The organism is Arcicella aquatica, assembly GCF_034928825.1.
GTDB classification, from domain to species: domain Bacteria; phylum Bacteroidota; class Bacteroidia; order Cytophagales; family Spirosomataceae; genus Arcicella; species Arcicella aquatica.
The window spans coordinates 115,344-173,014 of the sequence record NZ_JAYFUL010000007.1 but is presented as its reverse complement, the minus strand read 5'-3'; the positions used below and the strand labels follow the sequence as shown (position 1 = coordinate 173,014).

Sequence of the window (57,671 nt, the reverse complement as noted above, 5' to 3'; positions counted from 1 at the left end):
TTTCAGAAGATGCCGTTTGGAAAGACCAAGCCTTGGTAACTACTTTCGTCAATAATATTTATTTAGGCATTCCGCATGGTTTCAGTAATATGATGATGGCATCATTGAGCGATGAGTCGATGTATAATGCTGATTTTGGAAGCAGCAACGTTACTAAATGTTTAGTCACAGCCAGCGACTATTCGGTTTGGGATTTCTGGTCGGGCAATCGCTACAAAGGGATGATTTGGGCAAACGTTTACAAGTATATACGTGCCTGCAACCTTTTTCTTGAAAAAATAGAAAATACACCCTTTGATAACGCTGATACAAAGAAAAGATTGACAGGAGAAGTATATTTCCTAAGAGCCTATTTATATCATAATCTTGTATCAGTTTACGGTGGTGTGCCTATTATTACGAAAGCTTATAAGTTGTCTGATGATTTTACTCCTGCTAGAGATACCTATGAAAATTGTATCAAATTTATTGTTGACGATTGCGATAAAGCAGCACAAAACCTATTATTGGCAAACTCTGGAGCCGATAAAGGCAGGGCTACCAAAGGGGCTGCTTTGGCACTAAAAGCAAGAGTATTATTACATGCAGCAAGCGATTTGTACAATAAAACACCTACTTGGGCAGGAAGTTATACACATCCAGAATTGATTGGTTATGTTGGTGGTGACCGCAATGCAAGATGGTTAGCTGCTAAGAACGCAGCGAAAGCTGTAATCGATTTAGGTGCGTATAGTATTTACAAAGGCAGTCCCGCAGCAGGTGACTCCACTGCAAAAAACTATGGAGAAATGTTTTTGGTGAAAGAAAACGTAGAAGATATTTTCGTAAGATTCTTTTTGCCTAAAACAGAAGATAGTTGGGATGGGTATAACCCAGGTTTGTTTAATAACCCAAATGGTTATCATGGTTGGGGAAGCAATACGCCATTACAGCAACTGGTAGATGCCTATGAAATGAAAGACGGCTCTAAGTTTAGTTGGTTAAATACAACACAGGCTAAAAATCCATACAAAAATCGTGATCCACGTTTTTATGCTACTATCCTTTATGAAGGCGTTCAGTGGCGTAAACGTCCCTCAGATGTAACAGCATCAGACCCTAAAGGAGTAATACAGGTGGGGTTTTGGGAAAAATGGAACGCAACGTCTAATGCTGTGGATGTAGTGGCTGGTCTCGATACGCGGAAAGGCCCTATTGAAGACTGGAATGGTACTTATTCTGGATATTATCTTCGAAAGTTTATTGATCAGACGATTGATGCGCAATACGTAAAACAAGATTTCCCTTGGAGATATATTAGATATACCGAAGTGATTTTAAATTATGTAGAAGCTTGCATCGGTTTAGGGCAAGATGCCGAAGCTCGCCAATACTTGAATATGATTCGTAAAAGAGCAGGAATGCCAGACGTAACTGAAAGCGGACAAGCGTTGTCAGAGCGTTATAGAAATGAAAGAAGGGTAGAGCTGGCTTTTGAAGATCATCGTTTCTTTGATGTTCGCCGATGGATGATAGCGCCTACTACTTTTGATAATGCCAAAGGGATAGAGATTAGGTATCCATTAAATCCAGATAAAACAACATCAAGTACTCCTAACTATAAAGTGATAGATATACAAGATAGGAACTGGAAAGATAGGGCTTACTTTTTGCCTATAAAGTTAGAAGAGCTGAATAAAAATAGCAATCTGATTCAAAATCCATTATACTAATATTGCAAGTCCCTTTACTGAATAAGTAAAGGGATTTTTTTTTATCAGCGGGTCTTAGGGTTCTCAAATTGGATAGATAGTTCAAGAAATGCTTAGGCAATTTTAAAAATAAAACATTAAAATGAGGAATTGAATAGGTTTTAATGCGAAATTGACAATAATTTGGCATGGTTTTGGTTACTTTTTATCAATTGATGAATAAATTCTACGTTACTTTAATAACTTTTGATGCCTTAAGGAGTTTGCATTAGCTGTTAGCTAATGTTGTTTTGTTGGAAATTCTTCTGTTGATAATTTAAAATATGATTTTTTACATAATTAATAAGCATATATACGTTAATACTAATTCATTGTGCTTGCCTATTAAGCAAGAAATATTCTATGACAAGAGACTAATAAAAACTTTTATATTTGTGTCGATTCTTTGTTTGTCCTATTGGAGTGCTCAAGGTCAAGCAATAAAAAATAAGGTGCAAACAAGTGAGCCTGTAAAAAAAGTTGTCTCTTCTGAAGTAGCTCTTCTATGGGGAAAAATGGCTTTGACAACGATGAAAAATACACCCGGAGGTTCGCCTACTTATGGCTCACGTTCTTTGGGGTATTTAGGTTTAACCATGTATGAATGTGTAGTGGCAGGGGCAGTTGGGAAAAATTCATTAGCAGGGAAATTACAAGGATTAAATAACTTACCTAAACCTACAATTGGGCAGACTTACAATTGGGCATTATCACTAAATGCAGGGCAAGCCTTTCTTTTGAAACAATTATATCAACAATCTGCTAAGAAAAACATTGATGCAATAGATTCTTTAGAGACTGCTATTTATAACAATGAGCTTAAAACAACTGATGAAAAAGTAGCTGAACGTTCAAAAGCTTTTGGTTTATCTGTGGCTCAGGCAATTTTCGAATGGTCGAAATCAGACGGAGGTCATGAAGGATATAAAAGGAATTTTGATACAGCTTATAAAGTGCCTGTAGGTAAAGGTTTATGGAAAGCGCCTGTTAAAGGGCAATCAAAGATTCCTCTTCCTTTACATCCATATTGGGGCAAAAACAGAACCTTTGCGCCATTGAATGGAGTATTGCCGATTCCAACAATGATTGGTTATGACTATAGGACTGATTCAAAATACTATGCTTATATGTATGAGGTTTATATGAAACGTAAGACATTGACGCAGGAGGAAAAAGAAATAGCCAACTGGTGGGGAGACGACCCTTCGGAAACATTTTCGCCACCTGGACATTCATATAACATTGCTAATTTTGCTGTTCAAGGGGCAAAACCAGATTTATTTAAAGCGGCTGAAACGTATGCCAAAGTTGGAATGGGGGTGGCTGATTCATTTATTAATTGTTGGAAAACAAAATATATTTATAATGCTCAACGGCCATATTCTTTTATTTATTTCAATATTGATACCCTTTGGGATTTATATTGGCCTGAGCCGCCTTTCCCAGCTTATTATTCTGGGCATGCTGTTCAAAGTGCATCAACGGCCACTATTTTGACAGATTTATATGGACCAAATTTTAGTTTCGTTGATGATTCGCACGTAGGAAGACCAAGAGATGCAGAGAGGAATACAGACTATAAAGCAAGAAGTTTTAAATCGTTTTGGGCTGCCGCCGAAGAATCTGCTATGTCGCGTTTATATGGAGGAATTCATACCCGACAAGATAATGAAGTCGGTTTAGTAGAAGGCAAAAAAGTAGGAAAGAATATTAATTCATTACCTTGGAATAAAGTCCAAAAATAAGATTAATCTAATTTGATAAATATATTACTTGAAAAAATACAAATATAAAATGATGAACAATTTTAAATTATGGCTAAGTAAAGTCAATCAGACTTTATTCAACCTTTTCTTACCGATAACCAAGGTAGGCGTATTTTTCCAACAAAACATTCATCGTAATATTGTGATAAAACCTTTACTTTCTTATGAGAGAATACAATCCTCTCGTTTTCCAAACAACATCACTTCATTGGTAATATTGTTGTGTTCGATGCTCTCTTCTTTTTACTTAAAAGCTCAGAATGCACCTCTCGGATGTGATAAATACTACATGATTGTTAGTGAATTGCCAAATGCTACACAAGGTAGTCGTTCAGAGATATACCCTTTTGGTGGAACTGGTGCGGGGCCAGTGGGTTGTTCAATAAGTGGAGGTGGAGAAGGTATCGTAGTAGACCCGACTAAAAACGTAGCCTATATCGCTACCTGCTGTTTTAGATCAGAAATTTTAGTGTATGATTTAGCCAAAGGAGCTTACTTGGCACCTATACCAGTGCCAGGACAGGATTTACTAGATGTGGTGTTGTCTACTGATAGGAAATTTTTGTATGTAACTAGCTATCAGGGTGTATCAAAGGTTAGTACAACGACAAACACAGTAGTAGGTATTTATAGTACTAACCGTTTAACAAATAAAGATGTGGGATTGTGGGGTGTAGCTGTTAATCCTGCAAACGGGAGAGTATTTGTAGCTACAAACTATTTTTCAGGAGGTGGTTTAAGTACAATTGAATCTGTAGATTCAAGCTATGCAGGGCCTTCGTCATTGTTTACTACTGCTCCAAGTGGATATAACTATCGTGGTTTAAATTTTGGTGCGGATGGTACTCTTTGGGCAGTTGCCTCAGGAACTACTGGTCCAGACAAACTATTCCATTATAATGGAACAACTGGGGCTTTGATTGCCTCATTCGATTTTATAACTCCTTCTATCACTGGAACAGTAGGAGATGTAGAGGCATACGATTTAGCTTTTGGACCTGATGGTAATTTATATATTACTACATTTTATGGTGACTGTGTATCAAAATTTAATGTTACGACTAACACTTTTACGACTGAGATTGCTTATCAACCTGGGGAACAAGGTAAATCTATTGCCTTCGTATGTGGTAACTTAAAATGTGCTGGTTGTGATGCACCCACTGTCCTTGCAAGTGATATTAGCTTTACGCTTGGAACTTGTACAGGGTTTGTGCCTAACAACAATGGTACTGCTACTATTTCAAACCTAGTTTACAATGCATCAAAGGTCATTGAAGCTAGTATTAAAGAAGGTGAAACTTTTGGTACATCACCAATTTTTGGTGCAGGTGCTAACCAAACGTTAAGTGTTGGACAAACATCATTTACATTTACTGGTTTAAAGCCAGGGACTAAATATACTGTTCGTATTTGGTCGGGTAGCGATGCTTGTTACAACGATGTGACATTTAAAACATTAGATTTTAGTTCGAAGGTAACAACGTCAAGCGGGTCGGTTCTTTGTAATCCCGGTATTGGCACCTTGAATGCTACTTGTCCAGTTGGTTTAATCCCACAATGGTATAATTCGGCAACTTCAACAACTGTGTTGGGTACGGGGAATACTTTTATTTTTAATGCTACCTCAACCATTTCATTCTTTGTGGGTTGTAAAGCAAATGATAATCATTGTGGAGTTGCAACGGCTAATAGAACACAGTTGACAATTTCTGTGAGTAGCACTCCAGCTGCTCCATTACCAGCGACGGTGGCAGGAGGATTAATATGTGGTGCTGGGAGCCTTGATTTAAAAGCTACTTGCGCACCTAGTTATACCCCTATTTGGTATGATTCACAAAGTTCAGTAGTTATTTTAGGAGGAGGTAGTCCGTTCACTGTACCAGTCACTGCATCAAAAACATATTTTGTTGCTTGTAAAGATTTAGTGAGTGGTTGTGAATCGCCAGCAGGTAGCAGAACACCAGTTGTCGCAACATTTAGCCCAATTCCTGACCCTGTGATATCAACTTCGACTTCACCAGTTTGTGCAGGTACCAATGTTATTCTTTCTGTTACGCCAGCTACTTCTACGTATGTTTGGACGGGTCCTAATGGTTTTACTTCTTCTATTCAAAGTCCACAGCTTAATAATGTTCAAGTTAGCCAAGGTGGAATTTATAGTGTAGAAGTAAGCAATGGATTATGCTCTAATACTACGATGATTAATTTAGTTGTTTTTGATAGGGCACTGGGTATTACTGCTACATCTACCAATTCAACTTGTGACCAAGACCTTGTTAAAAATGATGGTACAATAAAGCTTGCAGGATTTAGTGCCAATTTGAGATATGATATTAGTGCAGGTGCAACTTATACAGGAGGAAAACTATATGCTACTTCGACGGCTATTCCAACTGACGGAGTGTTAAGGTCTGATGTACCAAATCCAACAACGGTTGTTCAGCAATATACCGTGCGAGTATTTAATGCAAATGATTGTTTTTCAGACCATACTGTAACCATCCAAAAAGTAACTTGTGACTGCGGTGTTGCTAGATGTATCCCATATACCATTAGCAAAACCAAAACCGCTGTTAAAAAAGATTTGATTCGTACAGTAGACTAATCATAAAATAATATTTTCACAAACATGAGTCATCCCGAATTTTAGAATCATAAAAAAGCGGTCGAGATTAGTTTTTCGACCGCTTTTTTATGATTGATGAACAACGAATTCCTACTGTTTGAGCGGTAGCGAGTCGGTTCGCCGATGCGATTAGGAATTCTTGATTTTCTTTTGCGGTCCGCCGCGCGGTTACTTTTCTTTCATCAAGGAAAGAAAAGTAAGGACTAGACAATAATTAAGTAGAAAACCTCTCAATTTGTCTCCAAAACGCACAATTTTAGGAAAAATTCGGGATGACTCATGTTTTGTTTTAAACAAGGATTGTGTGAGCGAGCCAAACTAAAATACCTTGCAAAAGTATGGTTCCATCTAAAATACCGTAATGATAAAAAGTAAGATTTTGGATAGATTTAATATTTAAAAAAAAGATAGTGCTGATTCCAGAGATGATAAAGGCAGGAAGGATAAACTGAAAAGGAGCATTTGAGTAATGAAAACAACTAATCAACAAGAAAGAAATCATTAAGAAATTGGCTATTCCTAATGATTTTTTGCTACCGATAAAATTCGGAATAGTAGTTAATCCCGACTGAATATCGGCATGCATATCTCTAATGTCAAAGGGAATAGTGATGGCAAAAACAAACAAAAACCGCTCGGTGAGCATGATGCTAACGTGCTGTGAATCAAAATGTCTTCCTGATTGAATAATGGGTAATAATATAGTAGTCGCTGACCAGACTATTGAGATAAGAAATATTTTCAGGAAAGGTATTTCCCTTAATCGGAAAAGGTATTTTTGATTTTTGAATATCGGTAATGAATAAAAAAAAGTAATTAAAGCAAAAGGAGCTAAGGTGATTAAAACCTCTTTTTTAGCAAGTAATACTGCAATTAAGAATCCTATTACAGAAAACACTACTAAGGCATAAAAGAGGTTTAAATATTCTTTCAGCCATTTGTGTTTATCATCATTTAAAGCCTCTTTATTGGTCAGTAAAGTAACAAGACGGTGTAAATTGTAATCAAACAAAGTAGCAAAAAAGATAATGAACAAATAAGGGTGCCACTGGGGAGCCATCCCCAATTGCAATTGAGTTTCTACCGTTAGTGCTACTGCCGCCAACGAAATGTAAATATTGGAGTTTATTAAGAAATTAAAAACCTTCAATGTTTTGAAAAGTATTCAGTGTTTTAAGAAAACGATTATAAAGTTAATAATCCAAAATTTTGGAGATTATTGACAGGCTTATTGAACCAAAACAATTCAAAATCTTCTAGTCCATACGTTTCGTAATGTGTTTTTACTTCTTGAAACGTATAAACTTTTGAACTTGATGCTGAAATCAATTGAAGTATTTCAACCAGCCATTCACCTTGCTTTTGTTCCACAGCAATATTAAAGCTTTCCTTTTTATCATGAAAAGACAGACTAGCTAGATTCAAGAGCCTACCTTTTTGATTTTTGGTAATATACTTGACCGTTGGTTTTGTGCTTAACCAAACAATTTTACTACTAGGTTTTAAAGAAACATCCTCCTCTTGATTGACGGCTTGCTCAATATAATTTTTGGGGATTTTTGTTTTAGGTATTTTAAAATCAAACCACTGACTAAGGTTTAAGTCAAAACCAATACCATGCATAAAATTGAACAGAGATTTTTTCAATCCTTCGCTAAATAGGCTGTGGTCTGTACCAGTAGGGTCAATATGAAAAATATCGTTATTGGCAAAACTACCAATTTTAGCACTCTCTTTCTGAACCTTGAATTGTTCTGGATACATTCCGACAGGGCTATGAGCCGTCATCGCGAATTGATGCCAAAAGCCAGATTGTAAAATGCCCAATTCAAACATCTGGCGTACCATTTCTAGCGAGTCAATGGTTTCTTGTGCCGTCTGAGTAGGGAATCCGTACATCAAATATGAATGCACCATAATGCCTGCTTCAGTAAAGTTACGGGTTACTCTGGCAACTTGGGCTACTGTCACACCCTTTTGAATCAATGCTAGTAATCTATCAGAGGCTACTTCTAAACCACCTGAAACGGCTATACAACCAGATGCTTTTAACAATAGACATAAATCGGCTGTAAAACTTTTTTCAAAACGTATATTTGTCCACCAAGTAACGGTTAGTTTTCGCCTGATAATCTCTAAAGCCAAAGAACGCATTAGGGCAGGAGGGGCGGCTTCATCGACAAAATGAAAGCCATTCTGCCCAGTCTGAGCCATCATCTCCTCCATTCTATCACAGAGTATTTTGGCAGAGATGGGTTCATAAAGTTTGATATAATCTAGCGAAATATCGCAGAAAGTACATTTACCCCAATAGCAACCATGCGCCATCGTAAGTTTATTCCATCTGCCATCACTCCACATTCGGTGCATAGGATTTACAATTTCTATGACAGAAATATATTTATCTAAAGGTAAATCAGCATAGTCTGGCGTACCCACAGCCGACTGTTTGTAATCATGCGTATGGCTATTATTAATGTATTTTACTTCACCATCTACTAAAGTAAAAGTCCTTTTTAAATCTTCTTGTTTTCGCTTGCCTTCTAAGTGTTCTATTAAATTATCCAAAGGGGCTTCACCGTCGTCTAAGGTAATAAAATCAAAAAACTCAAATACCCTTTTATCAGAAAGCGAACGTAATTCTGTATTCGGGAAACCTCCACCCATGGCAATTTTTACAGAGGGAAAATGTTTCTTAATCCATTGCCCACAACGAAAAGCACTGTATAAATTACCCGGAAAAGGGACTGTAATTGCTACCAAGTTAGGATTGAAATCAACCATTCTAGTCGCCAAAATCTTGATGAGTAATTCATCTATATAGGTGTACTCTTGCGATAATGCTTCATACAGTTCATCAAAACTGTTGGCCGAGCGACCTAACCGTTCGGCATAACGGCTAAAGCCAAAATGTGTATCAACGCATTCAACAATAATATCAGAAATATCTTCAAGGTAAAGTGTAGCAAAATGCTTGGCTTTATCTTGTGTTCCCATCGTTCCAAAAGCCCAATCTAGTTCTTCTAATTGAGCAAAGCGACTGGCTTCGGGCAAAAAATCTTCTTGGCAAATTAAATGAGATAAAGTAGGATTCTTTCCTTGTAAAAAAAGGATAACAGCATCAATTGTATGAATATAGTGGTCTTTAAGGGCTATAATACGTTGAGCATTGTCTGATAATGGTAGTGCTTGACTTTCAATTTGGGCAAACAGATTCAATAACCCTTCTTTAGAAAAAAGGCTTAATATTACTTCAATTCCTAAATCAGCTTGATTAGAAATAATATGTTTAGTATTCAAAAAACCTTTTATATACGCAGTAGCTGGATACGGGGTATTCAGTTGCGTAAAAGGAGGGGTTATTAAAAAAACTTTTTGCGTGTTCAATGTTGAATAGTTTTTGAAAAATGACTAAAAGACTTAGGGACTTTAAGACTAAAAGCACAAGTCACTGATTTCAAAATATTTGATTATAAAGATTAACTGAGACAGGAAATTTTTTCTTAAAGTCCTACGATCCTAAAGTCTATAAATCCATCAATATTATCTAGCCACTTCAATTTTATACTTCTTACCTTTCATCTTTTCATCACGAATGGTTTGTAGTAATTCTTTTACTTTTTCTTTTTTCACGGCAGCAAAAGAAGTAAAATCTTTTACTTCGATGAGCCCTAAATCACCTTTTTCTAATTTGCCTTTTTGAGAGAAAAACCCGACGATGTCAACCTTGTTTAGTTTGTTCTTCTTGCCTCCACTAATATAAATTGTGAGAAACTCAGGAGCTTGGGGTAGAGGGTTATTTTCTGGTACTTCTAATTCCTCTAAAGAATCATCTACATAGCTCGGACGATGTTCATTACGAGAGAAAATTAAATAGGCCGTACCTTCCGCATTCATACGTGCCGTTCTTCCGTTTCTATGAATAAACTCATGAGCCTGTAAGGGCAGATGATAATGAATTACGTGTTTCATCTCAGGAATATCCAAGCCTCTAGCCGCTAAGTCGGTCGTAACTAAATAACGAACACTACCATTTCTAAATTGAATCAAAGCACGCTCACGGTCGTCTTGGTCCATCCCGCCATGATAAAAAGTCGCATAGATACCCATATCTTGTAGTAGCTCACAAGTACGTTCAGCGGCATCCCGATGATTTAAAAAAATCAAGGCAGATTCAGAATTAATTGAGCAAAGCAGATTGAATAATGCATCAATTTTATCTTTTTGTTCTGAAATAACCACTTTCATTACTAAGCCCTCGGCTACTTTATCCTCTGGGATAAAATTCAATAAAGTAGGAGAAGAAACACCTGTAAACTCAGGAATTTTGATGCCTTTAGTAGCCGATACCAATACTCTTTTATTGAGTTTTCGTAAACCACCAATGATAAAAGACATTTGCTCATGAAAGCCAAGGTCTAACGATTTATCAAATTCATCTAATACTAACGTTTTGATACAGTCTAAGTTAAAAGACCTACGTGTTATATGGTCGGCAATTCGCCCAGGAGTACCGATTAATACTGCTGGCGGATTACTTAAATTTTTAATTTCAGTACCAACATCATGTCCGCCATAGCAAACATTTACTTTATAGCCCGTTGACATTTTCTTCCAAACCTGTTCGATTTGTAAAGCTAATTCACGCGATGGAGTAAGGATTAAACACTGTACAGAAGGAACATCAGGCTTTAATAATTGCAAAATAGGCATCAAAAAACCAATGGTTTTTCCAGAACCTGTAGGTGATATTAAAAGTACATTACTGTCTTCAAGGATAGCTTTTTGAGCCGCTTCTTGCATCGGATTCAAAGCTTCAATCCCCAAGTTTTGAAGAATTTGTTGTGTTGTCTGATTGGTTTCCATGCCACAAAGGTAAAACAAAATATCTGTTTAATTGGGCTAATATAAATATTGAAGATTAATAGAATGTAGGCGTTTAGAAAAGGGAAATAGTTGTTTTGGGATGATTGAAAATTAAATTTTATAGGTCTTCATATTGAATTGTCAAATTCATTTAATAAATTAAAATCTGGAATAAAGAATAGTTTTATTACTTCCGAAAAATCACATAAACTCAATTATTTATAACTACTATAATAAACTTTTATATTACGTATTATGAGATACCTTCTACTATTAATCTTACTCAGTTTATCAACTGCATTATTTTCTCAAAGTATAACCTCTATTTTGTACACAGAAAGAAATAAAGTTGATACTTTAATCGCTGAAATATCAGAAACTAAGATTGAGGATTCAAATGCTGGTGGCTGGTACTCAAAAGACAAATATATTTATCTTAAAGGAATATTACAGGTTAGGGAAAACTACGATGTTACAACTAACCTTCTTAATATAAAACAGTCATACTTTTATAATGATGATAAGTTAGATACAATTTTCTTTGAGTTTTGGACAAAACTTGGATATATGAGCCATAAAAACAAATATGTTTATAATGACACGGGTTTGATAAAAATACTGATTTACGATGGTAATGATGAATTAAAAAGCTATTGTTTAGTAGTAAATAATGAAAAAAAACTTCCTGTTTCTCTTAAAAATGTGAATGCTAATGAAACAATCATTGGTATAGAAAAAGCTGTTTATGACTTTGAAAATAATGAAGTCAATATAAGTATCTATAATGATAAAGGCGTTTTATTCAATAATGGTATCTATTCAATAAATTTTTTGAAAAATATGCAGGATATTATACTGAATGAAAAAGGAGATAAGACAGCGTATAAGCAAAAACTAAGTTACAATTCAAAAGAAGTAGTACAATTTGAAATAGAATATGATTATGACAAAAGGAATAATTGGGTAAAAAAGAAAGAATTTGTTTTAGAAGGCCAGAAAAGAAAAAAATATCAAACTGTTAAAAGAACAATTACCTATGTTAATTAAACTGAAATAAACCTTCTACAAAATGACGACACAACAAGCTGAATTATGGCAAAAAATCAGAAATTTCTCACTTGATGATAACTCCGTTGTATTTAAGTTCTCTGATCGTGTTGCCCGTGAAAATGGTTGGACAAAAACTTATTCACTTCGTGTGATTGAAGAGTATAAAAAGTTTATCTTTCTGTGTTGTATTACTGATACAGGCGTAACGCCTTCAGATTCTGTTGACCAAGTCTGGCATTTGCATCTTACATTCACTAAATCTTATTGGGTTGATTTTTGTAGAAATACCCTAGAGAAGGAAATTCATCATAATCCTACAAAAGGAGGTGAGAAAGAAGCTTTGAAATTCAATGATTTTTATACGCATTCCCATCAATTGTATTTTGAAATATTTGGGGCAATACCACCAGAAGATATTTGGCAGGATAATCATACCCGATTTTCAGATGTCGATTTCCAAAGAGTTAACCTGAAAAAGTTTTGGATTATAGAGAAACCTACACTTCCAATCATTCGAATAACAGTATTAGTCATTACATTTTGTATTTTAGGTTTATTTGTTCAAGCATCAGGTAGTATTTTTATGCTAATAATTACAGGCATTGTAATTATTGTAGGCTTACTTGACGTTGTTATAAAAGCTATAACTAATAAAAATTGGGATAAAAAGGAACCTCCACAAAAAGATAATGATATTGGAAGTGGTTGTTCTACTTCATCTAGTTTTGATAGCCATCATGGGCATAGTAGCGATAGTGGTTGTAGTAGTGGTTGTTCTGGATGCGCAGCTTCTGGCTGTAGTGGTTGCGGAGGAGGTGGGGATTGAGGCTTTAAATTTTATTAAAAGTGATATAATATAAATACCTATTCATCCAAAATGCTTGCGAGCTACTTGCCAAATAATTTTAGTTGGAACAGGCATAATTCCATTAGCTTGCTGTTGAATAGAAATATCTGCGATAATTTTCCAGTGCTTGGCTAAATCACGGTAGGCATTCCAAACTGTATTACTGGGGTCATAGATATGTCCAGGTTCTGAACTGACACCATTTAACTCCATAATTTTGATATTTTTACCTTCGTATAAGTCTTCAATGGATTTTACTTTCATATCAAAACGACCATAATGAAAACCATCAATAGGTAAGGCGATTTTATCAAAAACTTTGTTGATTTTTTCATTAACCAAGAAGTTGTTATCTAAGAATTTAGTACCCCTACAATGATTACCAATTGGTTCTAATAAACGCTTTTGTCCTGCTGGAATTACCTCTTTTATTTTTTCGCCCAAACGTATACGCATATTTTCTAATTGAAATCTGGCACGTGTATTTGCTTGCATCAATTCTTCAATGCTAGATTTACCATCTCCTGTTACTGAAAGAAATTCTTTTCGGGTAATAGAGCTTACTTGACCTTTAGGTTGGTTGGGATAACGATAATAGAGCACTCCTAATTCAATATCAAAAGTGATAAATTCTTGAATAATGAAATCTTCTTGAACAGATTGCAGGTATTTTTCAAGTGATATAACATCAGCAATTTTTTCCACTTGCGAGCCTCTTTCTCCTACATTTGGCTTGCAAATGATGGGAAACTCAAGCTGATTCGCTATCAATTGTTGTTGGATACTGGTTAATGGAGTCCCTTTTGATACAAAGAAATAAGTTGGCAGAAATTTCGCAGGAATTTGGTTAAGAATCTCAATTTTGCTTTCACCAAAGAAACCCCCATAGTCAATACAAGGGTCGGCATTGGTAAAAAAAGTAAGTGAGCGAGTACGAGTAGCTTGATAAAGCCAATAAGGGAGTAGTGGAATATAAAACATCCACCATGTCCAATATTCAAAATTCGTAAGTTTAATGAGCCAAAGGGGTAATTGTATTTTATTCATATCACAAACTTACGCATATTGTGGAAATGGTAGATGTCGGTAATCAGACAGTTTTGGTTTTTATGCTGCTATATGCTTTAGGCCGTAAGCTGTAGGCTTTTTTTGCTTTTGGACTTCGGCTTTTAGCTTTCAGATGTCGGATGTCAGCTTTCGGACTTTGGCTTTCAGATGTCGGATGTCAGCTTTCGGTTAAAGCTTAGCTATCTATTTTTAAGAGCAATTACTAACGTCCTAACTAATCAATAGAAAATAATCACTAACTCGAAACTCACTAACTAACAATTGAAAATAATCACTAAATCACAACTCACTAACTCACCATTCACACAATCACTAACTCGCAACTCGCTAACTAACAATTAAAAATAATCACTCAATCACAACTCACTAAATCACTAAATAATCTATTGTCCTAAGTGTTGAATTTTATCTCTTCGAGGAATTGTCAGAATCTGCTTTTGTCGTCCGTCGATGTAATGTACCTTTCCATTGATAAAAATCCCTTGTTCCTCTAGCATTACTCTTACTTCTTTATTTCCCCATTCTGGAATTTTCACTTTCGCATTTAACTCTATAGCATAAGCTGTGTTTTCATTCAAAGGATATTCACCATTACCCGGCACGCCCCCTTGCATATCCCACATACCAATGGTTGTGCCTGCTGCATGACCGTGATAGCCTACTGGATGAGAATATATTTGAGCCACCAGACCATCTTGTTCTGCTTTGCGGAGGGATAATGCTAAAATTTGATTGCCTGTCATGCCCACTTTAAAGAAGCCCGTCATGATATCCTGTAAATGATTTCCCGCTACCAAAGCCTTTCTTAAATATTCTGGAAGTTCTACCTCTTCAGGACGTAATACATAAGCTAATTCTTGAACATCAGTATTCAACCGAAGATAAGTTATGCCAAAATCACAATGCAATAAATCACCTGGCAGTATTACATCCTCTGCTGGGCGACGGTCGTAAGGCCAATTAGTTTTGTCAGGGTCGGGTCGCTGAACATCCACCGTTGGATGAAACCAAGTATCTAGTTTTAATTCGGCTACTCTTTCACGGAGATACCAAACTACATCTTCAGTAGTAGTTACACCCGGAACAATTACTTTCTCAGAGAATGCCTCTGCAATAATTTGATGTGTAATACGGTCGAGGGTTTCGTAAAGTGCTATCTCACGAGGCGTTCTACTTTCTAACCAGCCAACAGCCAATTTTTCACTAGAGATTAGTTTCTCTTGACTTTTCTTGGATAGACTTTGTACCAAACCCTCATGTTCAGAGTGTGATAAACCATCAGAATGTGCATATTGCTCTGAAACATCAATCGCAATTTTCTTAGGATTTCGCTCTTCAATCAATGCAGAAAGACGTTTCCATTGATTAGGTTCTTCATCGGGTTTCCAAGCAGATTTAAAAATTGTCCCTACATTATAGCGAGCAACAGCCAAACATTCCAAGCCTTCTTTTTCACCTTTATCGTAAATTAACAAAATCGTTCTTCGGCGAGCATTCAGCCAAGTAGATGGCAACATCGTTTTAATAATAGGGTCTTCATTATATTCACGAGCAATGATTAACCACATATCAATACCTTGTTTTCGCATTAATGAAGGCAACAAGGTTTTAAAACGTTCTTCCAACAATTGGTCTTGCAAAACGGCTCTATCTTTTAACGCTAAAATTTTAGGAATATCCTGTGCAAAAAGGGAATGAATAGAAAAAAGTAAGGCAATAAAGGCAATGTATAGTTTGTTCATGATGAGGGATTTTGATGAAATTTGATTCTTATAAAAATAAGGGAATTTATCTAGATTTCATCTCAAAAGTATGTATTCATCTATGAAATATTATTTCTGTTCTACTAACCTCAACACTTTATTATATCTATATAATGCTAAATTTAGGGTAATCAAAATTGATATTAATTTTATACAGCTAATTGAAATATGATATGGGAGCGATAACAAAAGTTTCAGATAAAATTGAATTAATTCATACGCCTACTTTTTTTGAAGTAGAAGCTAATTATTCTTTTGATGAAAAAGATGGAAAGCTTGAGTTTGAATGGATTGAAATGGAATTTGCGTTTGCCAAACAAAAATTGACAGAAGGTGCTTCAACATTGGAGATAAATACAATGTAGTACCTTTCTCAAACATTACTCTTTTTATACCTATATCAACGAAAAGTGCTTTTCTAAACAAGATAGCCTTTATTATCCAAAAACGTTTGTCCCTTTTCCTGTAGTTATCAAGCTGAATAAACTTGCTTGAATTAGCTGTTCCCAAGCCACTGAACAAGCACCATAACACTCGATTGTTGGTACTAAACCAACGTGTGTAAAACGTACTTGTGTTTTGTTGTTTATTTCATTAATCTCAATAATTATTTTGGTACCTGTCCATTCTGATTTGTCGGTAAAAGAATTCAATTTGCTATCGGTTACTAGCCAAACAATTTTTTCGTTGGGAATAAATGCTACTATTTTCTGTTTTGAAAAATGATGTTCTTTCATCCGATAATCAAACTCATCATCCAGTTGATTGGTGCTACCTTCAATTTCTCCTTGCCACCAGCCACGAACATTATTGATCGCACTAAATACTTCCTCTGGAGTTTGATTTACAAAAAAGGTAGTGGTATAGTTTGAAGTCGCCATTTTCTTTTCGTCTTCAGTTTGTGGATTTTCTTTGCTGTTAGGCTGTCCAGTACCTGTTGTAATAAGGCTATACAAACTTTTTTGGATATAAGTGTTCCAAGCATTTTCACAAATATCATAACACTCATAATCGGGTACTAAGCCTACTTGAGTGAATTGTAATTGTGTTTTTCCATCTTTTTCGGTTATTTCAAAAACCAATGTATTGCCTTTCCATTCGTCTTTGTTTTGGGTGAAACTAAAATAGTTGTCCAGTACTTGCCAAATTACTTTTTTGTTGGGAATAAGTTCTATCGTTAGCATCTTGCAACGATGTACATCTTGATAATGATAGTTCCATTCGCTGTAAAGTTTGTCTGTAGTGCCTTTAATCTCTTCACTCCACCAACCACGAACATTGTTAATGGCTTTGTAAACTTCTTCCGCTGTATTATCAACTAAGATAGTTGTTGTAAAATTAGATGCTTTCATGTTTCTTTCTTTAATATTGAGATAATACAAATATATTGTCTAATATTTACTTTAAGGAGGTGTTAAATAGACTTTATAATGGGTTGATTTGGACAATTGAAATTATTACTTTTACTCAAAAAAGCAATGAAACATCTCACTATTATCGTTCCTAATGGCGAAAATAACCTTAGTAGTATTTCTGGTGCGTATGAAATATTTAATAAGGCAAATAACTATTGGAAAGAAAACCTCAAGAAAGAATTGTTTATCATTCAACTAGCTGGAATTGCTGAAAAAGTAGAGTTTAATGGCGGATTATTTACGGTAAAACCACATCTGAATATTTCGGCTATTGAAAAAACAAACCTTATCATTATACCTTCCTTAAATCATAATTATAAACTTGCGTTGAAAGACAACGAGTTGTTGATAGAGTGGCTAGAAAAACAATATAAAAACGGAGCGGAAATTGCCACTATTTGTACTGGAGCGTTTATGCTTGCAGCATCAGGAATGCTTAATGGGAGAAGTTGTTCTACACATTGGTCGGTTACTGAAAACTTTAGAATGATGTTTCCAAAAGTTAGTTTGCAAATTGATAAATTAATTACCGACGAGAACGGCATTTATACCAATGGCGGAGCGTATTCATTTCTTAATTTAATGCTATACCTGATTGAAAAATATTACGACAGGCAAACGGCTATTTATTGTTCAAAAGTGTTTCAGATAGAAATGGACAGAAATACGCAGTCTGAATTTGCTATTTTTACAGGGCAAAAAAAACATGATGACGAAGTGGTTCTTCAAGCACAGGAATACATTGAAAAGAATATCGCCGAAAAAATCACTATTGAAGATTTATCTACCAAGTATAATGTTAGTAGAAGAAATTTTGATCGAAGGTTTATTAAAGCAACAGGTAATACCCCTATTGAATATTCGCAAAGAGTGAAAATTGAAACCGCAAAAAAATCATTTGAAACCAACCGTAAGACAATCAATGAAGTAATGTATGAAGTTGGCTACTCAGATGTAAAAGCATTTCGGGAAGTCTTTCGGAAAATTACAGGTATGTCTCCATTGGAATATAAAGGGAAGTATTACAAAGATGCTGTATTGAATGTATAAATTTTGATAGCTACAAAGTCGTTTAGGAACTCTGCTGACATTTTGGGCTTAGCAATGTAAGGGAATTCTTTAGAAAAATAGATGTTGTAAACCAAAAAATATTTGGTTCATAGCATTGCTTTGTTTCTTGAAAAGTTTAATTTAGTAATCGCTATTTATTTTTATTTTATTATGTCAAACCAGCATTCACAACTTTACGTCCGAGCCAAAAAAATATGGGGTACAGTAGTAAAAGATGCCCCCGAATACCCTCTTGAATTAAAATTACAGCTAGAGTTACACAAGCAACTCCTTAATCTCTTTCAGCCAGGTACTTATTATTATTATGTATTCAATATTTTTCAGGCAGATTTTGACTATGTAAGCACTGGAGTTACCAATCTATTGGGCTATATGCCCGAAGAAATGGATATTCATTTGTTCTTGGAAATAATACATCCAGACGACAAACCTTACTTTATACAATTTGAGCAGCGGATTACAGAATTTTTTAAGACCTTACCGTTTGAGAAAATTCCAAAATATAAAATGCAATACGATTTAAGGATGCGTACAAAGGATAACCGTTATGTACGAATACTACACCAAGCAGTACAAATAGATTTTGACGAAACCAATTACTACCGTACTTTGGATGTAGACACAGACATTTCACACATAAAACAGGACGGCATACCTTCATTTTCCATCATAGGACTTGACGGTGAACCATCATATTACAACATCACTGAAACGAACACGCTTACCTTATCTCATGACCTTTTTACGCGAAGAGAACGTGTGATTTTAAAAATGATTGTAGAGAATAAAAGCAGTAAAGAAATTGCCAGTGAGCTTTTTATAAGCCATCATACTGTAAACGTACATCGCAAAAATATCTTGAGAAAAGCTGATGTTACAACGCCCATCGAATTGGTGTGTAAAGCATTACAGGAAGGTTGGGTTTAATTCACTAATAAAATAGCGACCATTTATTGAGCTTAATAGCGCGCTAATTATTGGCACTTTTACGGGACGTTAGGTTTAATAACCTATTAACTTCTTCTGGAAGTACTTTTATTGTTTTAAGCCATATCAGAAGGGAGAACAAAATATTATTTGGCTTAGCACTGCATCGAACTAATAAAAATCATCTTTGAATATTGAAGAAGGCAGTCAAAAAATACCTAGTGCTAGGTATTGTCTTGCACTTTCTAATTTTTTAAGTTTGTTATATTAAGCCATTTACTTTACTAATAACAATAGCTGCTTTATTCTATGAAACACTTCTTCCTACATTCAGGTTGTCAATTATCGGAGTTAAAATTGCGTAAGAACAAATTATTTTTAATGCTCTTATTCGCTATTTCTCCCTCATTTCTATTCGCACAAGATATTATCATCAAGAATGATAAATCTGAACTTAAGGCGAAGGTTGTTGAAATAACGAGTGATTTTATTAAATATCATGATTGGGATAACCTGACGGGACCAATATATAATATCGCCAAATCGCAGGTGTTCATGATAAATTATCAAAATGGTAAAAGAGAGTTTATTACTAATAGCAGTACTGAAAGTACTAAGGTACCTACCACGGTGAATAACGTTAGTAATACCGAGTCTGTAAATGATTCCCCATATACTTTTATGCCTAAAGAAAAAAATAAACCGAAAGGATACGCTACCTTTCCTGATAGAATAACTTATGTTGGGGTAGCACTGAATAATATCGGTAAAACTACCATTCCTACCATTGTAACAATGACCGACATATTTGTTGCACCTAACATTGCTCTTACGACAGGTGTAACATTGATGTATGATAACTCAAAAGTGGAAACAGTAATTGGTACTTTCAGCAGTAAAGTTGTTTCAATTGGAGCATTGGTTGGAGGAGCATATTACTTGAATCAGGCATTGAAACTAGATAAAACCAAAGGTGCTTTGTATATTGGTGCAGCTGTTGCGTATACTTATACTGCGGTAAGTTCTGATGCTTTAGACGAGATGGTTACCTCTGGAGATTTTGGTGGATTTGGTCGTGTTGGCGGTCGCTTAAATTTTACGAAGGGTTTTGGAGCTTTTGCTGAAGTTCAAGTAGGAAAGGGAGACCCGGGCATTATTGGAGGATTGACGTTTAGTATTATAAAATAAAGTTCTTAGGACTGATACAATGAAAACATCATTACTAAAATCTCTCATTGTAATAGCAATAGTCTGCTTAATTGTGGGTGGTTGTAAGAAAGAAGATGCAACCCCTGCTAGTGGTGAATTTAGTTTTGGTAGCACTAAATATTCTGGAGGTTGTTATGCTAATGCTTCCTCATTTTGTTCAGGCTCGACTGATGTAATGATTGTATCGACGAATAAGGTTAACAACTTCATTGTTTACAACATGCCCACTAGTAGTTCGGGTAGCTTTACGATTACTAATGGCTGGAGTACCAGTACCTCTTGTGGTGATATTTACGTATTAGCAGTAAAAGAAGCAGGAGCGTTATCTGCCAGCATTAATGGAACGCTTATCAAAACAGGGGCAAAGTCATTCACGCTGACAACAAACGTGACCGATAGCCCTTCTATGTCGGCTGCAACTACAAGCAAGGCAACGGGTAGTTATTAGAGAAGCTAGAGCGTTGTAAATAAGAAACTTAAAATTGACTAGTATTACAATAATATTTTTATAGTAGATTGCTACACCTATTTTGATAAATAACCTTCCCCAATTGGACTTTTTCTGATTTTCATTTTGAAACTAAAATCAGAAAAAGTCATAATCCAAATTTGAGTCACAAATGCGTTATATCTTTGCAGTCGAAGACTGCAATTTTATTTGTCGTCATATATTTCTCTTTTGATACTACTAATTTTCATCTAAACTCCTTTGTCACTTCAATTTTTCCAACGATGTTGTTGTTAAACTCTTCTAGCTCATCAGCATCTACCCAAAGTTCATTGTGGATTTCAGCACCCACATTTTCTACTTTAAACTTTTTAAGATAATTGGTATTTACAGCAAATTTTGTCACGTAACCAACACCATAAGCAGGTACATTCCATTCTCTTGCAATCTGAATAGCGTATTCTTCATTCATTACAGGGTAAAAAATGGGTTGCTCGGGTAGTCTAGGGGGAAACTTTGTCCAGTCGGAACTAGCGATTTTATCTAATTCAGCTTGATTGACAGGTCTAAATAAATAGGTTGTTTCTGTGGTTTGCATTATGTTTTAAGAAAGATGTTTTATTGTTTTCTTTCTCCGTGGGCTATTTATATATTTGGTGGAACAAGACAGATTTGATTGGGTGGGTTTTTGTATCGTGTCCAAATCTTGTAAATAAAAAATATAGCCATACTCAATCCAACAGCGATTACTCCCTTGTCGCCAAGAAGCCCAACAACATAGTTAAAAACTTTTGCCTTATTAGAGTTAGCTTCTTCTATTGTTCCATTTTCTATTGCGATTGCTTCATAATATGAAAAAATTGTATAAGCTATTGTTGCTACAAGTCCTATTAAATAATTCCTGATAGCACGAAAAGGCGTTAAAGCTTCATTTGTTTTCTGATAATATTGGTTTTTTATAAAATAGCTAAAGAAAACATCGTAATCTTCTTTGTTTATAAAGCTGAATTCACAATCTATAGGAATTCCACCTAAAGTCTTATACTTTATCAAGATATCATCTTCATTCTCTTCTTTTTTAATTGATTTTATAGCATCATATTTGATTTCAACTTTTGTTGCAAAAGAAAGTGCTTTATTCCAAGCTTCTTGAAATGTAGAGTAGGTGTCGTGATTTTGACTTGAAAATTTTAGAGAATCTTCGTCAATTATCAAAGCAGAAATTTTGTGGCCTTTGATAGTAAATACTTTGTCCATCATTTTTTATTATATCAGTGTTTTTATTTTTATGATTTGGTCTTAATACAATAATAGTTAACTTGTAAATATATACACATTTACGGTTTTTCTTAAAAGTAAAGAATAAATATAAATAAACCAATTCGTACTTTTGGCTACTTCTCTTCTATAGGCTGTAGCACACAGAACACGGATGAGAGAAATATTCACTCAGTATTAAAAATACTTAAACTATATAATTATTATGAAGGTCTATATGAAGTATTTACTTTGGGGGTTTGCTATTTGTGTATTTTTAAGAATTTCTTTGGGACTGTATTTTAATAATTCTAAAGCCGATACAATCCTAAATCAACTGAGTTGGGTATATGTTATTCTTTTTTTGGTTGGAGTAGTGTCTATACGTGGTTATTATTATTTTCTTAATAAGAAAAACATTAAATAGTTGGTCTTTTTGTGAATAATAAAGTCATCCTTTTCCGTGGTCTGTCTGTTAAAGACCACGGAAAAGGTATTCCTAAATTACTTTTATAGATATAAATGTATCCAGTACGAAAAAGTCTTCTTCACGTTGTATTAGTAGCAATTTTGCGACTAACCCTACTATTCCTACTCCTAAATCACTTCCATTAATAGCTAGTAAGTCTAAAATTCCCCCAACACATCCTAAGAGCTGATGTTAAGCTTATATCCTTTGCCACGGATATTAAGAATTTTAACCTCTGGGTCAAATTCCAATTTTTTTCTAAGTTTTGATATAAACATATCCAGACTACGCCCCACAATAACACCTTCATCTTCCCATATCTCTTTTTGCAGTCGGCTTCTCTCTATAGTCTCGTTGGGAGACAATGCAAAAATGAGCAATACACGGGTTTCTGTTCCGGTAAGGTCTATTGTCTTTCCATTTATCATAAGCTTACGATTCTTAGCATCGAACAACACCGAACCTAAAGTTAACATGTCAGTATTCTGACCGTCAGGAAATGTTCTCCGAGGCTTAGCAGATTTCAAAAAAATAAAACCAACAAGTGCTAAAAAGGGCAAACCGCCTAGCAGAAATTCATTCTTAACTGTATTTATGCTCGACGATTTAAATTTAATGTTGATCATGTAACTTGCTCTGGGTTGCTTTCTTCCTCTACAAGCTACAATGTCATCTTTTTTATTTTTGGATATAGCATATCCATAGGCTACACTGGAGTTACTACTGTTCAGAACTTTGACAACATAATCATCTGCGAGCGGGTCTTTAGCTAACAAACGCTGGGTAGTATTTACCAAGGAGTCCGTTTGGAAAGTTAGATCATTTTCAAAGCTGATTTGATATTCATTTTCTGCAATCTTTTTTATCGGAAGCACCCTTGACGTACTGTCGCCCGACTGTAAAAGTAGTTCATGTCCGATTCTGCGGAGCAAAATTTCCCTTCTTGCGATAGCAAAGTCGTCACTATCAGTCATATTGAAAGCAAGGCAGATTGCAGAAGTAAACAAAAGCAGTATCAATCCAAAGAGGTACTTGCCTTTCCAAGACAGGAGATGTCGGCTATCAAGCATAGTGTCATTTTTTTATTTACAAAGTTTACATTTTTATTTACAATCCAAATCTCTCAATCCGAAAAATATCCAAGTAGATTCGCTGAACCAATTTTGATGGGATATGAAAATAAAAAAAATCTTAGTGTTTACTAAAAAATGAAATAAGGGAGCCGCATTGACTGCTATTAGAACCGTGCCGCTGTCACCAATATTAAAACAAATAAATTATGAAATACATACACATATACGCTTTGATGTTAATCTCTGTTTTTTACGCCTCTTGTGGACAAAAGCAAAATGAACCACATAAAGATAATATCAATTACGACATCAAAGACACAGTCACTACCTACGGGCCTAACAGAATGGTTCGTAATGTAAAACAAGACCGAAATGGCACTATTCTGATTGCTGCATCATTTGCTGGTGTTTTTCGATATGATGGAAAATCATTCACTAATCTCGCAAGTAAAATAGGTTCGCGCAGATACTGGAATGTTCTGGAAGATCGACATGGAAACCTTTGGGTCGCTACTTCTGATTCAGGTGTTTATCATTACAATCCCAAGCGGGAATCCTTTCAACATTTTACAACTAGAGAGGGACTTGTCAATAATGGGGTCTTATCTATTTATGAAGATAGAGCCGGTAATATTTGGTTCGGCACCGGAGGTGGAGCAAGCCGTTACGATGGGAAATCATTTCAAAATTTTACAACGAAAGATGGACTTTCTAATAATGGCATTCATACTATCCTTGAAGACAGAACTGGGAAATTATGGCTTGGCACAGGTGGCGATGCTTGTTTTTATGATGGAAAAGCATTTACTGTTTTCAGAAATAAAGATGGTAAGGCATTTTACAATGTTTGGTCGATAATAGAAGATAGAAAAGGTAATATTTGGTTCGGTGCGTCGATAATCGAAGATAAAAAAGGCGATACGTTGGTGATTTCTAATAGTCTTTGGCGGTATGACGGCAATAGCTTTACTAAGGTAACGAAAAGGAGTGCTTCTGCCATCATCGAAGATAAAAAAGGAAACATCTGGACTACTGGTCCAGTAAATCCTAATGGGGTTGGGGACTGGACACTTTCCCGTTATGATCAAAAGTCTCTGTACAATAAAAACCCCGCTGTAACCGAGATAATGTCGTTAAATAAAATGCTTTGTGGAATTTTGGAAGCTAACGATGGCAGTATATGGTTTGGCTCTATGAACGGAGTGTATCGTTATGACGGCAAGACCATCACCGACTTTAGAAGGAAAGAGTATCAGCAATAATCTGTATTGCTGATTTTAAAATCATTTGTCAATTATTATTAATCAATATAATTACTATAGTATGAACAACAAGATATCAATCACTTACTTAATTTTAATAATTGCACCTTGGTTCTTCGGTTGCCGTGGAACTGTAAAAGAGGAAAACGAAAATGCATCGGCAAGCTCCGTATCCTTGCATGTTGGGAATGATAAATACATCATGATAGATACGAAGGAAAGTGTTTTGACATGGAAAGGTTCTAATCTAAATGGTTTAAACACTCAAACAGGGTACGTATATATATCAAAAGGAGAATTGATGGTTGAAAACGGTCAACTTATGGGTGGTACAGTTGAAATCGACATGAATACAATTGAAGATAAAAACCATGGGAGTGATAATAACCTTGTTAATCACTTAAAAGATCCTGATTTTTTTGAGGTTAAAAAATTCCCCTTTGCTACAATCGTAATTACCAAGGTTGCATCAATAAATGATGAGAATAAAAACGTTACAGGGAATCTAACGATTAAAGGTATCACACACCCAGTTACTTTCCCAGCCAAAATGGAAGTTAAGGACGGAATTGTCAGAGCGAATGGCAAGCTGGTCATTGATAGAACTCTATGGGATGTCCGATATAAATCAGCAAAGTTCTATGATAATTTAGCTAACCAAACTATGTCGGATTCGATTGAATTCCATATTAATATCGTAGCAAAAAAATAAATATCTCTTCTGTTTTAGAAGATAGAAAAGGAATCTTTGGGTTCGCTTCTAATGGTTCAGGGATTCTTTATTTCTGTAGGAAATCCCCACTAGTTCAAGTGTTAAGCAAAGCGTCTCTTGGACTAAGATAAGATTTCAGTTTGAAACTGAAATCAGGAAAAGCCACAATCCAAGCTTTAATCAGTATATGTCTTATACTTAGCAGTCGGAGACTGCAATTTTATTTGTCGTTTTAAGTCGAAAAAGACTTAGACCAGCAAGAGTTTCTTATTTTATTAGAATAATTTGAATATTTCCTTTTGTTTTGATCCAATAACTTCTACACAACTAGCTCCATCACGTTGATATAATTTTTCTTCAAAATACACTGGCTCTGTACCCGAAGAAACTGTTATCATTAATACTGTATGTGCGTGGTAAGTTATTGGTGTAATGTCTTTTGTAATTCTTATTTTTAAAGAAGAGTCAAGATTAGATGAACTAATTCGTCCTGTAATAAAGCTTATATATTGGTCGAGATTAACTCCTTTTATTTTTGCTTCTCTTTCAAGCCCAACAACACCAAAGTCGTGATATCTTGGGACATTTGTTAAGTCGTCCAATTTCTCAATTTGAATAGTGTCTGTTTCTTTGTCTGTAACACCAATGAATAAAAAGCCAACCTTGTCTTTGCCTAGGTTTGCTAAAGCTGAAATATTACAAAGAATTTTGTTAAAGCTATTTTCATCAAATTCACGAATACTGGGATTCAGCGTATAAAAACCTTGTTTGAAATCATAAATAGCAGCTTCTGTTTTTGATTTCATTAGGTATGCTTGAAAGTCAATAACATAAGAAGTTGTGCTTCTAAATGTTGAATCTGTTTTTTTGAAATGGTCTTGAATTAATCCTTTGCAAATATTTATGTTATTTCTTCTATCGTCTGTAGTTGTGTAATTCCTAGACCTAACAAGTTTTGAATGGATATTTTTTAAACTTGCTTTGATTTTTTTGTAATCAAATGCTGCTTTGTTTTCTTTAATCATCAATTCATAGTAAGCCATATATAATGTATAAAAAGCTTCTTTAACTGGATTACCACCTGCTTTTGGATTTAAAATTGTCTTTAGTCTTTCACTTTCAAAATGAAAGTCAATCAAATTGAATATTTCTGAAAAAACTACAAGTATTTCTCTTCTTACGTTTTTTTCACCCACCGCATTAATTTTAACATCAATATCATTAGATTTATCATCATTCCCACTACCATAATAATTGTCAAAAGCTACTCTGCTTGAAGGAAAAGGAACACCTAATGCACAAGACAAAATTATATCGGCAATAAGTTGTTCGTCTTCACTTTCTTTGAGGTCAGATACATTCAACACTCCGTGCCTACACCAAAACGTATCTTCTGCATTGATACCATATTGATGTTTTGAAAGTTTTGAATCAATGCTTATTTCAGGCATTTCTTGAAGTAGCAATATTTCTCTAGAAGCGTCACCTCGAATTTCAGATGCAATTTCTCTAACAAGTAAAGAAAATTTTGAAACATTACCAGCTTGTCTAACTTCTTGTGGTGAAAGCTTTCGACCAGTTGAGTTTATTCTTCTAAAGGTTTCGTTTATTTCGTCTGAGCTTCCAGTCTTAAAAATTGTAACTGGAAATGGATATTGGATAAATGCAGAAACTTGCTCTTGGGTCAAAAAATCTACATCTGTTTTAGGAAAAATAATGCCTTTTGACACTTGAGATTGAGCAAAAGTATAATCAGGTATGTTAAAATATTTGTCCGAATTGCCAATAAAAACAGGAAAGTGGTTTTCAATAAATCCAAATATTGCATTCAACCTTTGCATACCGTCAATAATTTCATACTTGTCGTTTTGAGAAGCAAGAAGAACTAACGGAATTGGATATTGAAGCAAAATGGATTCAACCAAATCCTTTTTTTCTTGTTGACTCCAAACAAGCTTTCTTTGGTAACGTCTATTAATATATAATTTGTTATTTCTGTAAGCTTCATAAGCTTCCATTATTGTCATACCTCTTGGTGATTCTATCATATTTATTCACTTTCTAATTATTATTGTAGGTCGTCCTAACATTAACGCTAATGGAAGGATATTTACGAAGGACTTGAATTTGAAATACTAAAGTTCACATCTGGCACCTAGCTTTTAATGAAATTGCCAGTTATATTTTCCTATTAGGCATCTTATTTATTAATTTCGAAAAGAAGGATGAATAAATGGTGCAATCGCTACAAGAAACCATTTTGTACCATCTTGTTCAGAAAATGAACTATATATGGAATCAAACGTGCAACGTGCAACGAAATCATCATGCCTCCAGTAAAGTTTCATAACTTTATAGTCAGAATCAAAAATTACATTATTTTGAATCCATTTTTGCGTCCCAACACTTGTATACATAAATTGATCTTGCGCAGTAAAATAGATTTCTTCGAGTCCTTCTTTCTTTCTCCATGTTGACCCAATTAGCTTCTCTGGTAACTCTGATTTGCTTTGTATACTCAAAGATATTGAAGAATTTTCTGAGTAACTGCTTGTGTTGGATAATCTTTTCATTGTACGAACTTCATTTAATAATTCTTGAAGTAATCCAACTTCAATATTGCCGTTCAAAGAAGCCTCGTTTGCTTTTGTTTGTAATGTTAACTTATTAACTATAGAGTAATTAGACGTGTTATCAGTAAGGGTAGCGGTAATAATTTTGGACAAATTTGTAATAGCTTCCTTTAATGCGCTTGGCTGTAAGCGATGCGAGTACTCGTAGGTATAATATTGATTTAGATCAAAATTAAATTCAGTCAAATCATCTTTTATAAAAACAATTTTTTTATCTGCACGCATAGCCCAACCTAGCTCAAGATGAACGTTTGGATTGTGGGCTGATATATCACATAATATGATGTCTGATTTTTCAATTTTTGACCAAATGCCTATTCCTACAAGTCTTGAAGAATAATCGTCATCATCGCGCAATACTTTTAGCTTCGCTTCTCTGATTGCCGGTGTAATAAATCCATTATAAACTTCATTCCAGTGTTCGTTATCGTAATAATACTTTTCTAGGTCTTGTTTACGTACCGAGAAAGGCATTATAACAAAGCAAGTAAGAGTATTTACATTATTCATATTTATAAATTATGATAAGTCAAACGTCTTTTTTTTAGATTTTATTCTAAAATTGTGTACAACTAGCTAATATGCGAAAACTTTGTAATCCTTTTTGTATTGGTAAAATGATATGATAATTTTCCCTTCAACTTATAATTTTTCCTCGGAATCACCAAGTCAAAATTCAATTCATTTTCAAAAATTTATTATATGGTAAAAGTATCAAATTTCCCCCAGTTCAAGTATTAACCAAAACATAACTTGGACTAAGATAAAATAAACTGAAATAAGGAAAGTCCTAAGCCACAGGCTTGAACCAGAGGTAAGATGCCAATCCCTACCCACAATCCACATCCACCACAATCCCCACTCCCTTAAAATCTTTAGACAATTCTATATTTTGTACTTGCTCAGCAATAAAGGTTTTTGCTCCTTTTAGGTTGATAGCCTTTTCTAATTTTATCAGAATCTCAAATAAATACTGATTGCGTACTCTTTCAACTAATGGCTTTTCGGGACCTAAAACTCTTTGTGTGCCTAGTTTTTCGATTAGCTGTAAAGCCAATGCTTTGGCTGCTTTTTCAGCGTTAGGTTGGTCGATATGCTTTAATGTAATCTTGATGATGCGCGTAAACGGTGGATATTGAAAATCTTCCCGCTCTTTAATTTCATCTTGATATAAGCCTTCATAATCGTTTTCGATGATTTGTTTGAGTATCTTTTGTGTTGGATTATTCGTCTGAATCAATACTTTTCCTTGCGTTCCTCTTCGTCCTGCTCGCCCTGCTACTTGTGTTAACATTTGGAAGGCTCTTTCAGAGGAACGAAAGTCGGGGAAATGAATCATTCTGTCGGCATCAAAAACACAGACAAGACTAACCTTTTCAAAGTCAAGACCTTTAGATACCATTTGTGTGCCTACCAATATATCTACTTCTCCACTTTCTACTTCATTAATTAGTGTCTGGAATGCCGTTTTTGTACGGGTCGTATCCAAATCCATGCGGGCAATTTTGGCAGTTGGAAAAAATAATTGTAATTCCTCCTCTAGCTTTTCTGTGCCATAGCCTCTGGTTTTCAATTTAGCAGAACCACAAGCCTGACAAGTCTTCGACATTGGTTCGCGGTGTCCACAATAGTGGCAACGTAATTCTTGATTACTGTAATGATAGGTTAGGCTAACATCACAATTAGGACACGCCACAATGGTATCACAATCTTCGCACTGAATATAAGGCGAATATCCACGACGATTCTGAAATAATATGGTTTGTTGTTTCTTTTCAAAATTTAACCCCATCGTATCCAACATCATGTTAGAAAAATCGCCTTTCGTCAGCTTCTGTTTACGGGCAGTTTTGATGTCAATCAGTTCAATGTCTGGCAATTGAGTATTACCAAAACGCTCTTTCATTTCTACAAAACCATAACGCGCTATTTTAGCATTATAAAAACTTTCGATAGAGGGCGTAGCAGAACCCAACAGCACTTTAGCTTTTTGTCGGTGAGCTATCACCACCGCCACGTCTCTGGCATGATAGCGAGGAGCAGGGTCAAATTGTTTATAGGATGTCTCATGTTCTTCATCTACAATGATAAGTCCTAAATTATCAAAAGGCAGAAATACGGCTGAACGTACACCCACGATAAATTGAAACTTCCCAGATACTACTCCTTTCCATACCTCAACACGTTCATTATCTGAAAAACGAGAATGATAAATGCCCATTTTATCGCCAAATACTTTTCTGAGTCGCACCACAATTTGGGTAGTCAAAGCAATTTCTGGTAATAAATACAATACCTGCGAACCACTTTCTAATACCTGTTCTATCAGTTTGATATAAACTTCCGTCTTGCCACTACCCGTGATACCATGCAAAAGGGTAGTGTCTTTTTCCTGAAAACTCTGCATGATTTCTGTAAAGGCACTTTCTTGTGCTGAAGACAAAATAGGAGTAGGGGCTTCTACAAAATCAAGGTCTTCCTCGAAGCGACTAACAATTACTTCAAATTGCTCAAGGATACCATTTTTCAAAAGAGTACTCAGCGAGCTTTCCGAGACATTGGCTTTGGTCAAAGCGCTTTTCTCTAGTCCCTTTTTATTTAGTTCTGGAGTACGTAGTACAGGAACATATTTTAAATAATTCAGAATGACATCCAACTGCTTTGGTGTTTTTTCCAATTCACCAATGAGCGCTGTTAGATAGCTACTATCTTCATAAAAGGCATTGAGCCTGATTTTTTTTAGAATTTTAGGGGAATATTTTTCACGTACTTCTTCAAAAACAATAATTGCTTTTTTCTGAATTAAAGACTTGATGATATGATAAACATTTTTGACTTCAGCAAAACGGGCGAGTTCGTCATAATTTAAGGATTGATGTTTTTTGAGTTCGTCAATGATTTCTACTTCACGTTCAGTTAATAATTCAGGCGTGTCAAATGACGGATTAAACTGCACTTTCGACAAGCTAGAAATCTTTAAACCCGAGGGCAAAGCGATGTTCATCACTTCTCCTACAGTGCACATATAATAGTCGGCTATCCAATAAAATAGTTCTATTTGCTTAGTATTTACCAAAGGGGCGTCGTCTAATACTTCTAAAATATACTTGGCATGATATTTTTCTGGAGGTTTATTATGAATGCGAGCAATAATAGCAGTTACTACTTTGGTTTTGCCAAATTGCACTATTACTCTAAGCCCAGTAGTGATACTGGCAGCATATTCACGTGGCACGCGATATGTAAAAGTATTAGGTACTGCTACGGGAACAATTACATCGGCAAAAAGGGTGATTTCTTCTGTATAGGATGATACTTGATTATTTTCTGAGGATTGCATTTGCTTGATTGATGCCTTCTTGTTATTCAAACAGGAATAAAATGGATGCTAATATTAAGCTCGGTGTTGCCGATATTATATGCAATTTACGTGAAATAATGTTTTGGTAATACAGCCGACAAACCCTAAGTAAAGAAATATAGTAGTTTTGTTTAATAACAATTTATATAATCTAAACGTATTACTGTCTCATGAAAGCACTTATTATTTTCTCCATCACTACTATCATTAGTTTTTTAGGTTCTTTTCACCCCGGCCCTTTGAATATGTCGGTGATTCAAGCTACCCTCAGAAAAAGCCTAATAGCAGGTCTATGGATGACTGTCGGAGGTGTGCTTCCTGAAATAATTTATGGATATTTAGCCGTAGAGGGCTTAAAAGTATTTGATAAATACCCGCAGGTTTTTGAAATTATGCAGTGGGCTATATTACCCGTTTTGCTATTGATAGGGTGGAAGTATTTAAAACCAAAGCAAATGCAGGAAGAGCTTTCTAAGTCTGAAGAAATAAATGTAGATATCGAAGGAACTTCTTATTGGGGTGATTTTATTAAAGGATTTTTATTGTCATTTCTTAATCCTCAATTAATGGCTTTCTGGTTAGTTATCTTAATCAATTATCAAAACTATGAATACTTAAAAATTGAGTTTTTATTTGATAAAATTGCTTTTGTGTTAGGTGCAAGTACAGGTGCTTTAATACTAAATTATTTATGTGCTTTGGTTGCCATTAAGAAGAAGGGAGCGATTTTTCAATATTTATCGCAGAATATGTTTGATAAGATTATGGGGTGGACTTTTTTTTTAATTGCTTTTGTTCAAGTGATAAAATTGTTGGTATTTTAATAAAAAAAAAGTTTCATAATATTTTTTGAGAGTTTTAATATTATGAGTAACTATGCTATAGTTTATTAAGCCACGAACAAATTTAACTCTTACATGTCACCTATTTTTACACTTCACAAGTGTATCCTATCCATCGCTTGTGCTCTACTAAGTTTTTGTATTAATGCCCAAACACCAGCTACCCCAATCACCTTTGGGAGTATCGATTTGAAAGATCTTCAGATGAAGACTTACGAAAAAGATACGTCCGCTGAAGCCGTTGTACTGTGTGACTATGGAGAATATTCCTATTACTTTGGGAATGATTTGCCCAAAGTACATTACAAAAGACATATCCGAATTAAAATCTTAAAAAAGGCTGGCTTTGGTTTTGCAAGCCAAAAAATTCCTTTTTATATATCTTCTGATGGAAACAAATCAGAAGATGTAAGCAAACTAAAAGCTATTACTTGGAACCTTGAAAATGGCTCTCTGGTGAGCTATACTATGTCTGAGGAGGATTTTTTTGAAGAGAAAGGAAGTGGTAATACTTACTATAAAAAATTTACGTTTCCACAGGTTCGTGAAGGCTCTGTGCTAGAATTCAGTTATGAATTAGAATCTGGTTTTTGGTATGATCTACGCTCATGGAATTTTCAGACAAATATTCCTACAGTCTGGAGCGAATTGCGAGCTGAGATTCCTGCTTATTTTGATTTCAAAATAACATTGCTAAGCTTTATCCCCCTAAACGTAAAGGAAACAAAACAAGATTCCCGCAATTTTATCCGTAGTAATATTCGTGATCCTTATTTTTCATACAGGTTTGCTTTGGCAGATGCGCCATCATTAAAAATAGAACCTTATGTTACAACAATTGAAAATTATCGGTCTAAGATTTCTTTTGAGTTAGCCTCTACTTTTTTCCCTAATCAAGGTAAAATAGATTATTCTCAGACTTGGGAGACACTTAATGAAACACTTTTAACGAATGACAATTTCGGAAAGCAAATCAAGAAATATGATGAGGCCCAAAAGATAGCTGAGATCTTAAAAAGCCAAACCAAGGATTCATTGTCGTTATTAACAGCCGCTTATCAATATATCCAAAATTCGATGCAGTGGGATGGTGACAATAGGGTATTCACGTCAGGGACTAATCTTAATAAAGTAGCAGAGAAAAAAATAGGTAACTCGGCTGAGATTAATTTGATGTTGGTAAGATTGCTCAGAGAGTGCGGTTTTGAGGCTAATCCTGTTATTTTAAGTACACGTGAAAATGGCTTCCCTACAGATTTAGTGTTATTAGATCGGTTTGATTTTACAATTGCTCATGTGGTACTAAACGGGAAAGATTTGTTATTGGATGCTACTAGTAAACTTACCAAAGTTGGACAATTACCCTTACGTTGTTTGAATGATAAAGGGAGGTTGATTGTTAGGAAAAATAGTCGTTGGATACCAATTCCTGCACCACAAACAAGTAGAAAGGTTGTTTTAATGGAAATGGATATTCTGCCTGACCAGCAACTCAAAGGGAATGTTGATATATCGTACTTAGGGCATGATGCTATCTATTTCAAATCGGCGGTGCTTGCAAAAGGGAAAGATGCTTATTTAGTCGATTATAAAAAGAATAAACCTAATTATGATTTTAGTAAAATAGCGATAACGGGTGTTGACTCCGCTGAAACGATGCCTCTGTTAAAACTAACAGCTACCGTGAATGAAGCCTATTCGATAGCTGGCGACCGCATCTACCTGTCACCTATGATTGGAATGGGCGAAGATACCAATCCTTTTAAAACGCCTAATAGAAGCTACCCAGTGGAGTTTGGAATACCTCAAGAAGAAACATTTAGTGCACTTTATAAACTTCCAGCAGATTATGCAGTAGAAGAATTACCTAAATCAGAGAGTGTCGCTTTGCCAAATAATGGAGGACGCTTTGACTTTAGATTGACAGTATTGGAAGGGGGCTTTAAAATAGATAGTAAAATAGCCTTGAAAAAGCCCATATATTCTAGTGAAGAATATGGAGCGTTAAGAGAGTTTTACAATAGAATTGTTTTTAAGCATGCAGAAAAGATTATTTTGAAGAAAAAGTAAAGGATTATTCTTACCGCTATTTAAACTACTACAAACAAATATATCCACATGATTGACCAACACTTAAAAGTTGTGAGAAAACCACTATTTTTTTTATTGCTACTATTAACTTTTGCTAGCTATGCCCAAAACAGCCCCATCAAATTTGGTAAAATAGATATTGCTGATTTGCAAAGTAAAAGCTATGATAAAGATACCGCTGCTGAGGCCGTAGTCCTTTGTGATTTCGGAACCCATGATTATACCTTTCAAGGGGAAAATTTGAAAGTAATTTTTACAAGACATAGAAGAATTAAAATCCTCAAGAAATCTGGCTATGATTGGGCTACCCATTCATTCGGACTAAGTAGTGCTAAAAATAGTAGTGCTAAAGAGTACGCCACTAATATTAAAGGAGCTACCTACAACCTTGTCAATGGCAAAATTGAAGTGACGAAGCTAGAGAAAGAATCTATCTTTCTAGAAAAGAAAAATGAATATTATAGTATTAAAAAGATTACATTACCCAATGTAAAAGAAGGGTCTATTATAGAGTTTTCTTATATCATTGAATCTGATTTTGACACCGAAGTTCGTCCTTGGGAATTTCAAAGAAGTATTCCTACAGTTTGGAGTGAATACCAAGTAAAAGTGCCTGAATTTTATCAATTTCAAGTAATAACGCAAGGATATCAGCCCTTCCTTGTTGCAAGCAATACGCAAGAATCAATAAATCTTGGTGCGGGCGTAGGAACAATCAACGCCACATATTACAGATTTGTTCAAAAAGATGTGCCAGCATTAAGAGAAGAACCTTATATCACAACCATTGATGACTACCGAACACAAGTAGAGTTTGAGATTTCAGCATATACGCCAAGAGGTGGAATTCACAAGAATTTTTCATCAACATGGAATGACTTTTCTAAAACTTTAAATGAATATGAACGCTTCGGCAGATTATTAAATAAAGGAGGATTTTTGAAAGATGTTGCAGCTACTATAAAGTTGACTGCTAAGGATAGCCTATCAAAAATACAAGCAGCATACGACTACGTTTCAAAAAATATGACATGGAACCAAAACGAAAGCTTTTTGGCTACCAGTAACTTGAAAAAAGCCTTTGAAACGAAAACAGGTAATGTTGCTGATATAAATTTGATGCTGATTGTTTTATTGAGAGAATTAGATATAGAAGCTGACCCTGTTGTGATGAGTACTAGAACTAATGGGAGAGTGTTGGACCATTATGTACTAGAGCGAAAATTCAATTATGTGATTGCTGCGGTTGCTTATCAAGGAAAATGGCTACTAATAGATGCTACTGAGCCAATGATGTCTTTGGGTATTTTACCAATACGTTGTTTGAATGGACAAGGGCGTTTAATTAATGGTGATTCGGGTGACTGGGTGAAGTTGGAAAGTAATGATAGACTAGCCAAAACTGTGATAGCCAATTTGGAGATTACCCCTGAGGGACAATTACAGGGACAGTTAAGCATAAACCACATGGGATATTTAGCCCATGATGAAAGGGTAAGTGTTGTAAAAGAAACTAAAGCAAAGTACATAGAAAATCTAAAGAAAAAACATTCAGCTTGGGAGATAAAGACTGTTGATATCGAAGATGAAAAAGATATTACCAGACCCCTACAAATAAAATTAGACCTTAATATTACTGAAGGTGTAGGGGTAGCGGGGGAAAGAATTTACATTAGTCCAATGATTGGACAAGGAGAAGATAAGAACCCTTTTACTACGCTTGAGCGGAAATATCCAGTGGATTTTGCTGCCTTGATTGAAGATAATTTTATTGCTACCTATCAAATCCCGAAAGGATATGTCATTGAGGAAATACCTAAAAGTATGAAAGTGAATTTACCAGAAGACTCTGGGAGATTTACATTTTTAGTGGGCAAAGCCGAAGACAGGATTTCTATTTCTAGTAAAATACAATTAAAGAAAACTATGTATTATGCTGAAGAATATGAATTGTTGAAGAGGTTCTTCGACCAAATTATTGCAAAACACGCCGAACAAATTGTTTTAAAGAAAGCTCAATAAAATGATGAAATCATTCATAATAAGTTCGCTACTATTCATTGCTACGCTGAGTAATTCTTTTGCTCAGAATACTTGGACGGTGGCCAGTATTCCTGCTGAATTAAAGGAAAAGGCTCATGCTGTCATCAGAAATAGTGAAACAGTTTTTATCGTAAAAAACTTAGGTGAAGCCATAGAAAAACAGCATACAGTTATTACAATCCTTGATGAACAAGGATTGGCTTATGCCTCTATGAATTTATTTTATAATAAACTTCAAAAAGTGAACAATTTTGAAGGGGTATTGTATGATAGTAATGGAGAGAAAGTAAAGAAACTCAAGAAAGATGATATTCAAGACGGAAGTGCGAACGGTAACGGAACACTTTTTGGTGATAATCGCTATAAACACGCTGAATTTCGATATGCTCTTTTCCCTTTTACAGTAGAGTTTATTACGGAGACACTTAATAAAAATTTGCTCTTTTATCCAATGTGGTTCCCGCAAGAAGATGAGGAAAATGTAACAGTTGAACAATCTTCATTGAAAATACAAATGCCAACAGGTATGCCATTGCGTTATAAAAGCATTAATGGGATGGCTGAACCTACTGTGGAAAACAAGCCAGAAGGTACTACTTATAATTGGCAAGTAAAGGGGATGAAAGTTTATGAAAATGAAACATATTCGCCTAAATGGACACGCTATGGAAAAGGAGTATTAACCGCTCCGAATGAATTTGAGGTGGAGGGCTTTAAGGGAAGTTTGAAAACTTGGAAAGACATCGGATTGTTTGATAACACTTTGTGCGAAGGAAGAGATATTTTACCTGAAAATATTCAACAGGAAGTAAAACAATTGGTAGCCAATATTACTGACCCTAAGCTAAAGGTTAAGAAAATATATGAATATTTACAGTCTAAAACCCGATATATTTCTATCCAATTGGGTATTGGTGGGTGGCAACCATTTGAAGCTAGTTATGTAGCTGAAAAAGGCTATGGCGATTGTAAGGCACTCTCCAACTATACAAAGGCATTATTGAAAAATGTAGGGATAGAATCATTTTATGCTTCTATTAGAGGAGGTAGTAATGAAAGAGATATTCAGACAGACTTTCCGTCTCAGCAATTCAATCATGTAATTGTTTGTGTACCTATGAAAACGGATACTATATGGTTAGAATGTACTTCACAAGATAATGCTTTTGGCTATTTGTCTGATTTTACCAGTGATAGATACGCTTTGTTGGCAACACCAGAAGGAGGAAAGTTAGTCCACACCCCTGTTTATAAGGCAAAAGATAACCAGCAAAATAGAAATATAAAGGTAACTTTAGCTGAAGATGGCAATGCTACTGCCGAGGCAGTTACAGAATATACAGGGCTGTTATCGGATGATTATGTGGAGATTAAAAATCTATCAAGTCGGGATGAACAACAAAAACAGCTTTATAAAAGTATTAGCGTACCAAGTTTTGAATTGAATGATTTTTCTATACAAGATAAAAAAAGCATGATACCTGTGGCAACGGTAAAGCTAAATTTGAATGTTAGAAAATGTGCTTCCAAAAGTGGGACAAGGTTGTTTTTAACGCCAAACTTGATGTCGATAACTCATATTATTCCACCCGCTTTAGATAAGCCACGCCAAACAGAAATAGTACTAAAAACGGCCTATACTGAAACAGATTCAGTATTATATCAATTACCTAAAAATGTAGCACTAGAGTTTAAGCCAGAAGGGGTAAAGTTTGAAAATAAATTTGGTTCTTATCAATCAGAATTTCAAATGAAAGATGGAAGCTTATTATATATTAGAAGGTTTGTTAGAAATCATGGAAAGTTTCCTGCTGTGAGTTACGCTGAATTTGTTGAATTCTACAAGAAAGTAAGCAAAGCAGATAGAACACAAGTAGTATTGAAACTTTAACTTTTGCTAAAAATTTAAGTTGCCTAAATGACGAATTCAATCTTAAGCTATTATCCAATAATTTAAGATTGAATTCGTTCTGTATTTTGAGGAATTAAACTTTATTTATATGCTTCATAAAACTAAAAACATAGCAATTGTTGGATTGCTTTTTACGATTACTTGGTTCTCATCCTGCAAGAAAACAGAGGACAATGTCATTAATAATGCTACAAAAGATGTAAGGGATAGCGTTTATGCTATTTCACAGGAATTGTACCTCTGGAATACGAATTTACCTGGTTCAGCTATATTTAACCCGACGAGCTATCCAACCGCTGATTCGGTGATGAGGAAAATAAGAACTTATAGCCCTTTTGTAAATGGTAAATATCAGGATAGATGGAGCTTTGCCATTGAAAAATCGGTATGGGATAATTACGTAAGCGGGAATAGTACTGATGCTGGCATACAGTATGCCTTTGTGAGTGCTACAGACTTAAGAGTTAAATTAGTATATTCACAGTCTCCAGGGGGATTATTGGGTATAAAACGTGGTTGGCAGGTATTAAAAATTAATGGAATTGATGCTATTAGTGCTAATATTAATCAATTAAATACAGAGCTTGCCAAAAGTACTCAAACGACAGTTTTTCTTAAACCAGATGGTACACAACAAACACTAACGCTTACTGCGGCGGCTTATAAATCAGACTACGTAATAAACCCGAAAGTGTTTTCTGTAAATGGTGTCAATGTAGGTTATTTTGATTTTGATTCTTTTTTAGGAGATGCAATTAATGGTAAAACGGCGCAATCTACGCTTAATGTATTAGACCAAACATTTGCTGATTTCAAGTCAAAAAATGTAACAGAATTAATTTTAGATTTGAGATACAATGGAGGAGGCTACGGGTTAGTGTCTAATTATTTAGGAAATTTAATTGCTCCTGCCACTGCAATTGGTAAAGTATTTGCCAAAACCGAACATAATAGCAATTATACACAATACAACAGCACTGATTATTTTACTAATGCTACTAATGGCTTGAAATTAAGTAAAATAGTAATCATTGTGAATAAAGGAACGGCGTCGGCAAGTGAAGAATTAATAAATGCTTTAAAACCAGTTATGACTGTTAAATTGATAGGAAATACGACTCATGGCAAACCCGTAGGCTATTATGCTATTCCTACGATGGACTATTATGCTTTTCCTGTCGCTTTTAGAAATGTTAATTCAGCAGGTACGGGTGATTTTTACGAAGGTTTTGCGGTAGATAAAGTTCAAACGGATGATTTTACTAAAGACTTAGGTGATGCAAATGAAGCTTGCTTGAAATCTGCTTTAGAATATTACAGAACAGGTGTATTACAATCTACTTCACAATCAGCCAGAATCAGTGCTGAAATAGAACAATGGAATACAGCAATAACAAAAGACCGCCTAAAACTAACAGTTTATGATTTACCCAAAAAGTAAAATCATACGTGTTTTCAGGTCTTCATAATAAAAATCTTTACCCCACAAGATGCAAGCAATCTTGTGGGGTTTATTTATGTCTTCTATTTTTTGTTTAACTTTGTATTTCCGAGAAATTTTTAAAAGAAAACAATTCTCAATCACGAAATCTTACATTGCATTTAGAATGAAAATCTCCCTTAATTGGCTTAAACAATTTGTAGAAATAACAGAGTCGGCTCAAGAATTAGATAGTCTCTTAACTGGAACGGGCTTAGAAGTAGAATCCATCGAGCGTCACGAAGCAATTTTGGGCGGTTTAGAAGGTTTTGTAGTAGGTGAAGTACTTACTTGCGAACGATTTATGGTGAAAGAAAAGCAACTAAGTTTAACCACTGTTGATATTGGTGCTGAAACACCTTCGCAAATTGTTTGTGGGGCGGCTAATGTAGATGCCGGACAAAAAGTAATTGTAGCAACAGTAGGTACTACACTTTATGACCATGCCAAAGGAGTAGAGATTTTTAAAATTACTAGTAAAAAAACCTACGGACATCTTTCAGAAGGGATGATTTGTGCAGAAGATGAATTAGGAATTGGTACTTCGCATGATGGTATTTTGATATTGGATACTGATTTACCAAACGGTACGCCTGCTACTCAATACTTTAATTTAGAAGCAGATTTGTTAATCGAAATTGGACTAACGCCCAACCGTGCAGACGCTGCATCGCACTGGGGAGTAGCACGTGATATTAAAGCTAAAACGGGTCGTGCTATTACTTTGCCTTCCATAGAAGCTTTTAAAGTAGATAATACTAATTTCCCGATAGAATTAATCGTAGAAGACCCTGAGGCTTGTCCACGTTTTTGTGGTGTTACGATTGATGGCGTAAAAGTGCAGGAGTCACCAGAATGGTTGCGTAAATCATTAGAAACAATAGGCTTGCGTTCAATTAATAATATTGTAGATATTACCAATTACATCTGTCATGGCTTGGGGCAACCAATGCATGCTTATGATTGGAATGCTATTGCTGGTCAGCAAGTAATTGTAAAAACACTTCCAGCAGGTACTAAATTTACCACGCTTGATGAAGTAGAACGCACATTGGGCGAAACCGATTTGATGGTTTGTAATGGCGATGAACCAATGGGTATCGCAGGTGTTTTTGGTGGAACAAAGTCTGGTATTAAGCCTGAAACTACCCGTGTTTATTTAGAGGTAGCCTATTTCAACCCAGCTTCTGTGAGAAAGACTGCACAGCGTCATGCTTTGAAAACAGATGCTTCGTTCCGTTTTGAACGTGGTACTGACCCGAATGCTAAATTATATGCATTAAAGTATGCTGCCTTGTTGATTCAAGAATTAGCTGGTGGCGTAGTTGCTTCGGAAGTAAGTGATTTTTATCCAAATCCAATTGCAGATTTTACGATTCCAGTTTTATACAAAAACGTAAACCGTTTGATTGGTAAAACATTGGATACAAGCTTGGTAAAATCTATTCTTGAATCGTTAGATATTCAGATTCAAGGAGAAGATGAAAATGGTTTTACAGCCATTGTGCCACCTTATCGTGTAGACGTTACACGTGAAGCTGATATTATCGAAGAGGTACTAAGAATCTATGGTTTTGAAAATGTAGAGTTGTCAGAAAATTTGGGTACTGAATTTTTATCTGGCTTCCCTCAGAAAGATAGAGAACAATTGCAGTTAAAAATCTCTCAGGTTTTAGCCGCAAATGGTTTTAACGAAATCATTACAAACTCTTTAACAAAACCTGCTTATTCAGCGTTGGTTAAGGCTGATTTGCCAAATGATGATGTTGAAATCTTGAATAAATTATCAGAAGATTTAGGCGTGATGCGTCAGACGATGGTATTTTCTGGACTAGAAGTATTAGCCCATAATATCAATCGCCGTCAGAAAGATTTAAAAGTGTTTGATTTTGGTAAAACCTATCACAAAATCAATGACAAATACGTTGAAAAACGCCATTTAGCATTGTACGTGACAGGAAATACCGAAAATGAAACATGGCAATTGAAATCGCAAAAAGTAGCTTTTCATACTTTGGCAAGTGCTGTAAATAAAGTGTTGGGTAGTTTAGGTTTCAAAAACTTAGATACAAAACCATTAGAAGGCACTGCTACTTTTGAATATGGGATAAGCTATCTATTGAATAAAAAAGAAGTAGCCAAAGTAGGATTAGTAAAACCAAGCGTAGCTAAAAAAGCAGAGGTAAAACAACACGTTTTCTTTGCTGATTTTGACTGGGATTATTTGTTCAAACAATATAACGACAAAGCTGCTTTTGTAGAATTACCAAAATTCCCAGAAGTACGTCGTGACCTTTCATTAGTGATTGATAAAACAGTTACTTTTGACCAAATTCAAAAGTTGGCACGTAATTACGAGAAAAACTTGTTGCGTCAGATTAATGTTTTTGATGTATATCAAGGCGAGAATTTAGGAGCAGATAAAAAGTCATATTCAGTAAGCTTTATTCTTCAAGATTACGAACAGACATTGACTGATAAAGTAATTGATAAAACTATGGAAAAACTAATGGCAGCTTTTGAAAAAGAAATCGGAGCGGTGATTAGAAAATAATTATTATATTATCCTCATAAACATGAGTCATCCCGAATTTTCTCATAAATCAGTAAATTTTAAAAGATTTCAGAGATTTTTGGATTTATACTCGACCTTACTTTTTGCCTTGATGCAAAAAGTAACAAAAAAATCAAGAATTCCTAAACTCGCTATCGCTCAAACAGTAGGAATTCGTTGTTCATCAATCAAAAAAAAGCGGTCGAGATTAGTTTTTCGACCGCTTTTTTATGATTTTAAAATTCGGGATGACTCATGTTTTTGTTTTAAACGATTAAAAGTTTCCATAGTTTACTTGTAAACAAGCCAAGCCTAGTTCGTTTCTCCATAAGTCAACGATTTGATTACGGTCGTCTAAAACGAATTCTACGAAAAAAACATTTTTGATATACTGCTCATAAAACTCTTTCTTAATTTCCGCATCTTTACGACTATCACCTGTTTTTCTCATGTAAAGGGCATCATATTGAATCCGATTATAATGTAACCAATTAATCGTTTGACTTTTTGCATTGTCTTCTCTACCAGATATCAAGATGATTTTTGACCCTTTTTGGTAATAGGTTTTCGATATTGCTGCAATAGGCTCATTCAATAAATCTGTTTCGCAGCTTTTTGAATCATAAGGACTTCTATCATGAATAATGGCTAAAGTACCATCTAAGTCACAAATGATAGCGGGTGGTAATGTCTCGTCTTGTACTTCATAAAATGGCCCACGTTCTCTAGCACTTGATTTTGATGGTTTTATGGTGTCGGTAGTTGTGTCATTTTGTTTCAACATATATTGATGATAAAACTTCATAATTACTTCGCGACCTACCTTTTTCTCTCTTCTTTCATCTCGAATAATACATTCCTCTAAAGAAGTATCAAATTCTTTAAACTCTATGGTTACTTTTTTGCCAGTCTCTTTTACATATTTTTGTGCAACTTCACGAATCGTTTCTATGGATTTTTCTGAAAGGTTTGTATCGTCTAGCACCACATTTTTGCCTTCTTTCAATGCTTCCATAAGCATCACATTGCGAACAGTATCCACAAATTTTTCATTATCTAGTGAATACACCGAATTATCTAACATGTCTCTTAACTCATCTTTGTTAAGTCTTTTCCATGTACCCTTATTGTCTTTAATTAACTTTCGTGCGAAAGTGGATTTTCCACTCGCTGGTAAGCCTCTTAATATTAATATTTTCTTCATAAAATCGCTATAAATTTACTGCCTCTCTTACCGCTAGTAATAGCGAATTGACAAAAGGTATTTCTACATCATCTGGTAACGTAGATATATCATAAAGTTGGTGTAACTGTTGAATGTCATACTCTGTATTTTCTATAAAAGCATCCAAATTAATTTCTCCATGCCTTATTTTTAACAGTTCTTTAGCATTTGGCCGTCGAACATTAATTGTTCCTTCTGTCGCAATTTCACGGGCAATATCTAATAATCTTCGGCAATGCAAGAGGTTTTTACCATCTATTTGTTGCCCATGATTGTTTATATCAACATATCTTTGGGTATTTCTATTGGTCAGCCATTCATTATACTGGTTGTATTCTCGGCAATGAGCTGAATATCCTTCCTGATTATAATATAAAATAGTCACTGGTTGTTCTCCTTGTGGAATAGAAGATAATTTTAATGCATTTCCTTTTTCAGTTACAATGCCATGATATCCTAAAGTATTCTGAGCATCATAATACAAAGAAAAACAATCTTTAAAATGGTTTAAAGCAACTAATCCACACTGGTTTTCAAGAAGTTGATTAATACCTAAGTACGTTAATAATGAAATAGTTTTACCGTTTTCGTACACATAACAAAAATCGTAAGGAGACTTTCTCTTTACTTTATCATGTTCCCAATTCATCTTTTTTTGTAAGCCTCTAGCTTTTTTTATTTGTGCAATAGCATAGCCTCCAAAAGAATGTAAACATTTTTTTGTCAGGAATTTATCTCTTTCACGAATGATTAAATCGAAAGCAGGATGTTTTTCAATGATACAATCTTTGGGCATAAACAACAACTCCAACATTGTTGGGTTGGCAGATTGAAGTAATTGTAAATATCGCCTCACTTCATAATAACATTCATCTTTATTTACATCAATTTGTTCAAGATAGTTAAACCCAATCAGTTCTTTGGTCGATTGGGCATATACGCCTTTATAATCAATATCTGAATTTACTGTATTGGTGCCATAGGCTTGGCTACCTACTATAGTTTTAAATAGTATGTTCATTTGCGATAAACTATTTATTACTTTTCAGAAAAAAATAGTTGTTTTGATGGGTCTAATACTTGGCTGAGTAAAATAAACAATTTTATTGAATTGATTATGTCAATACTTGATTTATCATAAATTAGAAACCCTTAAGGAGAATCTACTTGAAGCAATGACAAGTTTTTTAACGATACAAAGTTGAATAGCTAATACGCAAGGTATTTGCGTAGATGAAATTATTTTAAAACTATTTAGATTTGATTTTTGAAAGCCTTGATTCACATACAACATACATAAATCATTCTCTACTGTTTTATTAAGAATTTTGTACCTTTGTATTGTAACTCAAAATTGTAGAGAAATGACTTGTCACAAAAATAAATCTGAGATAAAAAGATCTTTAGATGTTGGATTAGTTTTGATTATGAAAAAATACAAATCGTTCTGAAAAAAGTTTAGGAGTGTCAATAATGACTAAACTTTGTAAAAATTAATTTTGAGCAAAATCATACAAGAAAAATTAGAAGCAATAGATAAAAATGTTTGAGAATTTAAGCAGTAAAATAACCACCGCAATGCGTACCCTGAAAGGTAAGGGACGTATCACGGATGTCAATGTAGCAAGTACTGTCAAGGAAATCCGCAAGGCTTTGATGGATGCCGACGTTAACTATAAAGTAGCTAAAGAAATCACTGACCGTATCAAGGAAGAAGCAATGGGACAAAAAATCCTTATTGCCGTTGACCCTGGACAGATGTTGGTGAAAATTGTGCATGAAGAGCTCGTTAAATTAATGGGTTCGTCGGTACAGGCTATTAATTTAAAGCCAGACCCAGCCGTTATTTTAATTGCAGGTTTACAAGGTTCTGGAAAGACTACTTTCTCTGGTAAATTAGCACAATACCTTAAAAAGAGTGGTAGAAATGTGTTGTTAGTTGCTTGTGATATTTATCGTCCTGCGGCTATCGACCAATTGAAAGTATTAGGAGAGCAAGTAGGCGTAGATGTATATGCTGAACCTGAGAATAAAAACGCCGTTGAGATTGCCCAAAATGCCATTTCTTATGGACGAAAAATGGGTAAAAGAGTAATCATTGTCGATACTGCTGGTCGTTTGGCAGTAGATGAAGCAATGATGAATGAAATTGCAGCGGTTAAAGATGCTATCAAACCTTCAGAAATCCTTTTTGTAGTGGATTCGATGACGGGGCAAGATGCTGTAAATACAGCTAAAACATTTAACGAACGCCTGAATTTTGATGGTGTTGTCTTGACTAAATTAGATGGTGATGCTCGTGGTGGTGCGGCGCTTTCTATTCGTCATATTGTAGATAAACCAATCAAGTTTATTTCTACAGGCGAGAAAATGGATGCTCTTGATCAATTCTATCCTGATCGTATGGCGAGCCGTATCTTGGGTATGGGTGACGTACTTTCTTTGGTTGAAAGAGCACAAAATGCTTTTGATGAAGAAGAATCTGAACGTATCAACAAGAAAATTCGTCAGAACCAATTTAGTTTTGAAGATTTCTATTCGCAGTTACAGCAAATCAAGAAAATGGGTAATCTCAAAGACTTGATGGGTATGGTTCCGGGAATGTCGCAAGCGGTGAAAGACGTAGATATTCCAGACGATGCGTTTAAATCTATCGAAGCCATCATTCAATCGATGACACCAAAGGAACGCCAGAAACCAGAGCTTTTAGATATGTCTCGTAAAAAGCGTATTGCGGCTGGTTCGGGTACATCTGTCACTGAGATTAATAATTTAATCAAACAGTTTGATGGAATGCGTAAAATGATGAGAATGATGAACAATGTGCAAGATGGCAAAATGAAAATGCCTAACATGGCAAATATGATGCGTAAATAGCGCTCAGCTTTGAGTAATTAGCTTTGAGCCTTATCAAACAAAAAGGGTTAAGAAGATTTGTCTTTTTAACCCTTTTTGTTTGATATCAATATGAAACAAATAAAAAAGCCCTAACATTTCAAAATGTTAAGGCTTGTCTTGTTTGATGGTGGTCCCACTAGGATTCGAACCTAGGACCCCCTGCTTGTAAGGCAGGTGCTCTGAACCAGCTGAGCTATGAAACCGAGATTGTTGTTGTAATTTGGTGGTCCCACTAGGATTCGAACCTAGGACCCCCTGCTTGTAAGGCAGGTGCTCTGAACCAGCTGAGCTATGAAACCAAATCCCTTTCTTTTAAGGTGGTGCAAAATTACGCTTTATTTCCTTACTGTGCAAATCTCAACAAAGAAAAAATCAATACTTTTTTGTAAAAAATGATAAGTGTTTTATTATCAATAAGTTAAATTATAAGAAATTTTCTATATTTTTCTAGAATTCTCATTCAAGTATATACCATCTTCAAAACCATCATAAATGATGCTAAAAGCAAAGCTAGGTGCATAAAACATTCATGCTATTTTTGATATAAGTTGTAAATGATTTTAACCTTTCATAACAATTGAGGTTTTGTTTATTGGCTAAACTGAATAAATTTGTGTAATCAAAATATTTAAACCAAAACAAAATGTCAGAATTATTTACAGCAGGGGGTATTATAAGCTTACTTACACTTACTTTTTTAGAAATCGTTCTAGGAATAGATAACATCATTTTTATTTCAATTGCAGCGAATAAATTAGCAAAGAAAAACCAAGCAAAAGCTAGAAATATAGGTTTATTATTAGCAATGCTTTTTAGAATTACCTTATTGTTTGGTATTTCATTCATTATTTCATTACAACAACCTTTTACTTACATCCAATTAGGTTGGTTTAATGCGGGGATTTCTGGACAGAGCTTAATCTTATTTGTCGGAGGATTATTTTTACTATTTAAAGCTACTTCCGAGATTCATGAGAAACTTGAAGTAGGTGAGGAGCATGATGTAACAGTACCTAAAGGTTCAGCAGCGGATAAATTAACGGCTGTAGTGCTTCAAATTGCGCTGATTAACATCGTATTCTCAATAGACTCTATCCTTACTGCGATTGGTTTAACTCATAATTTACCAATTATGATTATTTCAGTAGTGCTGTCAATTGCTATTATGATGGGCTTTTCTGGTCCAGTTGGTGATTTTGTAAACCGTCATCCTTCTATTCAAATGTTAGGGATGGCATTTTTGATTATGATTGGCTTTATGCTAATCGCTCAGTCTGCTCATGATGCTAACGTTTCTTTATTTGGCTCAGAAGTAGGTGAGGTACCAAAAGGATATTTATACTTTGCTATTGCCTTCTCATTATTGGTGGAAGTATTGAATATTAAAATGAGGACAAAACAAGAAGTTGTTAAATAAATTTTACCCTATCAACCTATTCATCAGAATAGCGCAATAGATTTTATAAGCGTTTCAGTGACCAATAAAAAAGCCGTGACTTTGTTTGATACAAAATCACGGCTTTTTTATTTTCTCAAAAATATTACTTTACAAATTTTTTCGCTTGTGCTAAAATTACATTGGCAGCATTCGGAATAGGGTTAGGAACACCTACCATAATCGTTTTAGGCTTACCGTTGCTATCAATAAAATAAATTGATGGGTATGCATCTACAGGATATTTTTGAGCAACTGCTGGACCTTCACCATTCTCATAATCCATTGCTACACAAATATATTTTTGGTTCATGTAATCTCCCAAAGCTTTATCAGTAAATACTTGGTTTTTCAAAATTTTGCATGGCCCACACCAAGTAGTGTAGCAATCCATCATAATCATTTTGTTTTCCTTTTTGGCTTTAGCTAAAGCTTGTTTAAAAGTACCTTTGAAAAATTGAATGCCTGTAGCAGCAACTGGGGCTTTTGAAAGATTTGGTTTAGCATTTACACCGATTGCAAAAAGGATTAATAAAGCAGATAAAATTCTAGTTTTTAACATTTTATTAAGATTGATTAAGTTTGATACAAAACGTTTAAATTGGTTACAATAGTTTAACCGATGAATAATTCTTTAACTGTTAATTGAATAACAAAGTTTGTCGTTAACAATCATTAACATTTTAAAACTAAAAAGGCGTAAGAATAAAACTCTCACGCCTTTTTTCGATTATATTTTTAATTATGCATAAGTATTAAGCATAACTGGCATTACTAACATTAAAATATCTTCGTCAGCTTTTTTGTCAGCAGGAATAATCAAACCAGCACGGTTTGGCTGAGACATTTCTAGCGAAATCATGTTTGAAGTAAGGTTGCCCAACATCTCAATCATGAATTTAGCATTAAAACCAATTTCCATTTCATCACCTTCATAATCACACATTAATCTTTCATTAGCTTCATTAGAATAATCCAAATCCTCAGCCGAAATCACTAAATCGTTATTTGATAGTTTTAAACGAATTTGATGAGTTGTTTTGTTTGAATAAATTGAAATACGTTTCAAAGAACCTAAAAACTCAGAACGGTTGATTGTCAAAACATTTGGATTGTTTTTAGGAATAGCATTTTCATAATCAGGGAAACGCTCGTCGATTAAACGACAAATCATTCTCACATTATTGAAACTGAAAAAAGCATTTGATGTACTAAAATCTGAAGTAACAGTAGTATCATCAGAAGGCAATGATGATTTCAATAAATTCAATGCTTTACGAGGAATAATCATCGTAGAATCATACTCAGACTTTACATCGCTTCTTTTATAGCGAATCAAACGGTGACCGTCTGTTGCTACAAAATTGGTATATTCAGGTGACAGTTGTACATAAACGCCTGTCATTGCTGGACGTAAGTCATCGTTTGAAACAGCAAAAATAGTATTTGAAATGGCTGCACTTAGTACTTCAGCAGATATTTGTACTGACAAACTCTTTGTCACTTGAGGCACTTTAGGGAAATCGATTGGATTCTCGCCTGATAGCTTATAACGACCATTTTCGGTGATGATTTCAGTACCAAAAGTGTCTTTATCAACTTTAAACGTAATTGGCTGATCTGGTAACCCTCTGAGAGTATCCAACAATAAACGAGCAGGAATAGCGATTGCTCCGTTGTCTGAAGATTCAATTGCTAGCGTCGTAATCATTACCGTCTGTAAATCAGAAGCAGTCACTGTCAGTTGAGTTTGATCAATTTGGAATAAGAAGTTTTCCAAAATAGGTACAATCGGATTATTAGCAATAACGCCATTAACTGTCGATAGTTGTTTCAATAAAACTGATGAGGATACGACGAATTTCATTATCTTGAGGAATATTTTTAGTTGAGAATGACTATTACATTATCAAAACGCATCGGGTTTTGATATTGAGTACTTTATTTTTAAAAATTACTACAAAACTACGAATAAGCCCCGACTTTTAATTATTTTTCACCAAAATTCGCTAAGAAGAAAGTTTTTTTTGCAGTTAAAAATATATTATCGCGTATATTTTCTTTGTCTCCAAAAGTTTCTGGCAAGCCCAAGAACCACTAAAATGATTACTGGAACAATTAAATTGATTGATTGCCAATAAGTTCTTTCATCTTGCAAAGCAGCTTTGTCTAACGGTCTTAGTTTAATTTCTTTGTTTCGGGCTACTATTACGCCATTATCATCCAATAAATAATCAATAGCATTTAATACAAAATCTTTGTTGGCAAATGTATTGCCAGAGTATTTATCAAAACCAAGGGGTAGGGGAGCATTGTGTTTTTGATCAAAATCATTCACAGGAATGTCTCCATCTGAACAAACGATTATTTTAGAATCCTTACCCTCTGCTTTAAAGGTAGCAAAACGAGGGTCGCTAGGCAAAATTCTATTTTTGAATAAAGACTCGAACTTACCTTCAAGCAATATCCCCACAGTTTGAACACCCCCTTTGTATTGATTCGCATTCAAATCTTTACTAGCGAAATTATAGCTCATAATCGCAGGAGCGTGCAATAACTGCGTATATTGAGATGTCATCAACAATGGTACTTTAGTAATGCCATCGGCACGAACGGTATCTAATGAACCTACATATTTAGTATAAATTGCATCCAAATTTCTGACAATAGGCGATTTGCCAAAAGTATTGATTAAAGGGTAATATTGCCATTGAACAAGCTGAATATTAGACCGGTCGCCAAAGTTCCCAATGTCCAAAGGAATAGCAGCACTCATCTGGGCATCCTTAATTAAATTAGGATTTAAACGAACACCATATTTAAACAATAAATCTTCTAGGCCAAGATTTTGAATTTGAGCCATGTTCCCTTCGCGAGCGACAGAATCCACCTTTACTGCATCAACAAAGAAAACCGCCTTGCCTCCGTTCATAATAAATTGGTCAATTTTGTATTTATCATCATCGTTGAAAAGCTGGTCAGGCTTTAATACAAAAATAGCATCTAAGCCATCCAACGTAGGTGAATTTCTTAAATCCACAGGATATAATTCATAATTGGGTTTTAAAGCACCAATTAAGTCTAGCTGATTGACCGCAGGAAGCGATGTATAATTAATAAAAAATCCAATTTTCTTTTTTTGAGTAGCTGTTACTCTTTTAATAGCAGAAGCTAACTGATACTCAACCCCTTCGTAAGACTGGTTCAAAATTTCTTGTGGAGAGGATAATTTATTCCCTTTTAATAATAAAGTAGCGATTTCTTTACCTTTATAAGTGATAATTGCACCGGGTAGAATCAAACTTTGCGTTTTTTTCCCATCTTCATTATTATAGACATTGGTAGGAGTAATTCCCTTTTTAGCGATAGCCGCTATTCTCTCGTTTCTTGTTTTCTCGTCTCTATATTCAGCATTCAAATCAACAAAGGTGTATTTCACGTTTGAACCACCATAAATCCTAAATTCATCCAGCGTCTCTTTAACAGCATTTTCTAAGCGCTTAAAACCAGCAGGAATACCTTTTCCTGTTAAATATACTTTTATATATACTTCATCATCAAGGTTTTGTAATAAATTCTTGGTAGCATCAGCAATCGTATACCGTTTTTCTTGGGTTAAATCTAACCTAAGAAAGAAATGGCTAGCCAATAGATTAATGCCAATTACTGCTATAAAAATGATTATAAATTGAATGCTTTTATTTTTCATTTAATTTTTAGAAAATTTTCTTCTCACTGTTTTTGTTAAGACAGACTGAAATGTATTGATGTTTTATACAAGCTTACAAAATTAGTATTAATCTTTTATTAATTCATTTTAAACGAAGGTTGAAACAAAACGGTATTCATAAATAAAAAAATAAAAGATTTTGTTACCATCATAACGCCTTTCTACGACTAAACAGACAGGAACTTGAATAGTTTTTCTAACCACCAACTATAGATAGCGTATGTCACTTTTAATACCTCGCCCAAAAATACAACTAACCGTTGATTTAAAAAGAAAGATATTCATAGGAATAGATAGGATAATTATGTTGGAAGCCAGCGGGAATTATACCCTAATACACTTGAAGGATGGAACGAATTCCTTGTTTGCAAAGTGTATTAATGCCTTTGAAGATGAATTGAATGCTCAAGGATTTTTAAGAGTACACAAGTCATACATCATTAATCCTAAATACGTTGTGAAATATATTAGTAAAGATAATACCATCATCATGGACAACAATTTGTATGCACCTATTGCCAGAAGGAAAATGAATATGATTAAATCCTCCTCTATCAGAAAAATTGTGGGGAAATATACCAAGTAAAAAAACTCTAAATCTATATATTATATTTTTATTAAGCAGTAGTCCTTTTGATTGGATTACTGCTTTCTTATGTCTGGTAGAAAGTAACGTAACAAGGCACTAAACTAAATAAATCAACTATTTTTTGTTTACCCTCTTTTAAAGAGACACTATAATACCCTTTGAAATATGAATTTTGGTATCGATTTCGTTATTAAATTGATAGCCTGATTTTGGAAAATTAAGTTTTGGGGTTTATCTTTGAAGTAACTGCTTTTAGGTATAAAAAAATAAATTTTATACCAACAATGAAAACCGTTTTTAGTTTATTTTAAACTAAAAACAATTATCACATCACATTTATCCAATTCAGAATATTATTAATCAAATCATCAATGCAATTGGATTTTATTCTACATAATTTCCGATGACTTTTGGTGGAAAACAAAATTTCAATGAGTAAATTTCTTGAATTACAATGTTTTGATTCTGAATCAGGCTCTCTAACCGTTTTTGAAAAGCATCTTCCTGGCAGTATAAAAAGGGTTTTTTATATTCACTGTGGAGAAGGCAAGGTGAGGGGTGGGCACCGCCATAAAAAAACTTGGCAGGCAATTACCTGTTTGACAGGTACTTGTAGAATTTATATTAATGATGGGAAGAGCGAAAAAGAATATTTTTTAAGTTCCCCTAATCAGTGCATCATCCTTGAACCTGAGGATTGGCACATTATGGATTCTTTTTCTGAGTCATGTATTCTATTAGTTTTAGCCAACGAGCTATACGATGCTAGTGATTATATCGACGAACCTTATGAAATAATACAACAAAAAGAAAATGCAAATACCTTTTCTTAATTTAAAGGCCATAAACAAGCCTTTTGAGCTGGAAATCAAAGAAGTTTTTGATGAAGTTTTAGAGAAGGGATGGTATATACTAGGAGAGAAGGGAAGGGCTTTTGAAGAAGCCTTTGCTCAGTTTTGTAACGTAAAATATTGTTTGGGCGTTGCAAATGGCTTGGATGCTTTAACAATCATCCTTAAAGCTTGTGCCTTTCCTCTGGAAGCAGAAATTTTAGTTGCCTCTAATACTTATATTGCTACTATTCTAGCCATTAAACATGCTGGCTATGTTCCCGTTTTAGTAGAACCTTCTTTGGAAACTTATTTAATTGACTCAGCTAACATTGAGCAAAAAATAACATCCAAAACAAGTGCTATTCTGGTTACGCATCTCTACGGAAAATGCTGTGATATGCAGGCGATTAATCTGATAGCAAAAAAGCATCATCTACGTGTATTTGAAGATGCCGCACAGGCTCATGGGGCTAAATACAAGGAAAAACTAGCAGGAAATTTATCAGATGGTGCTGGATTTAGTTTTTATCCTTCTAAAAACTTAGGAGCACTGGGCGATGCTGGCGCTATTACAACCAACGATGATGCGTTGGCTGAAAAAATAATGGCTTTAAGAAATTATGGATCCAGCAAAAAATACGTATTTGATTATCAAGGAATAAATAGCAGACTAGATGAGATTCAGGCAGCAATATTAAGCTTGAAACTACGAAAATTGGAAGAGGATAATCATTACAGACGAAAAATAGCTTCTTTATACCTCAATAATATCAAGAATGACAAAATAATATTGCCCCCTAATGATACGCTTGAGGATGATGTATGGCATTTGTTTGTCATACGGACAACCCAAAGAGACGATTTTGTAAAATATATGTTATCTAAAGGAATAGGTACTGATATTCATTATCCTATCCCGCCGCATCAGCAAAAAGCTTTTACCGAATGGAATCGAGTATCATTGCCTATCTCAGAAAAAATACATAAAGAGGTTGTTAGTATCCCTCTAAACATCTCATTGACTGAAAACGAAATCACATATATCATTGAAACTATAAATATTTTCTAATCCCATTTTTTATGTTATTATCGGTTGTCATTCCAGTTTACAAAGGTGCAAAGACCATTGGTAAATTGATTGAAAAACTTCATGAAGAATTAAATCAATACGACTTTGAAATTGTGTTAGTCAACGACGGTAGCCCCGACAACTCAGAGCATGTGTGCTTAGAATTATCCAAAAAATACAGCAATGTTACGTTTGTTTCGCTCAGAAAAAACTTTGGAGAATTCAATGCTGTAATGTGTGGTTTAAACCATGTTAGAGGCGAATATGCTGTGATGATTGATGATGATTTCCAAAATCCGCCCTCCGAAATTATTAAGCTACTAGAAGAAGCTCAAAAAACAGGACTTGAAGTAATTTATACATATTATTCAGACAAAAAACATAGTATTTTTAGAAACTTTGGAAGTTGGTTGGTGAATCAATTAGCAACCCATCTATTAAATAAACCCAAAGGGCTCTATCTTTCAAGTTTTAAATTAATCAAGAAAGATATTGTAGATGAAATTTGTCAGTACAAAGGTCCATTTCCTTATATCGATGGCATTATTTTTAGCGTAGTTTCCCAAGTAGGCAGTGTGCATGTGGAACATTCAGAAAGAGAAGAAGGACATTCTAATTATACCTTTAGTAAACTATCAGTACTTTTTCTGACAATCATTTTTGGTTACTCAATCCTACCTGCTAGGTTTATTTTACTCTCAGGCTTTTTCCTTATTGTGGTTTCGCTATTACTTTTTGGATTAGATATATGGGGCATATTGTCTGAATATTCCATAACAGTTTTTATGTTTTTTGGAGGAATACAATTAATGTCATTGGGCATTATTGGAGAATACATGGGTAGAATGTTCTTAACACAAAACAATTATCCACAATATTCAGTAAAATATAAAGTACTAAACTATGCTAAATAGTAGTGTTGAAGAATACAAAATGATGTATGATGCCGAAGAGAAACTTTGGTGGTATAGAATATTACATGAAAAAGTATTAGCTGAAATAGTCAAAAAATATCCTGACAATGACAATATCAGTATTTTGGATATTGGTTGTGGCACGGGGGGATTAATGAGTTTTTTGATAAAAAAAGGTTACCAAAATATTCAAGGGATAGACTATTCAGAGGCTGCCATTTTCTTTTGTAAAGAAAGAAAATTAAATGTACAAAAACTGAATATAGAAGATTTGAATGAGCTTGGTGTATTTAATAAATTTGACGTAATCGTTTGTAATGATGTGTTTTATTGTCTTGAGAGAGACTTAATCAACAAGACTTTTGAAACGATTTATTCTTTATTAAATACTGACGGAATATTTATTTCAAATAATAATGCTTTTGATGTTTTTTGGGGTACGCATGATATTGCAGTAGGAGGAAAGCACAGGTTTATTATTAACGATTTTGAAGTATTGATACCTCGACATTTACTAAAGATTGATTACTCTTCTTATTGGACATGGCTTTTGTCACCTTTAGTTCTCACAATAAGATTGAGTCAGCGATTTGGTATAAAATTAGGATTAATCAAAACCGATAATGTAGTTTCTGATGTAGAAGTCCCTTCCAATTTCGTGAATAATTGCTGTTATCAGTTAGTGAAATTTGAAGAAAAACTATTTTATAAAGGGTTCTTTGGGAGTTCTTTATTTATGAAAATATCAAAAAGGGTTTAACCTAGGACAGATTAAACCCTTTTTAATTCACTTGATGTTATTGAGTAATACATTTTCAATGTTATTTTTAATTCACTTGATATTATTGATTAATGTATTTTCAAATCCTCAAATTTTCAAATTATTTTAATGCAAAGGTAATTTTTTAATCATTCCACCTTTTACGTCATTGATGCTTTGCTGTATAATAAAAGCCGATTGATCAATATTGGCCACTTCATCGGTTAATTTTTGAATTTCTAATCGAGTAACGACTGTATAAATTATCTCTAAATCTTCGTTTAATTGCCCTCTCTTTCCAAATCCTCTTTTACCATTAAAAATGGTAACACCGCGTCCTAATTTTTCGATAATTACTTTTCTGACAGCCTCGCTATGTTCTGTGATGATGGTTACGCCTGTAAATTCTTCAAGACCATGAATTAAAAAATCAATGGTTTTTGATGCTCCCAAATAAGTAAGCATAGCATACATGGCTGTTTCTACGCTGATTAAAATTGCCGCTGCAGAGAAAATAATCACGTTGATAACAATGATAACGTCACCCACACTCAATACTGTTTTACGGCTAATAAACAAGGCTAAAACCTCTGTACCATCTAATACACAACCACCACGAATACATAGTCCAATGCCTGCACCCAAAAAGAAACCACCGAATACCGCAATCAAAAGCTTGTCTGTAGTGACAATCGGAAATGTAATGAAAGTCAAACTCAGTGCTAGTACTCCAATGGCTAATAAAGTTTTAAAAGCAAAAATTTTAGATACTTGCGTATAGGCCAACCATATAAAAGGCAGGTTGACTATGATAATTAATAAAGGCAAATTGATGTCTGTTAATATGTTGATTAACAGTGAAATACCCGTAACACCTCCGTCTAAGAAATCGTTTGGAAGTAAAAAGCCTTTAAGCCCAAAACTAGCTGATAGCACTCCAACTATTACAAGCAAAGCGTCTTTACCATATTGAAGTACTACGTTTTTTTGTTGTAAAGTGTTTTGTAGAATTGGTTGGGTCATAATTGTAAATGGGTTTAATGAGCAAATAATGCTTATGAAAAATACGAAGAAAACAACGAAAAATATTACTTGTTGCCAATTATTACTTACTGTAAAGTAGAATGTTTTGTGCTAAAAGAGAAACACAAGAGATGTATTCTGGAGTTGAAGTAAGAAGAGTTTAAAATCAGTTTCTTCATAGAAAATGTACCTACATAACGTATAGATATATTTTTTATTGTAGAATACCCAAATAAAAAAGGCTTCTGATTTCTCAAAAGCCTTTCAAAAGGTTGATTATTAGGCAATTATTATAATTGCTCAAATACTCTTTCCATGCTGATAGCATAGCCAATTTTGTCACGTAATTCAGCAATTTTCACTCTTTCTTGTTCCATTGAATCACGGTGACGAATCGTTACGGTTTCGTCTTCCATTGTTTGATAATCTACAGCAATGCAATAAGGCGTACCAATTAAATCTTGACGGGTATAACGTTTTCCGATAGCACCGCCATCATCATAAGTGGTATTAAACGAACGTTTTAATGAATGGAAAATTTCTTGTGCTTTTTCAGCTAATCCATCTTTTTTAACTAAAGGCAAAACAGCAGCTTTGATAGGAGCAACCGATGGATGGAATTTCAAATAAGTACGTTGTTTTTCAGCTTCGCCTTCACCCACGGTTTCTTCTGTATAAGCATTACAAAGGACAGCCAAGAACAGACGGTCGGCACCT

The 57,671-nt window shown here is 34.6% G+C and carries 44 protein-coding genes and 2 tRNA genes (2 of these 46 cut by a window edge); 25 read left to right on the top strand and 21 right to left on the bottom strand.

Annotated features, from left to right (window positions below; translation table 11 throughout):
- From VB264_RS06800 to VB264_RS06790, 3 genes are all read left to right on the top strand, one after another.
- Positions 1-1,712: the 3' portion of a RagB/SusD family nutrient uptake outer membrane protein gene (locus VB264_RS06800; protein ID WP_323247889.1), read on the top strand. It extends 97 nt beyond the left edge of the window; 1,712 of the gene's 1,809 nt are visible here — the last part of the coding sequence; the start codon falls outside the window, past its left edge; its stop codon occupies positions 1,710-1,712.
- A 470-nt stretch (positions 1,713-2,182) separates the two neighbouring features.
- Positions 2,183-3,475, top strand: a complete 1,293-nt coding sequence (locus VB264_RS06795; RefSeq protein ID WP_323247887.1) for a vanadium-dependent haloperoxidase — start codon at positions 2,183-2,185, stop codon at positions 3,473-3,475.
- Positions 3,476-3,524: 49 nt separating this feature from the next.
- Positions 3,525-6,104, top strand: a complete 2,580-nt coding sequence (locus VB264_RS06790; protein WP_323247885.1) for an Ig-like domain-containing protein — start codon at positions 3,525-3,527, stop codon at positions 6,102-6,104.
- Positions 6,105-6,414: 310 nt separating this feature from the next.
- Here the strand turns inward: VB264_RS06790 and VB264_RS06785 are convergent, their stop codons facing one another.
- From VB264_RS06785 to VB264_RS06775, 3 genes are all read right to left on the bottom strand, one after another.
- A complete protein-coding gene (locus VB264_RS06785; protein ID WP_323247883.1) occupies positions 6,415-7,230 on the bottom strand; it encodes a UbiA family prenyltransferase in 816 nt (271 codons plus the stop codon).
- An 80-nt stretch (positions 7,231-7,310) separates the two neighbouring features.
- Complete coding sequence (locus VB264_RS06780; RefSeq protein ID WP_323247882.1) at positions 7,311-9,512, bottom strand: B12-binding domain-containing radical SAM protein; 2,202 nt, start codon at positions 9,510-9,512, stop codon at positions 7,311-7,313.
- Positions 9,513-9,668: 156 nt separating this feature from the next.
- Positions 9,669-10,991: a DEAD/DEAH box helicase gene (locus VB264_RS06775; RefSeq protein ID WP_323247880.1), complete on the bottom strand. Its 1,323-nt coding sequence runs from the start codon at positions 10,989-10,991 to the stop codon at positions 9,669-9,671.
- A 255-nt stretch (positions 10,992-11,246) separates the two neighbouring features.
- Here VB264_RS06775 and VB264_RS06770 point away from each other — a divergent pair, with 255 nt between their 5' ends.
- Both VB264_RS06770 and VB264_RS06765 read left to right on the top strand, forming a co-directional pair.
- On the top strand, positions 11,247-12,038 hold the full coding sequence (locus tag VB264_RS06770) for a hypothetical protein (protein ID WP_323247878.1): 792 nt from the start codon (positions 11,247-11,249) through the stop codon (positions 12,036-12,038).
- 22 nt (positions 12,039-12,060) lie between these two features.
- Complete coding sequence (locus tag VB264_RS06765) at positions 12,061-12,867, top strand: glycine-rich domain-containing protein (protein ID WP_323247876.1); 807 nt, start codon at positions 12,061-12,063, stop codon at positions 12,865-12,867.
- A gap of 42 nt (positions 12,868-12,909) precedes the next feature.
- Here VB264_RS06765 and VB264_RS06760 read toward each other — a convergent pair whose 3' ends face one another.
- Together VB264_RS06760 and VB264_RS06755 are read right to left on the bottom strand one after the other, a co-directional pair.
- Positions 12,910-13,935 carry an ATP-grasp domain-containing protein gene (locus VB264_RS06760; protein WP_323247874.1) on the bottom strand — a complete coding sequence of 342 codons (1,026 nt, stop codon included), beginning with the start codon at positions 13,933-13,935 and terminating at the stop codon, positions 12,910-12,912.
- Between the two features lie 404 nt (positions 13,936-14,339).
- Positions 14,340-15,698: a M24 family metallopeptidase gene (locus tag VB264_RS06755; protein ID WP_323247872.1), complete on the bottom strand. Its 1,359-nt coding sequence runs from the start codon at positions 15,696-15,698 to the stop codon at positions 14,340-14,342.
- Between the two features lie 194 nt (positions 15,699-15,892).
- Between VB264_RS06755 and VB264_RS06750 the strand changes: the two genes are divergently transcribed.
- Positions 15,893-16,084: a hypothetical protein gene (locus VB264_RS06750; RefSeq protein WP_323247870.1), complete on the top strand. Its 192-nt coding sequence runs from the start codon at positions 15,893-15,895 to the stop codon at positions 16,082-16,084.
- A gap of 72 nt (positions 16,085-16,156) precedes the next feature.
- Here the strand turns inward: VB264_RS06750 and VB264_RS06745 are convergent, their stop codons facing one another.
- Positions 16,157-17,071: an SRPBCC family protein gene (locus tag VB264_RS06745; RefSeq protein WP_323247868.1), complete on the bottom strand. Its 915-nt coding sequence runs from the start codon at positions 17,069-17,071 to the stop codon at positions 16,157-16,159.
- Between the two features lie 126 nt (positions 17,072-17,197).
- Between VB264_RS06745 and VB264_RS06740 the strand changes: the two genes are divergently transcribed.
- The 4 genes from VB264_RS06740 to VB264_RS06725 all read left to right on the top strand — a co-directional run bounded on the left by VB264_RS06740 (position 17,198) and on the right by VB264_RS06725 (position 20,789).
- Entirely contained in the window at positions 17,198-18,184 is a 987-nt protein-coding gene (locus VB264_RS06740) for a GlxA family transcriptional regulator (protein ID WP_323247866.1), read from the top strand.
- Positions 18,185-18,355: 171 nt separating this feature from the next.
- Positions 18,356-19,132, top strand: coding sequence for a LuxR C-terminal-related transcriptional regulator (locus tag VB264_RS06735; RefSeq protein ID WP_323247864.1), 777 nt, complete (start codon positions 18,356-18,358; stop codon positions 19,130-19,132).
- A gap of 381 nt (positions 19,133-19,513) precedes the next feature.
- Positions 19,514-20,320, top strand: coding sequence for a hypothetical protein (locus tag VB264_RS06730; protein ID WP_323247862.1), 807 nt, complete (start codon positions 19,514-19,516; stop codon positions 20,318-20,320).
- Between the two features lie 19 nt (positions 20,321-20,339).
- The gene (locus VB264_RS06725) at positions 20,340-20,789 is read left to right on the top strand and encodes a hypothetical protein (RefSeq protein ID WP_323247860.1); all 450 of its coding nucleotides are present in this window, start codon (positions 20,340-20,342) and stop codon (positions 20,787-20,789) included.
- Between the two features lie 247 nt (positions 20,790-21,036).
- On the opposite strand, the gene VB264_RS06720 is transcribed toward VB264_RS06725, so the two are convergent.
- From VB264_RS06720 to VB264_RS06710, 3 genes are all read right to left on the bottom strand, one after another.
- Entirely contained in the window at positions 21,037-21,387 is a 351-nt protein-coding gene (locus VB264_RS06720) for a hypothetical protein (RefSeq protein ID WP_323247858.1), read from the bottom strand.
- A gap of 47 nt (positions 21,388-21,434) precedes the next feature.
- Positions 21,435-22,049, bottom strand: coding sequence for a hypothetical protein (locus VB264_RS06715; protein ID WP_323247856.1), 615 nt, complete (start codon positions 22,047-22,049; stop codon positions 21,435-21,437).
- Positions 22,050-22,694: 645 nt separating this feature from the next.
- The gene (locus tag VB264_RS06710; RefSeq protein ID WP_323247854.1) at positions 22,695-23,489 is read right to left on the bottom strand and encodes a winged helix-turn-helix domain-containing protein; all 795 of its coding nucleotides are present in this window, start codon (positions 23,487-23,489) and stop codon (positions 22,695-22,697) included.
- Between the two features lie 305 nt (positions 23,490-23,794).
- On the opposite strand from VB264_RS06710, the gene VB264_RS06705 reads away from it, so the two are divergent.
- Together VB264_RS06705 and VB264_RS06700 are read left to right on the top strand one after the other, a co-directional pair.
- Positions 23,795-24,850, top strand: a complete 1,056-nt coding sequence (locus VB264_RS06705) for a ligand-binding sensor domain-containing protein (RefSeq protein WP_323247853.1) — start codon at positions 23,795-23,797, stop codon at positions 24,848-24,850.
- A gap of 61 nt (positions 24,851-24,911) precedes the next feature.
- On the top strand, positions 24,912-25,562 hold the full coding sequence (locus tag VB264_RS06700; protein WP_323247851.1) for a YceI family protein: 651 nt from the start codon (positions 24,912-24,914) through the stop codon (positions 25,560-25,562).
- Between the two features lie 275 nt (positions 25,563-25,837).
- On the opposite strand, the gene VB264_RS06695 is transcribed toward VB264_RS06700, so the two are convergent.
- The 3 genes from VB264_RS06695 to priA form a co-directional block, all read right to left on the bottom strand.
- Positions 25,838-27,610, bottom strand: a complete 1,773-nt coding sequence (locus VB264_RS06695; RefSeq protein WP_323247850.1) for a GmrSD restriction endonuclease domain-containing protein — start codon at positions 27,608-27,610, stop codon at positions 25,838-25,840.
- Positions 27,611-27,769: 159 nt separating this feature from the next.
- On the bottom strand, positions 27,770-28,705 hold the full coding sequence (locus VB264_RS06690; protein ID WP_323247848.1) for a hypothetical protein: 936 nt from the start codon (positions 28,703-28,705) through the stop codon (positions 27,770-27,772).
- Between the two features lie 319 nt (positions 28,706-29,024).
- Positions 29,025-31,535: a replication restart helicase PriA gene (priA, locus tag VB264_RS06685; RefSeq protein WP_323247846.1), complete on the bottom strand. Its 2,511-nt coding sequence runs from the start codon at positions 31,533-31,535 to the stop codon at positions 29,025-29,027.
- Positions 31,536-31,726: 191 nt separating this feature from the next.
- On the opposite strand from priA, the gene VB264_RS06680 reads away from it, so the two are divergent.
- From VB264_RS06680 to pheT, 6 genes are all read left to right on the top strand, one after another.
- On the top strand, positions 31,727-32,380 hold the full coding sequence (locus VB264_RS06680; RefSeq protein ID WP_323247845.1) for a LysE family translocator: 654 nt from the start codon (positions 31,727-31,729) through the stop codon (positions 32,378-32,380).
- Positions 32,381-32,473: 93 nt separating this feature from the next.
- Positions 32,474-34,468, top strand: coding sequence for a DUF3857 domain-containing protein (locus tag VB264_RS06675; protein WP_323247843.1), 1,995 nt, complete (start codon positions 32,474-32,476; stop codon positions 34,466-34,468).
- A 48-nt stretch (positions 34,469-34,516) separates the two neighbouring features.
- On the top strand, positions 34,517-36,511 hold the full coding sequence (locus VB264_RS06670) for a DUF3857 domain-containing protein (protein ID WP_323247841.1): 1,995 nt from the start codon (positions 34,517-34,519) through the stop codon (positions 36,509-36,511).
- 4 nt (positions 36,512-36,515) lie between these two features.
- The gene (locus tag VB264_RS06665) at positions 36,516-38,423 is read left to right on the top strand and encodes a DUF3857 domain-containing protein (RefSeq protein ID WP_323247839.1); all 1,908 of its coding nucleotides are present in this window, start codon (positions 36,516-36,518) and stop codon (positions 38,421-38,423) included.
- A gap of 109 nt (positions 38,424-38,532) precedes the next feature.
- Positions 38,533-39,885 (top strand): S41 family peptidase, encoded by a 1,353-nt coding sequence (locus VB264_RS06660; protein WP_323247837.1) that lies wholly within the window; start codon positions 38,533-38,535, stop codon positions 39,883-39,885.
- Positions 39,886-40,051: 166 nt separating this feature from the next.
- Entirely contained in the window at positions 40,052-42,478 is a 2,427-nt protein-coding gene (gene pheT / locus VB264_RS06655; protein WP_323247835.1) for a phenylalanine--tRNA ligase subunit beta, read from the top strand.
- Positions 42,479-42,752: 274 nt separating this feature from the next.
- On the opposite strand, the gene VB264_RS06650 is transcribed toward pheT, so the two are convergent.
- Both VB264_RS06650 and VB264_RS06645 read right to left on the bottom strand, forming a co-directional pair.
- The gene (locus tag VB264_RS06650) at positions 42,753-43,682 is read right to left on the bottom strand and encodes a phosphatase domain-containing protein (protein ID WP_323247833.1); all 930 of its coding nucleotides are present in this window, start codon (positions 43,680-43,682) and stop codon (positions 42,753-42,755) included.
- Between the two features lie 7 nt (positions 43,683-43,689).
- Complete coding sequence (locus VB264_RS06645; RefSeq protein ID WP_323247831.1) at positions 43,690-44,724, bottom strand: DNA polymerase beta superfamily protein; 1,035 nt, start codon at positions 44,722-44,724, stop codon at positions 43,690-43,692.
- A gap of 521 nt (positions 44,725-45,245) precedes the next feature.
- Here VB264_RS06645 and ffh point away from each other — a divergent pair.
- A complete protein-coding gene (gene ffh / locus VB264_RS06640) occupies positions 45,246-46,580 on the top strand; it encodes a signal recognition particle protein (protein ID WP_323247829.1) in 1,335 nt (444 codons plus the stop codon).
- A gap of 146 nt (positions 46,581-46,726) precedes the next feature.
- Here the strand turns inward: ffh and VB264_RS06635 are convergent.
- Together VB264_RS06635 and VB264_RS06630 are read right to left on the bottom strand one after the other, a co-directional pair.
- Positions 46,727-46,804 (bottom strand) — tRNA-Val (locus tag VB264_RS06635).
- Between the two features lie 18 nt (positions 46,805-46,822).
- A tRNA-Val gene (locus VB264_RS06630) sits at positions 46,823-46,900 on the bottom strand.
- A 344-nt stretch (positions 46,901-47,244) separates the two neighbouring features.
- Here VB264_RS06630 and VB264_RS06625 point away from each other — a divergent pair.
- Positions 47,245-48,018 (top strand): TerC family protein, encoded by a 774-nt coding sequence (locus tag VB264_RS06625; RefSeq protein ID WP_323247827.1) that lies wholly within the window; start codon positions 47,245-47,247, stop codon positions 48,016-48,018.
- A 124-nt stretch (positions 48,019-48,142) separates the two neighbouring features.
- Here VB264_RS06625 and VB264_RS06620 read toward each other — a convergent pair whose 3' ends face one another.
- From VB264_RS06620 to gldG, 3 genes are all read right to left on the bottom strand, one after another.
- Positions 48,143-48,598, bottom strand: a complete 456-nt coding sequence (locus tag VB264_RS06620; protein WP_323247825.1) for a thioredoxin family protein — start codon at positions 48,596-48,598, stop codon at positions 48,143-48,145.
- Between the two features lie 180 nt (positions 48,599-48,778).
- The gene (gene dnaN, locus VB264_RS06615) at positions 48,779-49,903 is read right to left on the bottom strand and encodes a DNA polymerase III subunit beta (RefSeq protein ID WP_309912046.1); all 1,125 of its coding nucleotides are present in this window, start codon (positions 49,901-49,903) and stop codon (positions 48,779-48,781) included.
- Positions 49,904-50,080: 177 nt separating this feature from the next.
- Positions 50,081-51,745 (bottom strand): gliding motility-associated ABC transporter substrate-binding protein GldG, encoded by a 1,665-nt coding sequence (gene gldG / locus VB264_RS06610; RefSeq protein WP_323247823.1) that lies wholly within the window; start codon positions 51,743-51,745, stop codon positions 50,081-50,083.
- A gap of 241 nt (positions 51,746-51,986) precedes the next feature.
- On the opposite strand from gldG, the gene VB264_RS06605 reads away from it, so the two are divergent.
- The 5 genes from VB264_RS06605 to VB264_RS06585 all read left to right on the top strand — a co-directional run bounded on the left by VB264_RS06605 (position 51,987) and on the right by VB264_RS06585 (position 55,931).
- On the top strand, positions 51,987-52,352 hold the full coding sequence (locus VB264_RS06605; RefSeq protein ID WP_323247821.1) for a LytR/AlgR family response regulator transcription factor: 366 nt from the start codon (positions 51,987-51,989) through the stop codon (positions 52,350-52,352).
- 434 nt (positions 52,353-52,786) lie between these two features.
- A complete protein-coding gene (locus VB264_RS06600; protein WP_323247819.1) occupies positions 52,787-53,188 on the top strand; it encodes a sugar 3,4-ketoisomerase in 402 nt (133 codons plus the stop codon).
- Entirely contained in the window at positions 53,169-54,257 is a 1,089-nt protein-coding gene (locus VB264_RS06595) for a DegT/DnrJ/EryC1/StrS family aminotransferase (RefSeq protein WP_323247817.1), read from the top strand. The genes VB264_RS06600 and VB264_RS06595 overlap by 20 nt, the downstream gene beginning before the upstream one ends.
- An 11-nt stretch (positions 54,258-54,268) precedes the next feature.
- Positions 54,269-55,171 carry a glycosyltransferase family 2 protein gene (locus tag VB264_RS06590; protein WP_323247815.1) on the top strand — a complete coding sequence of 301 codons (903 nt, stop codon included), beginning with the start codon at positions 54,269-54,271 and terminating at the stop codon, positions 55,169-55,171.
- Positions 55,161-55,931, top strand: coding sequence for a class I SAM-dependent DNA methyltransferase (locus VB264_RS06585; RefSeq protein ID WP_323247813.1), 771 nt, complete (start codon positions 55,161-55,163; stop codon positions 55,929-55,931). Before VB264_RS06590 ends, VB264_RS06585 begins: the two co-directional genes overlap by 11 nt.
- Before the next feature lie 126 nt (positions 55,932-56,057).
- Here the strand turns inward: VB264_RS06585 and VB264_RS06580 are convergent, their stop codons facing one another.
- Both VB264_RS06580 and VB264_RS06575 read right to left on the bottom strand, forming a co-directional pair.
- Positions 56,058-56,954, bottom strand: coding sequence for a YitT family protein (locus VB264_RS06580; protein WP_323247811.1), 897 nt, complete (start codon positions 56,952-56,954; stop codon positions 56,058-56,060).
- A gap of 290 nt (positions 56,955-57,244) precedes the next feature.
- A protein-coding gene (locus VB264_RS06575; RefSeq protein WP_323247809.1) for a glycine--tRNA ligase crosses the window boundary here: on the bottom strand, positions 57,245-57,671 show its 3' portion. It continues 1,070 nt past the right edge of the window; 427 of the gene's 1,497 nt are visible here — the last part of the coding sequence; its start codon lies off the right edge, out of view — the gene reads right to left on this strand; its stop codon occupies positions 57,245-57,247.

What these genes read in the sequence shown, in the direction of transcription:
- VB264_RS06600 (WP_323247819.1), top strand. Translation starts at nt 52,787, where the DNA reads ATGAGTAAATTTCTTGAATTACAATGTTTTGATTCTGAATCAGGCTCT.
- VB264_RS06725 (WP_323247860.1), top strand. Translation starts at nt 20,340, where the DNA reads ATGAAAACATCATTACTAAAATCTCTCATTGTAATAGCAATAGTCTGC.
- VB264_RS06760 (WP_323247874.1), bottom strand. Translation starts at nt 13,935, where the DNA reads ATGAATAAAATACAATTACCCCTTTGGCTCATTAAACTTACGAATTTT.
- VB264_RS06720 (WP_323247858.1), bottom strand. Translation starts at nt 21,387, where the DNA reads ATGCAAACCACAGAAACAACCTATTTATTTAGACCTGTCAATCAAGCT.
- VB264_RS06690 (WP_323247848.1), bottom strand. Translation starts at nt 28,705, where the DNA reads ATGAATAATGTAAATACTCTTACTTGCTTTGTTATAATGCCTTTCTCG.
- VB264_RS06680 (WP_323247845.1), top strand. Translation starts at nt 31,727, where the DNA reads ATGAAAGCACTTATTATTTTCTCCATCACTACTATCATTAGTTTTTTA.
- VB264_RS06590 (WP_323247815.1), top strand. Translation starts at nt 54,269, where the DNA reads ATGTTATTATCGGTTGTCATTCCAGTTTACAAAGGTGCAAAGACCATT.
- VB264_RS06675 (WP_323247843.1), top strand. Translation starts at nt 32,474, where the DNA reads ATGTCACCTATTTTTACACTTCACAAGTGTATCCTATCCATCGCTTGT.
- ffh (WP_323247829.1), top strand. Translation starts at nt 45,246, where the DNA reads ATGTTTGAGAATTTAAGCAGTAAAATAACCACCGCAATGCGTACCCTG.
- VB264_RS06585 (WP_323247813.1), top strand. Translation starts at nt 55,161, where the DNA reads ATGCTAAATAGTAGTGTTGAAGAATACAAAATGATGTATGATGCCGAA.
- VB264_RS06605 (WP_323247821.1), top strand. Translation starts at nt 51,987, where the DNA reads ATGTCACTTTTAATACCTCGCCCAAAAATACAACTAACCGTTGATTTA.
- VB264_RS06765 (WP_323247876.1), top strand. Translation starts at nt 12,061, where the DNA reads ATGACGACACAACAAGCTGAATTATGGCAAAAAATCAGAAATTTCTCA.
- gldG (WP_323247823.1), bottom strand. Translation starts at nt 51,745, where the DNA reads ATGAAAAATAAAAGCATTCAATTTATAATCATTTTTATAGCAGTAATT.
- VB264_RS06650 (WP_323247833.1), bottom strand. Translation starts at nt 43,682, where the DNA reads ATGAAGAAAATATTAATATTAAGAGGCTTACCAGCGAGTGGAAAATCC.
- VB264_RS06750 (WP_323247870.1), top strand. Translation starts at nt 15,893, where the DNA reads ATGGGAGCGATAACAAAAGTTTCAGATAAAATTGAATTAATTCATACG.
- VB264_RS06715 (WP_323247856.1), bottom strand. Translation starts at nt 22,049, where the DNA reads ATGATGGACAAAGTATTTACTATCAAAGGCCACAAAATTTCTGCTTTG.
- VB264_RS06620 (WP_323247825.1), bottom strand. Translation starts at nt 48,598, where the DNA reads ATGTTAAAAACTAGAATTTTATCTGCTTTATTAATCCTTTTTGCAATC.
- VB264_RS06670 (WP_323247841.1), top strand. Translation starts at nt 34,517, where the DNA reads ATGATTGACCAACACTTAAAAGTTGTGAGAAAACCACTATTTTTTTTA.
- VB264_RS06740 (WP_323247866.1), top strand. Translation starts at nt 17,198, where the DNA reads ATGAAACATCTCACTATTATCGTTCCTAATGGCGAAAATAACCTTAGT.
- VB264_RS06695 (WP_323247850.1), bottom strand. Translation starts at nt 27,610, where the DNA reads ATGATAGAATCACCAAGAGGTATGACAATAATGGAAGCTTATGAAGCT.
- dnaN (WP_309912046.1), bottom strand. Translation starts at nt 49,903, where the DNA reads ATGAAATTCGTCGTATCCTCATCAGTTTTATTGAAACAACTATCGACA.
- VB264_RS06790 (WP_323247885.1), top strand. Translation starts at nt 3,525, where the DNA reads ATGATGAACAATTTTAAATTATGGCTAAGTAAAGTCAATCAGACTTTA.
- pheT (WP_323247835.1), top strand. Translation starts at nt 40,052, where the DNA reads ATGAAAATCTCCCTTAATTGGCTTAAACAATTTGTAGAAATAACAGAG.
- VB264_RS06660 (WP_323247837.1), top strand. Translation starts at nt 38,533, where the DNA reads ATGCTTCATAAAACTAAAAACATAGCAATTGTTGGATTGCTTTTTACG.
- priA (WP_323247846.1), bottom strand. Translation starts at nt 31,535, where the DNA reads ATGCAATCCTCAGAAAATAATCAAGTATCATCCTATACAGAAGAAATC.
- VB264_RS06700 (WP_323247851.1), top strand. Translation starts at nt 24,912, where the DNA reads ATGAACAACAAGATATCAATCACTTACTTAATTTTAATAATTGCACCT.
- VB264_RS06770 (WP_323247878.1), top strand. Translation starts at nt 11,247, where the DNA reads ATGAGATACCTTCTACTATTAATCTTACTCAGTTTATCAACTGCATTA.
- VB264_RS06580 (WP_323247811.1), bottom strand. Translation starts at nt 56,954, where the DNA reads ATGACCCAACCAATTCTACAAAACACTTTACAACAAAAAAACGTAGTA.
- VB264_RS06665 (WP_323247839.1), top strand. Translation starts at nt 36,516, where the DNA reads ATGAAATCATTCATAATAAGTTCGCTACTATTCATTGCTACGCTGAGT.
- VB264_RS06710 (WP_323247854.1), bottom strand. Translation starts at nt 23,489, where the DNA reads ATGACTGATAGTGACGACTTTGCTATCGCAAGAAGGGAAATTTTGCTC.
- VB264_RS06775 (WP_323247880.1), bottom strand. Translation starts at nt 10,991, where the DNA reads ATGGAAACCAATCAGACAACACAACAAATTCTTCAAAACTTGGGGATT.
- VB264_RS06745 (WP_323247868.1), bottom strand. Translation starts at nt 17,071, where the DNA reads ATGAAAGCATCTAATTTTACAACAACTATCTTAGTTGATAATACAGCG.
- VB264_RS06705 (WP_323247853.1), top strand. Translation starts at nt 23,795, where the DNA reads ATGAAATACATACACATATACGCTTTGATGTTAATCTCTGTTTTTTAC.
- VB264_RS06730 (WP_323247862.1), top strand. Translation starts at nt 19,514, where the DNA reads ATGCTCTTATTCGCTATTTCTCCCTCATTTCTATTCGCACAAGATATT.
- VB264_RS06645 (WP_323247831.1), bottom strand. Translation starts at nt 44,724, where the DNA reads ATGAACATACTATTTAAAACTATAGTAGGTAGCCAAGCCTATGGCACC.
- VB264_RS06755 (WP_323247872.1), bottom strand. Translation starts at nt 15,698, where the DNA reads ATGAACAAACTATACATTGCCTTTATTGCCTTACTTTTTTCTATTCAT.
- VB264_RS06595 (WP_323247817.1), top strand. Translation starts at nt 53,169, where the DNA reads ATGCAAATACCTTTTCTTAATTTAAAGGCCATAAACAAGCCTTTTGAG.
- VB264_RS06625 (WP_323247827.1), top strand. Translation starts at nt 47,245, where the DNA reads ATGTCAGAATTATTTACAGCAGGGGGTATTATAAGCTTACTTACACTT.
- VB264_RS06735 (WP_323247864.1), top strand. Translation starts at nt 18,356, where the DNA reads ATGTCAAACCAGCATTCACAACTTTACGTCCGAGCCAAAAAAATATGG.